Source organism: Amycolatopsis sp. NPDC051372, assembly GCF_040682095.1.
Lineage (GTDB): Bacteria > Actinomycetota > Actinomycetes > Mycobacteriales > Pseudonocardiaceae > Amycolatopsis.
In genome coordinates, this window is sequence record NZ_JBFBAF010000021.1 from 112232 (window position 1) to 168137 (window position 55906).

Below are 55906 nucleotides of genomic sequence, written 5' to 3' on the forward strand. Positions count from 1 at the left end.
CTGGGGCATCCAGTTCTGTCGAAACGCGTGAGGGCTCGGAAGGAAGATCCTTCCGAGCCCTGGCACGTGGCGGGTCCTACTTGGTCGGCTTGTCCGAAACCTGGATGGCGCCCGAGATGATCTGGGCCTTGTACCCGTCCAGCACGTCCTTGATGTCGTCGACCTTGCCGCCGGAGGTGGCGTAGCCGACGCCGTCGACCTTCAGATCGAAGCGTTGCGGCAGCACGCTCAGGTCGCCCTTCGCGTCGGCCTGCAGGAAGTCGAACACCGCGACGTCCACCCGCTTCATCATCGAGGTGAGGATGATGTCCTTGTCCGCGGCGACTGTGGCCTGGTTGTACTGGTCGGAGTCGACACCGATGGCCAACGCCTTGCCCGACGTCTTGGCGGCGTCGAACACACCTTTACCGGAGGCACCGGCGGCGTGGTAGATCACGTCCGCGCCGTTGTTGATCTCGGCGGCGGCCTTGACGTTGCCCTTGGCCGGGTCCTGGAAACCGGAGAAGTCACCGGCCGGCGTCAGGTACTCGTCCTCGATCTTGACCTTGTTCGACGCGGCCCGCGCACCCTGCAGGTAGCCGGCCTCGAACTTCTGGATCAGCGGCGTGTTCACGCCACCGACGAAGCCGATGTGGCAGTTCTTGCTCTTGTAGACGGCGGCGACGCCGGCCAGGAACGAGCCCTGCTCCTCGGCGAACACCAGCGGCGTCACGTTGGGGAGCTTGATGGTGTCGTCGTCGACGATCGCGAACCGGGTGTTCGGGTGCTTCGGCGCGACTGCGGCGACCGACGGCGCGTAGGCGAAACCGACCGCGATGATCGGGTTCAGGCCCTGCGACGCCATCTGCTCGAGCCGCTGCTGCTTGGCCGACTCGCTCTCGCTCGGGCTGGCCGTGCTCTCGCTGACGGTCGTGATGCCGAGCTCGGACTTCGCCTTGTCGACGCCGGCCGCGGCCGCGTCGTTGAAGGAGGCGTCACCCCGGCCGCCGATGTCGAACGCCAGGCCGACCTTGAGCTTGCTGCCGTCCACCTTCTCGCCGGACGAGCTGCTGGTCGTGGCTGCTGCCGGAGCCGCGGGCGGCTTCGGCGCGGTGACGCAGCTCGAGCCCGAGCTGCCGGCCGCGGCGGTGTTGTTGCTGCTGCCCCCGCCGGTGTCCTTCGCGCACCCTGCCAAGGTGAGGACCCCGGCCATGGTCGCGGCGGCCAGCGCGGTTCCACGCATGCGACGCAACGTGTGTCTCCCTCCCCGCTGATCCAGCGGACTAAGTGGAAGCGACCCGGCTCCGGTGTCTCCTTCGGTGCCGAGTTCAACCGCCAGACCGTACCCAACTGCCAGACAACCGCCATAGGAAAGGCACGCTACGTAACACAAACGTTTACTCAGCGGTCTGATTCGCGACCGATCGTGTACTTACGGTGATCAACCGGATCAGGCGGGTACTCACCAGGAGTCATCCGAGGGCCTCCTGGGCCCGACAGACGGCTGCCATGGACCGATCACTCACATGGTCGGCCTGCCAACTCAAGGACAGGGTCGGCAGGCTTGGATATCTCTGAACCGGCAGCGACGTCGGGACCTACTCGTCCGGGATCGCAATGCACGAGATCCAGACCATTTGCGCCGCCCCGCTCCGTCCCTCGGTCGAGGAGCGGGGCGGTTGTGGAACAGCACTCCGGAACCCGTCCCGACGATCTTCGTCCACCCCGGTGGAGGGCCCGGCCGAACGGGCGTTGCGGACATCACGAAAACCGTTCGGGCCCGGCTGGTTTTTCACTCGCCGCCGCAAGCGGTACCGGCCTGCTGAATCGAATCGACCGGGCCGGGAGCTCCAGGTCGGATTCGCCCTGGACCGCCCGCGCCGCGTGGCCGGCGCCACACGTCCGAGTGGTGCGGGACGCTCCGGGTGTCTGGTCCATCACAGAGACGAACCCGGAGGTGAGCCGGGTCCAGATGGCGGGTCTAGCATCCCTTTCATCCACGCTCGATGGCCCTAGATCTCGGCACCGCTGCCGGCGTTGTCCCCAGTGGACCGACGCGGAAGCGGGTGCGGACCTCACCGGTCAGCCGGGCACAACAGATGACGTTGGAGGCCGTTCACCGATGTCCACCACGGCGAGCACTGCCACCGAGGCAGGAGCGAGCGATCGGGCGGGTGCCTCACGCCGGCAGGGGACCTTCTACCGGGGCGACCCCGGCATGTGGTCCTGGGTGCTGCACCGCATCACCGGCGTGCTGACATTCTTCTTCCTGTTCGTGCACGTGCTCGACACCGCGCTCGTCCGCGTGTCGCCGAACACCTACGACCAGGTGATCGAGACGTACAAGACGCCGCTCGTGAACCTGCTCGAGGTCGGTCTGGTCGGCGCGGTCCTCTTCCACGCCCTCAACGGCGTCCGCGTCATGCTGGTCGACTTCTGGTCCAAGGGCCCGAAGTTCCAGAAGACGATGCTGTGGGTGATCGGTGTCGTGTGGGTCGTCGTGATGATTCCCGGTGCGTTCTTCATGCTGAAGCGCACGGTCGAGACGCTCTTCGGGGGTAACTGACCATGGCCGACTCGCTCGTCATCGAATCGCCGCGCACCCCGAAGCGCCCGGCGGCCCGCCGCAGCAACTTCGAGCTCTACAGCTGGCTGTTCATGCGCATCTCGGGCCTCGCGCTGATCATCCTGGTGCTGGGCCACCTGCTGATCATGAACATCCTCGACGGCGGTGTGCACCGCATCAACTGGGGCTTCGTCGCCGGCCGCTGGGCTTCGCCGTTCTGGCAGTTCTGGGACCTCGCGATGCTGTGGCTCGCCGAGATCCACGGCGGCAACGGCCTGCGCACGATCATCGACGACTACGCCCGCAAGGACTCCACGCGGTTCTGGCTGAAGATCCTGCTGTACGTCTCGATGGTCCTGATCCTGGCCGTCGGCACACTGGTGATCTTCACGTTCGACCCCGAGATGCCCGCCAGCTAGGCGCACCCACCACACACAGTGCTCGATTCCTGATAAGCGGAGCAATCCCTATGCAGTTCCACAAGTACGACGTGGTGATCGTCGGCGCCGGCGGCGCCGGCATGCGCGCGGCCATCGAGGCCGGCCAGCGCGCCCGCACCGCGGTCCTCACGAAGCTGTACCCCACGCGGTCCCACACCGGCGCCGCCCAGGGCGGTATGTGCGCCGCGCTGGCGAACGTCGAAGAGGACAACTGGGAGTGGCACACCTTCGACACCGTCAAGGGCGGTGACTACCTCGTCGACCAGGACGCCGCGGAGATCATGGCCAAGGAGGCCATCGACGCGGTCCTCGACCTCGAGAAGATGGGCCTGCCGTTCAACCGCACGCCCGAGGGCAAGATCGACCAGCGCCGCTTCGGCGGCCACACCCGTGACCACGGCAAGGCGGCCGTGCGCCGCGCCTGCTACGCCGCGGACCGCACCGGCCACATGATCCTGCAGACGCTGTACCAAAACTGCGTCAAGTACGGCACGGAGTTCTTCAACGAGTTCTACGTGCTCGACCTGGTGACCAGCGAGGACGAGAACGGCAACCCGATCGCGTCGGGCGTCGTGGCCTACGAACTGGCCACCGGCGAGCTGCACGTATTCCAGGCCAAGTCCATCGTGTTCGCCACCGGCGGCGCGGGCAAGATCTTCAAGACGACGTCGAACGCGCACACCCTCACCGGCGACGGCCTCGGCATCATCTTCCGCAAGGGCCTGCCGCTGGAGGACATGGAGTTCTTCCAGTTCCACCCGACCGGCCTCGCTGGCCTGGGCATCCTGATCTCCGAAGCCGTCCGCGGCGAGGGCGGGATCCTGCGCAACTCCGAGGGCGAGCGGTTCATGGAGCGCTACGCCCCCACCATCAAGGACCTCGCGCCGCGTGACATCGTCGCGCGCTCGATGGTCCAGGAGGTGCTGCAGGGCCGCGGCATGGGCCCGAACAAGGACTACGTCGTCCTCGACGTGACACACCTGCCGGTGGAGGTCCTCGAGACCAAGCTGCCGGACATCACCGAGTTCTCGCGCACCTACCTGGGCGTCGACCCGGTGAAGGAGCCGGTGCCGGTGTTCCCGACCTGCCACTACGTGATGGGTGGCATCCCGACCAACATCCACGGCGAAGCGCTGCGCGACAACGAGAACGTGATCCCGGGCCTGTACGCGGCCGGCGAGGTCGCGTGCGTGTCGGTTCACGGCTCGAACCGCCTGGGCACCAACTCGCTGCTGGACATCAACGTGTTCGGCCGCCGCGCCGGCATCGCGGCCGCGGAGTACGCGCTGGCGCACGAGCACGTCGAGCTTCCGGAGCTGCCGACCAAGCTGGTCGAGGAGCAGCTGTCGGGCCTGCTGTCGGAGCACGGTGACGAGCGCGTCGCCGACATCCGCAAGGAAATGCAGCAGACGATGGACTCGCACGCCTCGGTGTACCGCACCGAGGACACGCTCAAGCAGGCGCTGACCGACATCCAGGCGCTGAAGGAGCGGTACACGCGGATCACCGTGTCGGACAAGGGCAAGCGGTACAACACCGACCTGCTCGAGGCCGTTGAGCTGGGCTTCCTGCTCGAGCTGGCCGAGGTCCTGATCGTGGGCGCCCTCGCGCGCAAGGAGTCGCGCGGCGGCCACGCCCGCGAGGACTACCCCAACCGCGACGACACGAACTTCATGCGCCACACCATGGCCTACAAGCAGGGCGAGGGGCTGTCGTCGGACATCCGCCTCGACTACAAGCCGGTGACCTTCACGCGTTACGAGCCGATGGAGCGGAAGTACTGATGACTGCGGCAACCACCGAAGAAGCACCCGCGGCTGCGCAGGACCACACGCCGGTCACGGTCACGCTGAAGATCCTGCGCTTCAACCCCGAGGTCGACTCCGAGCCGCACTGGGAGTCCTACGACGTCCCGGCGCAGCGCACCGACCGGCTGCTGAACCTGCTGTTCTACGTCAAGGACTACATCGACGGCACGTTCTCGTTCCGCCGGTCGTGCGCACACGGCGTGTGCGGCTCGGACGCCATGCAGATCAACGGCATCAACCGTTTGGCCTGCAAGGTGCTCATGAAGGACCTGCTGGAGAAGGACGGCAAGAAGACCGTCATCACCATCGCCCCGATCAAGGGCCTGACGACGTTGAAGGACCTCTACGTCGACATGGACCCGTTCTTCGAGGCCTACCGGTCGGTCAAGCCGTATCTCATCAACTACGGCCACGAGCCCTCCCGCGAGCGCATCCAGTCCCAGGCCGACCGCGACCGCTTCGACGACACCACCAAGTGCATCCTCTGCGCCTGCTGCACGTCGTCCTGCCCGGTCTACTGGAACGACGGCTCGTACTTCGGCCCCGCCGCGATCGTCAACGCGCACCGCTTCATCTTCGACTCCCGCGACGACGCGGCGGAGGAGCGGCTGGACATCCTGAACGACTCCGAGGGCGTGTGGCGCTGCCGGACGACGTTCAACTGCACGGACGCTTGCCCGCGTGGGATCCAGGTGACGAAGGCGATTCAGGAAGTGAAGCGCGCACTTTTGTTCAAGCGCGTCTGAGAATTTCGTTGCGGAGAGGCCCCCGTCCGGTTCGCCGGATGGGGGCCTTTTCGTTGCCGATTCGCAGCCGACACGGACAAAACTCCCCTGAACGGAGCTAGGGCGACTGTGCGTGATTGGACTAGCCTGTCGAGTTACCGATGACTCGGACGGTCGTGCGACGGGGAACGAACAGATGAGTGCTGGTGCGGAACTACGTAAGGTGCTTTCCCAACACTTGGCACGGTTCATCGCCGATGTCGAGGAACTCGTGTTCCGACAGGGCTACTTGCGGGTGTTCGCGGCGACGGTCGCCATGCTCGGCAGCGTCGGCCTGCTCGGCGAGGTGCTCGGCATGGAGTGGTTGCGCACGACGTTCGCCAGCATCGCGGGCGGGTTGTTCGTGATCGCCAGCGCGATCTCCTTCGCCGGCACCCACAAGCTCCGCACCCAGGCGCAGCACAGCGAGGAGCTGCTGCACCGGTACGCCGACGCGCTCGCCGGGCGCACGCGCAAGCCGATCGCCGTGCAGGAGTGGATGCAGGAAGTGACCATTGAGGACAACGGCGACGCGTTCTGCCGGCGCGTGCTCGTGCTCCACGAGGCGAACGACAACGTCCCGCGTTACCTGTCCGTGAATCTCGTGTACTACGGAACCACACCGCTGTCCGAGCGGGCCCGTCGACTGGTGCAGTACAAGGCTTTCCACGCCGGGCCTGAAGACGTCGACCAGAAGACCCGCGCCAACGCGACTTCGATCTGGTCCACCTCCGCGAACGGGAAACCGAAACTGGACATCTACATCCACCTCGGCACGATCGTTCAGGAAGGCGACGTGGTCACCGTGGAATGGATTTGGCCGAGGTATTCGGTGGATCTGATGTCGGGCGCCGAGCCGGAATCGTTCGACGTGATGTTCCGCAAGGAAATCAGCAAGTTCGAGCACCGGGTGATCTTCCGCAACGTCAAGCGTGATTCGGCCTTCGTCGTGCGAAACCAGGGCGCACAAGGACTGCGGCGGCTCCGGCAGGGCAAGGACGTGATCGTGGAGTTCTCCGCGGCGAATCCGAAGATGTCTCAGTACATGGGATTCATCGCCGACTACTCACCTGATTTGTGACGGTCATAAAAAAACCCGGAGTGCGGACTCCGGGTTTTTCGGGTGTGCGACCGGAACAACCGATCAGTTGCCACCCGTTTCGGAACCGCCGGACATACGAATTCCATTCGGGTAATGCGAGCCAACGCTGGAAGGGCTCGCGTGAGCGCTGACACTACTCCATTCGCGCGCCCCTGTCATACCGGCGTACGGCCGTATCCGGCGAACGCCGAGCCACCCGCTCCGGCTCAGGAATCGGACTAAGATCGTTCCTTCGATCGGGTGGAGCGCAGCGCCCGCCAGCCCAGCACCCCGATGATCGTGCCCAGCACGAACGACACCACCGTGAGCACCGCGTGCACGATGAAGTAGGCCGTGGGGGAACCATCGGCTGACCAGGACTGGGAGCTGGCCCAGAGGTTCTTGGCGAAGGTGATCCAGATGATCCAGGACCACACGCCGAACAACAGCAGGAAGACCGCAGTACCTCGCGAAATGCGCATGCCCCTGAGTATGCAACCGGGCTCGCGACGCTAGATTGCGTGGGTGCACAGCGTTTTCTCCCGGTCGCTCCCGGTTCTCGTCGCAGTGGTGGCCGTTGGGCTGTTCGGCGGTGGAATCGGCCCGACGGCAGCGGTAGCCCAGGCTCAGCCCTGTCAGGACCAGGCCGCACCGCCCGCGCCGGTGGACACGTCGGAGAAGCCGGCGCCCGGGCAGCCGGCCCCGCCGCCGTTGCCGGTGCCCGTGGAGCCCGTCGGGGGGCTGCGCATGGGCGGCTGCGGGATGATCCTGCCCGACGGCGCGCTCAACCCGCCGGACGGCAACACGGCCGCGTCGTGGGTGGTGCAGGACCTCGACACCGGCGACGTCATCGCGGCGAAGAACCCGCACGCGCGGGAGCGGCCGGCGTCGCTGATCAAGACGTTGCTCGCACTCGTCGTCATGAGCGAGATGAAGCCCGACCAGATCGTGGTGCCCACGAAGGAGGACGCCGAGCAGGAGTGCACCTGCGTCGGCATCGAGGCGGGTGCGAGCTACACCGTCGACCAGCTGCTGCACGGCCTGCTGATGCACTCGGGCAATGACGTCGCCCACGCGTTCGCGACCGCGCTCGGCGGGGTCGACATCGCGACCACGAAGATGAACCTGCTGGCCAAGCGCATCGGCGCCACGGACACGCGCGCGGCGACGCCGTCGGGCCTCGACGGGCCCGGGATGTCGACCTCGGCCTACGACCTGAGCCTGATCTTCCACTACGCGATGAAGCAGCAGGAGATCGCGCAGGCCGTGGCCACGAAGTCGTACACGATTCCGGCGGCGGGCGGCAAACCCGCCATTCCGGTCTTCAACGACAACAAGCTCCTCGGTGTCTACCCCGGCTTCCTCGGCGGCAAGACGGGCTTCACCGACGACGCCCGCCACACCTACGTCGGTGCGGCGGAGAAGGACGGCCGCCGCCTCGCCGTGGTGATGATGCGCGCGGAGCAGCGGCCCACGAAGGTCGTCGACCAGGCGGGCAAGCTGCTCGACTACGGCTTCGCGCTCGAAGCCGACCACGCCGAGCCCGTCGGGCGCATCGCGTACGAGGCCCTCGTGGCCACGGCGCCGCCCGCTCCCCCGGCGAACGTCGCCGCCGGCGCCGCTTCGTCGGCCGCCCCGGCGACGGAAGATCCGTTCGGCACCACGGGCTGGATCCTCACGCTGGTGGTCGCCCTGATCATCCTCGGCGGGTTCGTGATCGGCCACCAGCGCAAGAAGCAGGTCCAGCAGTAGATCAGGGCTAGTCCAGCGTCTGACAATGCGCTGGTCCAGGTGATCACGGCGTGACGGATCAGCTGGTTCGGGGATCACGGCGGTGATACCGCGGGCGCGCAACTGCCCGCGGATCGAGCGTGAGGATCAACACCCACTGCTCATCTGACAACAACTGAAACCGCGACACACCGGCAGCATCACAACCGCCACCCACGATGTTTGTCAGACACGCCCTAGTCCCGCCGTCGCCCCATCCAGCCGAGCAGCGCACCCACGCCGAACACGCCCGCGGCCGCGCTCAGACCGAACCCGCGTTGGACCGTCACGCGCGGCTCCAGCAGCACCGGCGCCGGCGGCCGCACGACCTTGCGCTGGTTCTCCTTCGCGGTCGCCGTCCACGCGGTGACCATGAGGAGGAACCGCGAGACGAGGTTCGCGAACACGAGCAGACCGATGATCGGCCCGAAGATCGCCGCCGCCGGCGATTTCGTCACGCTCTCCAGGTAGATCGACGCCACCTGCTGCAGGATGACGAACCCGATCGCGGCGACGATCGCGCCCTTCACCGCGCTGCGCATGGCCACGTGCTCACGCGGCAGCCGCGCGATGACCCACATGAACACGAGCGTGTTGGCCGCCAGGCCGAGGATGATCGTGGCCACCCGCAGCACCCACACCGCCCACGTCTGGTGTTCCAGGCCGACGAGCTCGAGCAGGTACTGCCCCACCCCGCCGCCCGCGGCCGTCACCGCGAACGACACGATCAGCGCCACGCCGAGCCCGACGAGCGACAGCAGGTCCTTGATCGTCGTCGACACGATCGGCTGCGGTTTCTTCTCCTGCCCCCACTGCGCTGTGAGCGCGTCGCGCAGGTTCGACATCCAGCCGATGCCGGAGTAGAGCGCCAGGAGCAGACCGAAGATCCCGATGCCGCTGCCCGACTTGATCGCCGCGTCGACGATCTGCGTCACGAGTCCCTGCAATGCCTCCGGCACGGAACTCTTGATGCCGTTGGTGATCTGGTCGATCACCGCCTGGTCGCCGCCCACGACCATGCCCACGATCGCGAACGCCACCATGAAGATCGGGAACACCGCCAGCACGCTGAAGTACGTGATGGCGGCGGCGTAGTGGTTGCCGTAGTTCTCGCCGAAGGATTCGTTGGCTCGGATCAGGTGATCCAGCCACGGGTACTTCCGCCGCAGCCGAGGCAGCAGCTTTTCCTGGTCACCAGTCTTGTTCGCCACCGTAAAACGCTAACCACGGTGGGTGATAGCCGCAACGCGAGCGGGTACTCGGGGGTCAGTCCAGGGCGGCGAGCACCGCTCGGTAGGCGTCGTCGACGTGTCCGGCCGACGTCGTGATGATCCGCGCCCGCGGCCGGTCGGCGAGGAGGGATTCGAGGCGGTCGTGGAACGCGGCGACGTCGGCCGCAGTGGTGTCGTGGTGTTGCGTCCCGGGCGTTCGTGAGGCAAAGCGGCTGAGGACGTTTTCGCGGGTGTCCCAGAGCACGAGTTCATGGAACGAAGCGCCGACGTCGTGGGCCAGTTCTTCCAGCTGCAGCAGGAAATCCGGGCGTGCGAGCAGCTGCGGCACGATCACGTCGTGGCCCGCGGTGAGGTGCGCGCGGGCGGCCGCGAGAGCCAAGGCGCGCGCCGCCAAGCCGGACTCTTTCGGCTGCGCGCGCCAGCCGCCGACAAGCGAGCGCACGCGGTCGACGTCGAGGTTCAGGGTCGGCGGGTGGGCCTGCGCGAACCGCTCCGCCAGCGTTGACTTACCGATGGCGGGCGGTCCGTTGAGGACGATCAGCCGCACTTACGTCCCCTGAAAAGCCAGGGCGATCTTCTGGCCGGCGGGCACGAGCAGGCTGTTGGCCTCGGCGAGGGTGCTGCCGATGGGGTGGCCGTCGTGGTCGACCAGGTAGAGCTCGAAGGCGAAGCGGCCCTTGCGGAAGATCAGCACACCCTGGGTCCTCACCGACATCGTGTCGGTCATGATCCGTGACTCGTCGCCGATCGCGGCCGAAGGGGCCTGGCCGCCGTGCGCGCCCGCGGTGTTGTCGACGTATCCCTTGGCGGCGTCTTCGGTGAGGAAGCTCGTCGCCGTCAGCGACAGCGCTTTGCGCGAGAGCGGGTCGTCCTCGCCGGTGCCGCGCTCGCACTCGAGCTGCACGTAGTTGCGCGGCTGCGGGTCGTGCGGGAACGCGATGACGCCGACGGCCGTGCCCGGTACCTCCGAGACCAGCGGCGACGCGTCGGTGCCGATGGCGGGGCTCACCACGTCGGCCGTGAGCAGCGGGCACGGCTGCGCGACCGGTTTCGGGAAGACCGGGCTCGAGTAGCCGACGGTGCTCGGCCCGGCCGGCGCGTTCGTCTGCTTCTCGAGGTCTGCATCACGCGCTTGGCGATGTCCTGCAGCTTGCCGGCACTGCCGTCGCCCTGCACCTGGCCGAGCGTGATGCTCGCCGGGGCACCGACGAACGCCGCGGCGGTCTCGGCGGTGCCGGACACGTACGCGGGCTGCGAAACCGCGACGGCCAGGCTCTCCTGCAGCGTGCCGTCCTTCGGCTCCAGGGCGTAGGCGCACTTGTCGACCGCCAGCCCGTCGGCCTTCGAGTAGGTGCCGAACGAGGTCTCGAGCGGGCCCTTGCCGTCGCCCACCAGGTAGGTGCGCTCGAAGTTGACGACGTTCGGGTCCGGGCGCGAGCCGACCTTGATGCCGAGATCCTTCAAGTCGTTCAGTGACAACAGGTTGCAGGCCTCGATCACCGGCTTCCCACCGACCTGAACGCCCTGCGCGTCGGGCAGTTCCTTCAGCGGCGCGGCATCCGGGTAGTCGGAGCCTTCGTAGCCGGGCCGCTGCGTGGTCTGACCGTCGCCTTCCGGCGACGCCGTCTGGCTGTCCGGAGTGGACTCACCGCAGCCGGCGGAGCAGCACCAGGACAGCTAAAATAGCCAGACTCTTCTTCAATTTTTGTCCACCGACAAAAGATCGATCAGCGAGAGGCGGGCAGGAAGCCCAGCCGCTCGTACACGGTGGCGAGCGTGGGCGCTGCCACCTCCCGGGCGCGCTGCGCACCGCGGGCGAGAACCTTGTCGAGCTCGGCGACGTCGTCCAAATAGGACTGGACTTTGGCCTGCAACGGCGTGACCCACTCGACGAGCACCTCGGCGAGGTCCTTCTTCAGGTCGCCGTAGCCCTTGCCCTCGTACGCCGCTTCGACGTCGGCGATCGAGCGCTCGGTGAGCGCCGAGTAGATGCTCAGCAGGTTGGAGACGCCGGGCTTGTTCTCCGCGTCGAACTTGACCTCGCGGCCGGTGTCGGTCACGGCGGAGCGGATCTTCTTGGCCGAGCGCTTGGGGTCTTCGAGCAGCTCGACGAGACCGTTGGCCGCGGACGCCGACTTGCTCATCTTCGCCGTCGGGTCCTGCAGGTCGTAGATCTTCGCGGTGTCCTTGACGATGTAGGGCTCGGGCACCGTGAACGTCTTGCCGAGGCGGTTGTTGAAGCGCTGCGCCAGGTTGCGCGTGAGCTCCAGGTGCTGGCGCTGGTCCTCGCCGACCGGCACGGCGTTGGCCTGGTAGAGCAGGATGTCGGCGGCCTGCAGGACCGGGTACGTGAACAGGCCCACACTGGCGCGGTCGGCGCCCTGTTTGGCCGACTTGTCCTTGAACTGCGTCATCCGGCTGGCCTCGCCGAAGCCGGTCTGGCACTCGAGCACCCAGCCGAGCTGCGCGTGCTCGGGCACGTGGCTCTGGACGAACAGGGCACTTCGGTCAGGGTCGACGCCGATCGCGAGCAGCTGCGCGGCCGAACGGCGCGTGCGCTCCAGCAGCACCTTCGGGTCCTGCTCCACCGTGATGGCGTGCAGGTCGACGACGCAGTAGAAGGTCTCGTGCGTGTCCTGCAGCTTCACCCACTGCCGCAGGGCGCCGAGGTAGTTGCCGAGGTGGAACGAGTCGGCCGTCGGCTGGATCCCGGAAAGCACCCGCAGGCGCCCGTTCTGTTCGTCGGACACGTCGGCGATTCTTTCAGGAGCCGGAGAGGCGGGTCACAGGGAGGTCTCCCTGGAGTGCTCGGCGGGGGTTCTCAGTGGGGCTTCCGGGCAGGCTTCCAGGGCGTCGCCAGGGCTTTTCTAGGGGTTCTGGATCGGCGCGAGGGGCCGGGTGGGCTCCTCGGTGTCGACCGGCTCAGGGGTGGGCAGGGCCATCGCGGTCGCCGCGCGCGCCTTGCGGCGCTGACGCAGGACGCCGAGGGCCATGCCGACGATGCCCAGCGCCACGGCGACCAGCCCGACGGGGCCGAGGATGCCGAAGCCCGCCGAAGGGGTCTCCGCGCGGACGACGCCGTCGTCGGCGAGCGCCGTGCCGCTGCCCGCGAGCAGCAGGACGGCCGGCAGCACGACGAGCGTCGCCGACCGGGCCGAGCGCAGCGTGGGCCGCAACAGGAGATGACCTGGGTTGCGCACCGGAGTGCCTCCCGCGAAGTGATGTTCCTGGCGAGATCTCTCACCCGTAAGGATGGGTCATACAGTGAAAAAACTACCGAGCGTGTCAAGACCTGTCGGTTCTGATCAACTCGGGCGCCGAGACTAGCGCCCGTCCAGGGAGGGCCGGTGACCACCCCCGGGCTGACGGTGTCACTGGTGGTCAGCGCTCTCTCGCCGGTTTTTCGTGCTGCCGAGGTCGCTCGAACGGCTGTCACGAGTGTCGGCTTGGTCCGGTTCCGGTCGCGCGGCGCGAGCAAAACGTGAAAAACGTTCACCCGTTTGGCGGCGACGAACTACGGAAAGCAAGTTATTCACCAACTTCGTTGGTCTGATCGCGTCTTTTTGACCGGCTCCCGACACTGGGCTCTGTTTTCTCTCCTGCGATTGGTCTATACCTCTATGGTGTAGACCACTTCAAGGGCTAACAAAGGAGTGAGCCCATGTCTCTCCGAAGGATCCTCACCGCCGTCGGGATGGCCGCCGCGGCCGCGATCACGGTGCTCGTGCCGGCCACCACGGTTGCGAATGCCGCGCCGGCCGCGAGCTTCGTCGTCAGCGAGTCGCAGTTCAACCAGATGTTCCCGGGCCGGAACTCGTTCTACAGCTACAGTGGACTGACCAATGCGCTCGGTGCATACCCCGGCTTCGCGAATTCCGGCAGTGACACAGTGAAGAAGCAGGAAGCCGCGGCGTTCCTCGCGAACGTGAGCCACGAAACCGGTGGCCTGGTGTACATCGTGGAGCAGAACACCGCGAACTACCCGCACTACTGCGACACGAGCCAGTCGTACGGCTGCCCCGCGGGCACCGCGGCGTACTACGGGCGCGGCCCGATCCAGCTCAGCTGGAACTTCAACTACAAAGCCGCGGGCGACGCGCTCGGCATCGACCTGCTGAACAACCCGAACCTCGTGCAGAACGACTCGGCCGTCGCGTGGAAAACCGGCCTCTGGTACTGGAACACCCAGTCCGGCCCCGGCACCATGACCCCGCACGACGCCATGGTCAACGGCCGCGGCTTCGGCGAGACGATCCGCAGCATCAACGGCTCCATCGAATGCAACGGCGGCAACCCCGCCCAGGTCCAGAGCCGCATCGACGCGTACCGGAAGATCACCGGCATCCTGGGCGTCGACCCGGGTGGCAACCTCAGCTGCTGAGGCTGTCGAGGTTGCCGGCAGGGCCCCTCGGTGGCGGCCGAGGGGCCCTTCTGCTTGGCAGGTAAGGAATTCAACACGGGTGCGGTGTGGCGTGGTCTCGTCGAGCCGCCACGCCGCGCCCGGTTATCGGATTCGGCGGGCAACTCAAGACCCTGCACACCCGCCCACGGCGCAGGCACGCGCGACGGCGCCGTACACCGGGCAGCAACGCACTCGCCGCTCGGCGAGGGAGCGCGCCGCGTGCCGAGGTATTACCGCGCATGCTCCGCAACCCGGGCACAACCGAGTGCACCCACCACCGCGACACCCGCGTTCGACGCCGCGCCGAGACCGGGAACCACGCGGAGCCCCGCACGCCGGCGGCGCCGCGCGGTAAGGAAATCAGCCCCGGCGGCGGCACGACCGGCGCCGGGGCTGCACCGCGCTTCGGCGGGGAATCAGCGCGGGAAAGGCACGTCGTACGTCGCCGTGACGGGGGCGTGGTCGGACCAGCGTTCGGCGTAGGTGGCGGCGCGCTCCACGACGACCGACTGCACGGCGTCGGCCAGGGCCGGGGTGGCGAGCTGGCAGTCGATGCGCCAGCCGGAGTCGTTGTCGAAGGCCTGGCCGCGGTAGGACCACCAGGTGTAGGGGCCCGGGCCGTCGTGAAGGCGGCGTTGCACGTCGGCGTAGCCGGCCTCTTCGAAGACGCGGCCGAGCCAGGCGCGTTCTTCGGGCAGGAAGCCCGAGTTCTTGTGGTTGCCCTTCCAGTTCTTCAGGTCGACGGTGTCGTAGGCGATGTTCCAGTCGCCCACCACCACGACCTCGCGGCCCGCCGCGGCTGACTTGGCGCGCAGCTCGCCGAGGTAGGGCAGGAAGGCGGCCATGAAGCGCTCCTTCTCGTCCTGGCGCTCGGTGCCGACATCGCCGCTCGGCAGGTACAGGCTCGCCACGACGACACCCGGCAGGTGCATCTCGAGGTAGCGCCCGCTGTCCTCGAACTCGGGCTCGCCGAAGCCGACGCGTACCTCGTCGGGCTCGACGCGGCTGTAGAGCGAGACGCCGTTTCGCCCCTTCGCAACCGAGGGCGCGTGGGCGGCGAACCAACCCTCCGGTTCGACGACGTGCGCGGGCAGCTGCGCGGCCTCGGCCCGCACCTCCTGACAGGCGACCACGTCGGCCTTCGTGGTGGCGAGCCACTCGACGAAGCCCTTCTTCACGGCGGCCCTCAGGCCGTTGACATTCACGGTGGAGACGGTCAGCACCCCGCGCACGCTACCCGCCGGGTCCGACAATCCTGTGCCAGACTGCGCGCATGGCGCGACTCACCGTGCTCGGCAGCTGCGGCGCCTGGCCCGAACCCGGCCGCGCGTGCGCGGGATTCCTTCTCTCACAAGGAAACCATCACATCGTGCTCGATCTCGGGTACGGCTCGGCGAGCCGGCTCTTCACGCACGTCGCCGCGAAAGACCTCGACGCCGTCGTGATCACCCACGAGCACCCCGACCACATCGCGGACCTCACGGCGCTCGGCCGCGCGTGGCACGACACCGTCGAGGACCAGCGTCTGCCGCTGCACTGCACCCCCGGCGTGCTGCGCCGCCTCGAAGCCGCCGAGCCGCGCCCGCACCCGGCCACGATCTTCGACATCCGCACCTTCGCGCGGCCCGAAACCGTCGGCCCCTGGCAGCTCACCTCGACGCCGCTGCCCCACCACGTGCCCAACCACGGCGTGCGGCTGAGCTCGCCGCGCGCCACCGTCGCGTACTCCGGCGACACCGGCCCGTCGCGGCTGCTCGTGGAGCTGGCGCGCGACACCGATCTGCTCATCTGCGAAGCCACCCTCCAAGGTGAGCCGCCGGACGAGCCGCGCCGGCTGCTCACCGCCGCGGAGGCCGGGTGGACGGCGGCCGAGGCGGGCGTCCGAACCCTGCTGCTGACCCATTTCTGGCCCGGCGCCGACCGTTCCGTGTCCGCCGCGGAAGCCCGCCGGGAGTTCGACGGCGAGGTGCTCGTCGCGGACGAAGGCCTGACCGTCGAGCTTGGCGCCCACTAGCTAACAGGCTTAGCTTTAAAGCTATGATAGTTAGCCAACCTGATGTCCCCTAGGGCCGGCCTCACGCCGGACGCCGTCGTCACCCTCGCCCTCGAGGTGGTGGACGCCGACGGCGCCGACGCGCTCAGCCTCGCCAAGGTCGCCGAACGCGCGGGCGTCGCCACGCCCTCGCTGTACAAGCACGTCGGCGGGCTCGCCGCCCTGCGCCGGCTGGTCGACCTGCGTGTGGTCGCCGAGATGACCGAGGCGTTGCGCGGTGCGGCGACCGGCCGTTCCGGTGACGACGCGATCGAGGCCCTCGCCGACGCCTACCGCGCGTACCTGCGCGCCCACCCCCACCGCGTCGCCGCGCTGGAAACCGCGCCCGACGCGGGCGACGAGGAGCTCGCGAAGGCCACCCTCGGCGTCGCCGAAGTCGCCTTCGCCGTGCTTCGCCCGTACGGGTTCGACCAGGCGAAGACCGCGCACGCGACGCGATGCCTGCGCGCGGCCGTGCACGGCTTCGCGAGCCTCGAAGCGTCCGGCGGCTTCGGCCGGCTCGAAGACGTCGATGCCAGCTTCACGCTCCTGAAAACGATGCTCGTCCGCGGCATCACCGACTACGCCAGCTGAGGAGAACCATGTCCTTCGTCCTCGCCGTTCTGCTGTTCACCGTCGCGCTCGGTATCCCCGACGCGCGGTTCCCCTGGCAGGCCAAGGCCAAGGCCACGCCCGTCGAGAGCGAGGCCGGCAGATGATCGCCGGGCACTTCGGGCTCGCCGCCGCCGTGAAAGCCGGCCGGCCCGCCATTCCCGTGTGGACGATGATGCCGGCCACCGCGTGGCTCGACATCGTGTTCACGCCGCTCTACCTGACCGGCATCGAGACCATCGACCAGTCGGGGGGCACGGGCTACGGCGAGGGTGTGATCCACGCCGACTACACCCACTCGCTCGTCGGCGCGCTCGTGCTCTCCGCACTGTTCGGCCTGGTCGCGGCGCGGTGGCTCGGGCGCAGCGCCGGCGTCACGCTCGGCGCGGTGGCGTTCTCGCATTGGCTGCTGGACCTCGTCGTGCACCGCGCCGACTTGCCGATTCTGCCCGGCAACGCGGGCAACCTGCCGACATTCGGCTTCGGCCTGTGGCGGCTGCCGGCGGTGTCGATGACCGTGGAGTTCCTGCTGCTCGTGGTCGGGATCGGCCTCTACTGGCGGGCCGCGGCGAAGCGCGACCGGCGCAAGGCGCGCACGCTGGCGCTGATCGCGGCGCTTTCAGGCGTGGTCACGGTGGCGCTGGACTTCGCGGGCTTCTAGCCCTACTCGGTCATGAGGTTGGTGACAGTCATAGGCGACTGACCGGTGGCTGACCTCCGAGTGCGGTATGACGGCGTCGAGTGTTGTAGAACTCGAGCCAGGGGTCCAGCGCGGCGGCGCGTTCGCCGTTGCTGAGGAAGACTCGGGCGTAGGCCCATTCGGTTTGCAGGGTGCGGTTGTAGCGCTCGACTTTCCCGTTCTGCCAGGGGCAGTGGGGCCTGATGAATACGTGCCGGGCCCCGAGCACGGTGATCACGTCGCGAACGTCGTGGGAACGCTTGTAGCTGAAGTGGTTGTCGGTCATGACCCGCTCGATCCGAGCGATCCCGCGCTCGGCGAAGTAGCTGGCGGCCCGGCGCAGGAAGCCGGCGCAGGTCGGGCCCTTCTCGTCGGGCAGGATCTCGGAGTAGGCCAGGCGGGTGTGGTCATCGACCATGGAGTGGACGTAGTCGAATCCGATTCTGGCGCGCTTCTGCGCACCGCTTTGGCCGTGTTCGCGTCCGTGGGCTTTCCAGCCGCCGCCGTCGTGGATGCGGCCGACTTTTTTGACGTCCATGTGGACCAGTTCGCCGGGCCGGTCGCGTTCGTAGCGGATGGCGGTGGTTGTGGAGGCGCGGATGATCTGTCCGGTCAGTGGATCGCATTCCCGCAGGTGGGGCAGGTGGTGGCGGCGCAGGATGCGGGAGATGGTGCGGGCGGGGATGCCGAGCTCGGGGCCGAGCCAGTCCTGGCCGCGGCGGTGTTCGTGACGCGCCCGGACGACGCGGGCCTCGACCGTGGCAGGGGTCTGGTTGGGCGAGTGGTGTGGCCGTGATGAACGGTCGTGCAGGTCGGCGGGCTCACCGGTGGCGTGGAAGCGGGCGATCCAGCGGTGGGCGCATTGCCGGGAGATCCCGAGCTCTTTGGCGACGTGTGATACCGGCCGTCGCTGGCGACACACACGGTCGATCAGGAGTAGTCGGCCATGCAGAGTTAGGCGGGCGTTACGGTGGGCCATGAAGACCTCCGGACTGGTGAAGACGGCTATCTCCACCGCATCCGGAGGTCTTCGCTACGTCAACGACCAACACGCCCGCGCGTCACCAACGTCCCGGCCGAGTACATCTAGCCCTTCAGCGCCCGTCAGCGCCGAAAACCATTCAGCACTTCGAACCCTCGACCGGCTTCACGAAGCTGCTCGCCACCCACTTGTCCTTGGCGACCTCGCGGAATCCGTTCTGCTGCACCGGCATCGCGTCGAACTCGGCGCCGTTGAGGTACTTGCCGACGATCTTGCCGTTGCCGTCCGGAGTTTCGCGGGCGTTGAGCACGTCGGCGGTCACCGCGACCTTGCACCCGGTCGGGGAACCCTGGGCGTCGGCCTGGCCCTTCTGGTTCAAGACGTAGATCACGATCACGGCAACGATCACACCGATGATGATCAGGGTCTTCTTCGGTATCAAACCCAGGATCACGGCCGCTCCTCCGTCACCAAAGTCAGTCGCGAAAAATCGGGCTCCACCAGGGTAGACACGGAGTCGGTCCGCCCGACAGGTCCGGCCGGGCAGACCACCCGGAGGCGCCAACAGCGTCACCCTCTGGTGACAACCGGTAGTCACGACGAAGGGGCACCTCGGAAGACTCCTCCGAGGTGCCCCTTCGCGGTGGTGGGAAAAGGCAGTTCAGCCGGTGGCTGGTGCGGCCTTCGAATCAGCCCTGGGCGATCTTCTTGGCCAGGTTCTCGTCGAGCGTCCCGAGGAACTCCTCGGTGGTCTGCCACGCCTGCTCCTTGCCGACGAGCAGCGCCAGGTCCTTCGTCATCTTGCCGCCTTCGACGGTGTCGATGACCACGCGCTCGAGGGTGTTCGAGAAGCCGATGAGCTCCGCGTTGCCGTCGAGCTTGCCGCGGTGCTCCAGGCCCCGGGTCCACGCGTAGATCGACGCGATCGGGTTCGTGGAGGTCGGCTTGCCCTGCTGGTGCTGGCGGTAGTGGCGGGTGACCGTGCCGTGGGCCGCCTCGGCCTCGACGGTCTTGCCGTCCGGCGTGCGCAGCACCGACGTCATCAGGCCGAGCGAGCCGAAGCCCTGGGCCACGGTGTCGGACTGCACGTCGCCGTCGTAGTTCTTGGTGGCCCAGACGTAGCCACCCTCCCACTTGAGCGCCGCGGCGACCATGTCGTCGATGAGGCGGTGCTCGTAGGTGAGGCCCTTGGCGTCGAAGTCGGCCTTGTACTCCGCCTCGAAGATCTCCTGGAACACATCCTTGAACATGCCGTCGTAGGCCTTGAGGATCGTGTTCTTGGTGGAGAGGTACACCGGGTAGCCGCGGTCGAGGCCGTACTGCAGCGACGCGCGCGCGAAGTCCTCGATCGACTTGCGGTAGTTGTACATCCCCATGGCGACGCCGCCGCCCTCGGGGAAGTTGGTGACCTCGAACTCCATCGGCTCGGAGCCGTCGGCCGGGGTGTAGGTCATGGTGACCGTGCCGGGGCCGGGGACCTTGAAGTCGGTGGCCTTGTACTGGTCGCCGTGTGCGTGGCGGCCGATGATGATCGGCTTGGTCCAGCCGGGTACCAGACGCGGCACGTTCTGCATGATGATCGGCTCGCGGAAGACCACGCCGCCGAGGATGTTGCGGATGGTGCCGTTGGGGCTCCGCCACATCTTCTTGAGGCCGAACTCCTCCACGCGCGCCTCGTCGGGCGTGATCGTGGCGCACTTGACGCCGACGCCGTGCTTCTTGATGGCGTTCGCGGAGTCGATGGTGATCTGGTCGTCGGTGCGGTCCCGCTCCTCGATGCCCAGGTCGTAGTAGTCCAGGTTGACGTCCAGGTACGGGTGGATCAGCTTGTCCTTGATGAACTGCCAGATAATGCGGGTCATCTCATCGCCGTCGAGCTCGACGACGGTGCCCTGGACCTTGATCTTGGCCATGAGCAGCGGTGCTCCTTCCGCGGATCTTCGCGTTACTTCTTCGACTTCGTCGGTAGCGGTACAAGCGTACTGCTTGCCGGAGCTGGATGGTTCCAGAAGTGGTCGGCATCAAGTCTCCACCCCTGGCGCGAGGCTCCGACGGGTGGGCACACCACGCGTTCGCCGGTCGCGGAACCGGGTGAGGTCCGCGACCATCCCATCGGGGAACCAGCCACTCGGGAGGTCACGCTGTGTCGTACTCCGACCCGTACACCACCTTTCAACCGCCCGCCTACCAGCCACCGCCGCCGAGCCGGGCCTTGGCGCGGGTGTTCAGCGGGCTGCTGGGCCTCGTCCTCACGCCCGTGGCCCTGGGCCTGCTCGCGGCCGGGGGCTACCGGCAGCAGATGATCGTGATGGAGGCCTTCGCCGCGCGCCGCGACGCGCTCGGCATCGCCCTCATGGCAGCCGGCGCGATCCTGTTACTGGGTGTCGCGGCGCTGGGCGCGTGGTCGTCCTCGGGGCCGCTGCTCGGCGGGCTCGTGTGGGGCGTGCTGCCCGGCGTGATCGCGCTGGCGATGCCGGAATGGGGCTTCGACCTGCTGAACGGTCTCCCGCACGGCGGGCTCTCGTTCGGGTTGACGTCGTGGCTGTTCTCCGGTGCGCTGCTCGCGGCCGGGTTTCTGCTGGTGGGCACGGGTCTGGCGACGACGGTGGCGCGGCGGCGACCTGGGCGGTGATGGGGTTCGGAACACAGTGAGAACATCGTCACATGGGTCTGTTCACCGTGGCCGAGGCGCGCGCCGAGCTCTCCCGGCTACTCCCGGTCCTCGCCGAGCTCGTCCGCGTGCGCGCCGACGCCGCCGAGCTCGCTGCCTCGCTGCGCCCGGGCGGCCGCGACACCCCCCTCGGCGGCCTGCCGGAGTGGAAGGCCGCGCAGGCCCGCCTCGACGAGCTGATGACCACCGTCCAGCGCACCGGCGCCGAGCTGAAGGGCTTCGCACCCCTTCTGGTCGACTTCCCGGCGTCCTTGAACGGCGACGACGTCCTGCTCTGCTGGCTCGAGGGCGACCGCGAGCTCGCCTGGTACCACCGCGTCGACCTCGGCTTCGCGGGGCGCCGGCGGTTGAGCTGAAAAACCGCTGGTCAGGGCCGGTACGGTGCTTGTCGTGACCTCAATCTTCGACGAAAAGGCCGCCAGTTACGACGACGATCTCTTCCACCCCCTGGTGGCGGACACTCTGATCTCCCTCCTACCCCCGCGCCCCGCGTTGCTCGTCGACGCCGCCACCGGCACGGGCGCCGCGGCGTTCGCTTCGCTTCGGCTTTCGCCCTCGTCGGTGCTCGGGGTGGACTTCTCCACCTTGATGATCGAGCGGGCACGCGCGAAGGCCACTTCGCTGGATCCGGCGGGCGTGATCTCGTGGCAGGTGGGTCCCGCCGTGCCCCTGCCGGTCGCCGACGGCGCCGCCGACGCGGTGGTGTGCGCGTCGGCCCTGCACTTCCTGGGCGCCACAGCCCTGACCGACTGGGCACGGGTGCTGCGACCGGGCGGGGTGCTGGCCTTCAGCATCTCTTCGTCGGCGCGCTTCAAGCGGGACGGGCCGATGGCCGAGCTGATGCCCCGGGACCTGCGGATTCCGGGCTCGGAGCAGGAGGCCGCCGCGCTGGCCACGGCGGCGGGATTCTCGTCGGCGGAGGGTCAGACGGTGAAGGCCCACCTCGGAGGACGGGAGCGGTCGGTGTTCGCGGTGAGGGCGGTTCGGTAGCTGCTTACCCGCGGTTGATCGGAACGGCGGCCCCGGCCACCAAAGCCCGATGGCCGGGCCCGCCGAAGCGAAGCTTGTGTTCGATCAGTGGTGGAAATAGACCGCACCAGTCGTGGCGGGACCGGTGGGGCCGGAGCAGTGGAGGGTGAAGGTCGTGTCGAGGTCGGTGATGGTGCCGTCGGCGGCGCGGGCGAGGCGGGTGACGGTGAAGTCGGCGGTGGCGTCGTCCACGACGTCTGCGCAGACCTGGGTGCCGTCCGCCTGGGTGCCGCGGAAGGCGGCGAAGCCCGGGGTGTCGAGTTGCGGCGCAGACTGGCCCCGGAACCGCGCGCCGGTGTAGGTGCCTTCCTGCAGTTGCCCGCCGGCGGGCGCGCTGAGCTCCAGACGCGCCCAGTCCCAGCCTCCGTCGGCGTCGACCTTCACGGCACCGTTGGACTCCCACTCGGTCAGCTGGTCCGCACCCCACGAGTAGCTGCCCACGAACGCGTGCGCGCCGGCCTCGGACGTGTAGGTGAAGGCGTCCTGTGGATCCGCCTGAGCCACCGCGACGCCCGCGGTACCGAACACACACGCCGTGGCCGCGACGATCAACACCCGGCTCGAGATCATGGAATTCCCCTCCCCTGGACGTGCTGCTCCTGCAGCACCGACGAAGATCCTTCCAACGCCAGAGCCGCCAGGGATAGCCGCCGTTGGGCGGATAACCGCTCAGCGGGGCAAGAGATCGGCCGTTCGGCCGGGCCGGCGCGACGCTACTTCTTCGCGGCCGCCTTTTGCTCCTTCTTGAAAGCCCGAACCTCCGCCAACGTCTTCGCGTTCACCACATCAGCGATAGACCGCCGCGACCCACGATCCCCATACGCACCAGCCGCCTCGCGCCAGCCCTTGGGCTGGACGCCGTACTGCTTCCCCAGCAGCGCAAGAAAGATCTTGGCCTTCTGCTCCCCATACCCAGGCAGGGCTTTGAGCCGCTTGAGCACCTCCGGCCCGTCCGGCTTGGGCCGCCCCTCCGTCCAGATCGCCTCGGCATTGCCGTCGTAGTGCTCCATGATGAACTGGCACAGCGCCTGCACCCGGCGCGCCATCGACCCGCCGTAGCGGTGAATGGCAGGCGGCGTCACACACTTCTCGACGAACTCCTCCGTGTCCGCCTCCGCGATGCGCCGCACGTCGAAGCCGCCCATGCGGTCGGCGATCTTGCGCGGGCCGAGGAAGGCGACCTCCATGGAGACCTGCTGGTCGAGGAGCATGCCGACGAGCAGCGCGACCGGGTCCTCACTCAGCAGCAAGTCGGCCTCGGCGTCGCCGCTCAGGTGCACTTCACGCGTCATGCGGTCCATTTTGGCAGGTCGTGACCCAGACGCGCAGCTCCCCGAGCGGGGTGGCGCCGTAGGCCAGCGCCGAGGCCAGCTCGTCGCCGTGTTCGTAGCCGACGATCGGCAGGCCCGGGAACGCGGCGGCGGCGCCGGCGACCGCGCCGGCCCAGTCGTCGCCGGTGAAGTTCCACAGGCCGACCGCGGTCGCGCCGCGGTGGGCGATGGTCGGGCCTCGGAGGTGGACGAACGACGGGTCCGGTGACGCGGACGAGGGCCACCCCGACGACGACAGCACCGGGAACTGCAACCACGTCGCCGAGAACAGCACCTCGAAGCCCGGCAGCTCAAGTGACGCGAAGCTGTCCTTCACCGAGCAGCCGGCCGAAGCGTCGACGAACGGCAAAATGTCGGCGGCGGTGGCGTCCGGCGACAAGGTCACCGCGTCGGGGTAGAACTCGGGTGTGCGCGCGGGCGAAGTCCACGCGTGCGGGCCGAAGACGCCGGAAACGCCGCCGATGCGGCAGAAAACATCGCACCAGGCCGCGTTCTCCGAAACGGCCGCCCTCAGCAACGGGCGAACCACAGCACGTCCGGTTCACCGCGCGGCACCGGGACTTCCACCACGCGTACGTCAGCGAAGCGCCCCCGCAACCGATCCGTGAACGCAGGAGAAGCGCCGGCACTCCACACCGCCAGGACACCGCCCGGGCGCAGCAGGCGAGCCAGACCGTCCACTCCGGACTCGCCGTACAACGTGGTGTTGCCCTCAGTAACCGTCCACTCGGGACCGTTGTCGGTGTCGAGACACAGGGCGTCGAAGGTTTCCCCCGAAGAACGCAGCCACGTCACCAGATCCGCCTCCACCAGCGACACCCGGTGATCCTCCAGCGCCGCACCGTGCACCGCGCGAAGCGGGCCCGTGCGGTTCCACGCGATCACCGCCGGCTCGCGCTCCACCACCACAACCGACCCGACGTGCGGGTGATCCAGCGCCGCCCGCAATGAAAAACCCACCCCCAGGCCGCCGATGAGCACGCGGGCGCCCGGCGCGAGCAAGTCGGCGGCCCCGGTCACGAGAAGCCGTTCGGATTCGCCGTTTCGGGTGTCCATCAGGAACACACCGTTCTCGATCACCTCGAGCGCCGCACCTTCGCGGCGGAGCACGAGCTCACCGCCCGACCCGCGGGCCACGTCCAGAACCTCAGCCACGCCGTCAGCTTCGCACAACTGCTCTGTACGCGGCCGCGAAGCGCTCCTACTCTCAACCACGGAGGTGAAACCCCATGCACGCGACGGTAGGAGACGAGATCCAGGTCCACGGGCGCACGGTGGGAGCTGCCGAGCAGCGCGCCGAGATCCTCGAGGTGCGAGGCCCGGACGGCTCACCACCGTACGTGGTCAGGTTCGCCGACGGACACGAAGCACTGCTGTACCCCGGGCCCGACTGCGAGATCCTCAGCGACTAGCCGACGGCCACTTCTTCCCGGGCCGTCACGCGACGAGCGCGACGCGTCTCCCAGAAGAACACCGTCACCGCGATCGCGACGGCGCTCAGCACCGCGGCGATCTCCGGCAGCACCGTCGGCCCGGCCGACGTCAGCACGGCGCCGCCGACGATGCCGGAGAGCCCGACGCCGAGGTAGATCGCCGACGCGTTGAGCGAGAGGGCCAGGCCGGCGTGCCCGGGCGAAAGCTCGATGAGCCGGTGCTGCATCGGCGGGTTGATCGCCCACGTGATCGTGCCCCACACGAAGAACGTCACGCCCGCGCCGGCCACGGTCACCGACGTGAACGGCAGCAGCGCCAGTACGACGGTCATCCCGCCCAGCACCAGCAGCACGGGCACGCGCGCGCCCCACCGGTCGGCCGCGCGGCCGCCGAGGTAATTGCCCAGGGCGCCGCCGATGCCGTAGCAGAACAGCAGCACGGTGACGGTGCCTCCGGTGATCCCGGCCGTCACGGCGAGCAGCGGCGACGAGAGCGTGTAGACCATGAACGCGCCGAGGCACGCGAGCACCGTGGTGACGAGCAGCGCGACCACGCGCTTGTCGCGCGCCACCGCGAAGCGTTCGGCCAGCCGCACCGCGGGCGGCGGCGCGACCCGCGGCAGCACGAGCCGCACGGCGACCGCGCCGGCCAGCGACAGCACGCCGACGAGCAGGAACGCGGCCTGGTAGTCCCACTGCTGCGAGACCAGGCTGCCGAGCGGGACCCCGAAGATCAACGCGACCGTGAGCCCACCGAACACCATCGCGACGGCGCGGCCGCGGCGTTCCGGCGTGGTCAGCTCCGCGGCCACGGCGCTGGCGGCCGGGGTGAAGACAGCGGCGCCGACGGCCGTGACAACCCGCGCGAGAAGCAGCGTGGTGTAGCCGGGCGCGACGGCAGCGAGCAGGTTGCCGAGACCGGTGACGACGAGCGCGGCAACCAGGAGCGTCCGGCGCTCCCAGCGCCCGGTGACAGCGGCGAACAGAGGCGAGCCGATCGCGTACGCGATGGCGAACGACGTGACGAGCTGCGCGGCGGCGGTGGCCGAAACGTGCAGCTCCGAGACGAGCGACGGCAGCAGTCCGGCGACGATGTAGCCGCTGGTGCCGACCCCGAAAGCCCCGAACGCCAGCACGGCGTTGCGCGAGCTCCCAGAGGTGGAGACGCTGGACATGGTGGTGCCCCCAAGAGGTGAACGGGATTGGTTCGACGAACGTCGTAGTTCGATGACAACCGTACACCGCGGGCCTGACAATTTCGAGGAACGTCGTACTATGGACGCATGGCCGCCACCACGCACCTGACTCCGCTCGTCCACCCCGAGCGCGACGAGATGACCGTCGAGTCGGTGCTGCGCGCGCTCGCCGACCCCGTGCGCCTGGCGATCGTGCGCCAGCTGGCCCGGACCGAAGCCGAGGTGTCGTGCGGCGGGCTCGAGGTGCCGGTGACCAAGTCCACACTCACGCACCACCTCGGCATCCTGCGCGCCGCGGGCGTGATCGCCGGCCGCCAGGAGGGCACGACGCGGTTCAACTCCTTGCGCCGCAACGATCTTGACGAGCTGGCGCCGGGCTTGCTCGACGGAGTGCTCGCCGCGCGCCGCTGACGGTCGCGCTACGTGAAGAGCCTCACCCGGATACCGGGATGACAAAGGCACGCCCCATCGGTTGAACTGGGTGCAGACAGCACGACGGCGTCGGGGCCGCACACGGCTGTCTTATTTTTTGCCCTTCGTCTAAAGCGCTTCAGAACGGGGTCGCCCCGGGCTGAGTAATCGATTTCTCAAGGAAGGAGAGCCGTGCCCGTCGCGTTGCTCGCGCTCGCCATCGGCGCCTTCGGCATCGGGACCACCGAGTTCGTGATGATGGGTGTGCTGCCCCAGGCCGCCGCGGACTTCCACATCGACATCCCCACCGCCGGCTACTTCATCTCCGCCTACGCACTCGGTGTCGTGATCGGCGCCCCGCTGCTGACCGCGGTGGCCGTGCGGCTGCCGCGCAAGACCATGCTGCTCGCGATGATGGGCCTGTTCACGCTGGGCAACGCCCTGTTCGCGCTGTCGCCGAACCAGGGTTTCGGCATCGCGTTCCGCTTCCTGGCCGGCCTGCCGCACGGCGCGTTCTTCGGCGCCGGCGCGGTGGTCGCGTCGAGCCTGGTGAAGCCGGGTGTCCGCGCGAAGGCCGTGTCGATGATGTTCATGGGCCTGACGCTGGCGAACGTCGTCGGCGTGCCGCTCGGGACGTTGCTGGGCCAGCAGGTGGGCTGGCGGGCGACGTTCGGGGTGGTCGCGGTGATCGGCCTGTTCGCCGCGGCTGCCATCGCCAAGCTGGTGCCGCACCAGGGGCGGCCGGCCGAGGCGTCGCTGCGCGGTGAACTGGGCGCGTTCCGGCGGCCGCAGGTGTGGCTGGCGCTGGCGATCGTGACGTTCGGGCTCGGCGGGGTGTTCGCGTGCATGTCGTACATCGCGCCGATGCTCACGGACGTCGCCGGTTACTCGCCCGCGGACGTGACGCTGCTGCTGTCGCTCGCGGGTGTCGGGATGACCGTCGGCAACTACCTGGGCGGCCGGCTCGCCGACCGCGCGCTGATGCCTTCGCTGTACGCGGCGATGCTGTCGCTGGCGGTGGTGCTGGGGATCTTCACGCTGACGGCCCAGTCGAAGGTCGGCGCCGCGATCACGATCTTCTTCGTGGGTGTCGCGGGCTTCATGATCGGCCCGATGATGCAGACGCGGATCATGCAGAAGGCCGGCGGAACTCCGTCGCTGGTGTCGGCGGCCGTGCAGTCGGCGTTCAACATCGCGAACTCGATCGGCGCGTACCTCGGCGGGCTGGTGATCGCCGGCGGCCTCGGGTTAGTGGCGCCCAACTGGGTCGGCGCGACGCTGGCAGTGCTCGGGCTGTCGATCGCGGCGGTTTCCGGGACCTTGGACCGGCGGGACGCGCGGGCCGAGGAGCAGCGGGAGCTGGCCCTGGCGTCGTGAGGTTCTGACAGAAGCGGCCCCGCACCAGTGCTTGGTGCGGGGCCGCTTCGCGTTCCGGGGCTACAAGCCGTCAGGACGTGGCGTCGAACGGACCGCCCGTGATCGTGAAGGCGATGTACAACACGGCAGCGCACAGAGCCGCGTACGTGACGATGTCCACGACCTTGCCGCGGATCGCCAGCAGCCCGACGCGGTCCTCCGGCAGCAGCAGCCGCAACAGCCCGCCCACGAGCAGGGCGGCGCCGACCAGCACCGCGCCCTCGCGCCAGTGGTACTGCAGGATCCGCAGCGCCGCCGCGAGCAGCAGCAGCATGACCAGCACGAAGGGCACGTGGACGGTCCACGACCGTTTCGTGCGGGGCCGGTCGGCGGTCATGGTCACCGGCTCGCGACCGCGCGCTCGGCGGCTTCGACGACGTTCGACACGAGCATCGCGCGGGTCATGGGGCCGACACCGCCCGGGTTCGGCGAGAGCCAGCCCGCGACCTCGGCCACGCCCGGGTCCACGTCGCCCGTGAGCTTGCCGTCGACGTGGGAGACGCCGACGTCCAGCACGGCCGCGCCGGGGGCCACCATGTCGGGCTTGATGATGCCGGGGACGCCGGCGGCGGCGATGACGATGTCGGCGCGGCGGACCTCGGCGCCGAGGTCGCGGGTGCCGGTGTGGCAGAGCGTCACGGTGGAGTTCTCGCTGCGGCGCGTGAGCAGCAAGCCCATCGTGCGGCCGACGGTGATGCCGCGGCCGACCACGGTCACGTTGGCGCCGTTGAGCTCGACGCCGTGGCGCTTGAGCAGCTCGATGATGCCGTACGGCGTGCACGGCAGCGGGCCGCGCTGGCCGAGGACGAGGCGGCCGAGGCTCGTCGGCGCGAGGCCGTCGGCGTCCTTGTCGGGGTCGATGCGCTCGAGGACGCGGTTGGCGTCGAGGTGCTTGGGCAGGGGAAGCTGCACGATGTAGCCGTGGCACGCCGGGTCGGCGTTGAGGTCGTCGATGACGGCCTCGAGCTTCTCCTGCGAGATGTCGGCGGGCAGGTCGCGGCGGATCGAGTTGACACCGATCTTCGCGCTGTCCGCGTGCTTCATCTTCACGTACGAGTGCGAGCCCGGGTCGTCGCCGACCAGCACCGTGCCCAGCCCGGGGACGACGCCCCGCTCGGCGAGCGCGGCCACCCGCGGGCGCAGCTCCGCGAAAATGGCGTCCTTCGTGGCCTTGCCGTCCAGAATCTTCGCCGTCACGGTGACCATTCTCGCAAAGGGCCGCCCGCGCCCGGACCTCGCCCGGGGCGCATACGCAGCGTGCTCGCCACACCACCCGATCGGCCCGCGCGTCGTGATCGGACGCGCAGGGCCACCGGACGTAGACTCGTCGTCACCCCAACGCCGGAGCCCAGTCCCAGCCCGCACGGGTGTGTGATCTTGAGCATCGCGCGTCGACCGAGGTCAGACCGCCCCTGAGTGGCAAAAGACCTATGCGGGGTGCGTTCGCGCGCGCGAACAGTCAAAATGTTCCCGTGGCACAACCGACGACGCAGCTGAACGCGACCGAGCAGGACACACTGGTCAAGCAGATCGGACTCGCCCTGCTGCGCGCAGCACCACGCGACTGGCGCAAGGTCACGGTGGAGTACCGGGCCGTCGGCAGGTACCACGAGCTGACGGGCGAGATCCGCACCGAAGACGGCACCGGGCAGGAGTGGGTCGCCACCCACGACATCGCGACGCTCTTCGGCCGGCTGCGCGCGGGCATGTACCGCGACGGCCGCGGCACGTGGTTCAACGCGCGCTACCAGCTTGACCACCCGTCCAGCTACAACCTCGAGTACAACCGCGAGGAGCCCACGTGGCACCTCGCGCCGCCGCCCCAGGCGTACCAGGACGAGCTGCGCATGTTCCCCCGAACAGAGGAGAACGTGCCGGAGTGGCTGATCCGGCGCCTGTCCGGCCTCGGCCCCGAGCAGCCCGGACCGCACTTCCGCATCGCGCGGATCTTCGACACGATCGGTCCCGCCGGGCGTCCGGTCATCAACCGGCCCGACCTCGACGTCGCCGAGCAGGACCGCCTGCTCGACTACCTCGACCACGCGCCCGTGGTGGTGCAGGACCGCGGCTACGACATCGACCGCCTCGCGCCGTCGCCCGAGGCGACCGTGCCCGTGGCCTTCCACAGCGACGGGCAGTGGATCTGGCCCGCGGCCGTGAACTTCTACCTGCGCCAGTACGGCGTATCGCCCGAGCCCGACCTGGTCGAGCACATCCGGTCCAACGGCTTCCAGCTGCCACAGGTCGACGACCTCGCGCTGCAGGGCGCCACCGCGTACCTCACGCGGGGCAGCCAGCAGCAGCGCCCGGGCCCGCCGCCGCAACAGCAGCAGCCGCAACAGCCGCCCATGCCGCCCGCTCCCCCGGCCGCCCAGGCGCCGCCGGCCCCGGCTCCCGAAGCCGCTCCGCCCGCGCCGGTCGACGTGCCGCTCGCCGTGCACACGCCGCCCGCCGAGCCGGCGGCCCCGGCCGAGCCTCCGTTCGAGCAGGTCTTCGACGGTTCCGGCTCGCAGCACGACGACGGCCCGGGCTTCGAGAACGAGCAGTACCAGGACGAGCGCTACGACGAGTTCGGCGACCGCTTCGGCGGCGAGGACCACTTCGAGGACCAGCGGCACGAGGGCTTCGAACCGGCCCACGACCAGGCCCCCAACGCCGCCGGGTCGAACGCGGGCGCGCCGCCGAACGGCGCCGCGGCCGACAACCCGACGCCGGTGGCCGAGCGGACCGCGCTGTACGCGCCCGTGGACCCGAACGCCGCACCGCCCGCGCACGAAGAGCAACAGCGCACAGCGATGTACGCACCCGTCGACCCCAGCGCCGCACCGCCGCAGCAGCAGCACGACGATCAGCGCACGGCGATGTACGCGCCGGTCGACCCGAACGCCGCCCCGCCGGAGGAGGACGCCGAGCAGACGGCGCTGTACGCGCCCGTCGACGCCGCTCCGGCCGAGCAGCCGCTCGAGGAAGAGCCGGTGCTGTTCACCCACGCTGATGAACCTTCGCGGCACGAGGAGCCGGCCGAGCAGCACACCGCGCTGTACGCCCCGGCCGACCGTGGCGAGGAGCAGTACGGAGAAGCCGAGTCCTTCGAGGACGCGCGGTCGTTCGAGGGTCGCCAGCCGCTCGAGAACACGCAGACGTTCGAGAACGGCCCGCACTTCGAAGACGGCCAGTACGACCAGTCGGGCCAGTACCAGGACGAGCAGTACGAGGACGACGAGCACTACGACGAGCAGCCGTACGGCGAGTCCCAGTACGGCGAAGGCCAGTACGGCGACCAGCCGCGCGACGGTGGCGCCCCCGCCGGCCGCGAACCGGACTTCGACTCGGGCCCGCCGACCACGATGATCACGCCCGACGACGGGGTGCCGGGTGCCCTGCCGGTGCCCGAGCTGCCCGTGCCCCCGCGCGCCGGTGCCCGGCCGGAGCCGGCCGCGGAACCGCAGGCCCCGCCGCGGCGGCCCCAGCAGCCGCCGAGGCGGCCGCGCCGCGAGCTGCCGGCCGAACCCGCGCTGGCGAAGCTGCAGACGCGCCTCGACGAGCTGGACGTGCCGGACGCCGCCTACCAGCTGGGCACGCCGACCGAGCGCGGCTGGACCGTAGAGCAGGTGGACGAGGGCTGGCGCGTCGGCTGGTACGACGGCGAGCTGATCAACCCGGCCGTGTTCGGCGACTCCGACGACGCCGCCGCGTTCATGCTCGGCAAGGTCCTGCTGCACCCCGACGGCCACGAGCCCGCCGAGGAGCAGCCGCCCGCGCCGCCGGCAGAGCCCGTGGCCGAAGCCCCGAAGCCGCCGGTGGTGGCGACGCTTTCGCCGGAGGTCGCCACGGGGTCGTTCCCGGTGCGCCCGCGCGAGGCCGTGCCGCCGCAGGAGCAGACGGCGTTCACGCCGGCCGAGGAGCTGCTGGGCGACGAGCCCGAGGCCGAAGAGCCGCCGCAGCGACAGGTCCCGCCACCCCCGCCCCCGCAGCCGCCGACGCAGGTGACCCCGCCGGTTCAGCCGCTGCAGCGCCGGGAGCCGCCGATGCCGCCCGCTCCCCCTGTGGGTGGCGGGCTGGGCCTGCCGACCGGGCCCGGTGTGCCGCCGGGTGCTCCCGTCGGTGGACCGGGTGGGCCTGGTGGACCCGGTGGGCCTGGCGGTCCTGGTCTCGGTGGTCCGGCCGGTCCTGGTGGCCCCGGTGGACCGGGTGCGCCGGTCGCGCCGCCGCGTCGGGAGGAGCCGGCGCGAGCCAACGGAGCGCCGCGAGCCGCAGCCGGTGGCGGTGGCGGTGGCAACAACCAGTGGCCGATCGGGCCGCTGTCGGGTGAGCCGCCGCTGACGTTGTTCCGCGGCAAGGAAATACGTGAACTGCCCGCGGGCAGCGAACTCGACCGCTTCGGCGGCCCGAGCGGCAACCTGACCTACGCGGCGGGGACGCCGTTCGAGGAGCGTTCGCTGGTGCCGGAGTGGGTGAACCGGCCGTACCACGTGTACCGCGTGCAGCGTCCGCTCGAGACGCTCGCCGGTGTCGCGATCCCGTGGTTCAACCAGCCCGGCGGGGGTTCGGCGTACCTGCTGCCCGCGTCGATCGAGGAGCTGCTGGCCGAGGGCGATCTGCTCGAGCTGGAGCCGGGTGAACCGCCGATCGACTGAGTTGTTCGGTGATCGAGTTGCGTGCTGAAGGGGCGGGGCCTGCGGGTCCCGCCCTTTCTCATGCGCCGCGGGTGTAGCGGTGCTTGACGCCGACCGGGAAGTACTCGGGATCGCCGGCCGGCCGCAGGACGATCTCGGGCAGCTGCCGTTCGGCGGGCACGTAGTGGGCGAACTCGCTGTTGAGACGCAGGAGCTGGGCGCGGATCGAGGTGGCGAGCTGCGCGGCGTCGCCGTCGTGGCCGGGCGCCAGCTCCACGGTGATCCGCAGGCGCCGGTCGCGGTCGGCGTCCTCGTAGGTCTCGAGCACGAACTTGCCGGTGACCCAGCCGCTGACTTCCGGCTGTTCGAGGCCGACGGTCACGTTCTCCGGGTAGATGTTGGCGCCGAAGAAGGAGACCGTGAACAGGGAGCGGCCGAAGAGGTAGACGAACGGCAGGTCCGGGCCGTCGGCGGGCGTGAAACCGTTGCGGGAGCAGAACTCCAGCAGGTCGGCATGCGAGAGGACACCGCCTTCGTCGGCGATGTGGTAGCGGATCAAGGGCACGCCGTTGTCGCCGGAGAAGAGCAGGGTCCCGTTGTCGGCCTCGAAGAAGCGGCTGGCGGGGTCGTACTGCACGAGGGTCGGGAGGCGAGATTCGCCGAAGAGCTCGCGGGCGAGTTCCGGTCGTCCCGCGAGGAACCGGCGGATCGACACCGACGTCGGGGTTTCGGTGCCGAGCACGCCGGCGTCGGCGGTGCCGTAGAGGGAAACCATGGCGCTGACGGGATCCACGACTCCTGCGCGCGCAGCGACGAGGTCGCGCCACTCCTCGCTGAACACCTCGCCGGCGAACACCATCTTGATCACGTGGTCGGCCCAGCCGGTGCCGCTGTCGACCACGTCCTTCACGAATGGCGGGTAGCCCAGCAGCACGACCTGCTCGAAGTGCGGCGCCAGCTCCGGCAGCACGCGCAGGATCTCGGCCTTGTTGTTGCCCGGCGCGACGGTGGTGATCGGGAAACCCTTCGCCGCCAGGTGCCGCACGCACGCGGCCGTGAACAGGCCGCCGACCCACGTGCCCAGCGGAAAGCAGACGACGGCGAGCGTGCTGCGGGTGTCGGCTTCGAACGTGCGGAAGACCTGTTCGAAGCGCTCGGCGACGTGGAGCTCGTCGGCCAGGGACCGCGGCCAGATCGTCGGGGTGCCGGACGAACCCGAGGAGACGGCGATCATGTCGCAGGCGTCGAGCCGGCCGTCGCGGCAGAGCTCAGGCAACGGGTACTGGCTCTGGTAGGTGGCCTTCGACGTCAGCGGGAGCTGCCGGAAGTCGTCCTCGCTCCGGACGGTTTCGGGGTCCACGTCGGCGGCCGCGAGGAACTTCCGGTACGCGGGCACGGTGGCCACCACGTCGTGGAAGAAGTCGACGACGTCGAGAGGACGCCGCTCGCCGGCGAAGAACGCCTGGTAGGCCTGGATCACGTCGTCGGGTTGCACGCGCCCATCATGTCCCGGCTCCCGGCGCGGCGGCCACTTTCGTGCCCGGTTTTACTTGACGATGAGGCCGTGGGCGGCGGCGAACCCGATGGCCGTCTCGACGTCGACGTAGGCGCCGCGCAGGTCGGCCTGCACGAGGGCGTTGGCGTCGAGCCGGGTGCCGCGCAGGTCGGCGCCGGAGAGCTTGGCACCGAGGAGGCGGGCGCCGGTGAGGTCGGAGTCGCGCAGGTCGGTGTCGGTGAGGTCGGCCTCGGTGAGGTTGACCTCGCGCATGCGCAGGCCGGACAGGTGCAGCTTGCGCAGCCGGCCGTGGGCGAGAGACGCCAGCGACAGGTCGCACTCCGTGAGCGCGATGCCCAGGAATCGGCAGTCCACAAAGGACGAACCGAGCAGTGAGCACGACGACCACCTGCTGTCGGCGAGCACCGTGCGGTCGAACGTGCAGCTGCGGAAGGCCGAGGCGTCGTGGCGCGAGCCGGCGAGGTCGGTCTTGGTGAAGTCGCAGTTGTCGAACGTGCAGCCGCGCGTGCGCAGGTCACGCAGGTCGGCCTCGGTGAAGTCGCAACCCGTGAACTGACGCTTTTCCCACCACTGCCCGGAAAGCACGGCGTCGCGGTAGTCCTCACCGGTCTCGATCACCCCGACAGGATGTCACACGGCTTCAGCGGGCTTGGCGCATGCCGCGGAACATGGCCCGCGCCGAAGCTCTCGCGGGGAGCTCGTCGGTGGTCGCGGCCGTGTCGAATGACTCGATCATGCGCTCGCAGCTGGTCGACGAGCCGATCCTGCCCCGGCCGGTGCAGTCGCCGCTGCCGGTGTGCCTCGCGGCAGCCCCGCGTCCGTGGTTCGCGCCGGGCGGCTCGGCCTGCCGTTCGCGCTCGGCGTCCTCGGCGGGCAGGCACCGCAGTTCGCCCCGCTGATCGAAGTCCACCTCCGCGCGCTCACCCACTACGGCCACGCCGCGCAACCCATGGCGATCACGCTGCACGGCTTCGTCGCCGACACTTCGCAGGCCGCGGCCGACCTCTAATCGCCGAGCGTGGCATCCCACCCATGACCCGCGCCGAGTTCACCGCGAAGACCACCGTCACCGGCGCCTACGCGGTGGGCTCGCCGGCGGCCGTGGCGGAGAAAATCCTGTACCAGCACGAGCTTTTCGGCCACGACCGGAGATTGCTGCAGCTGGGCATCGGCTCGGTCTCGCACCGGGATTTGCTGCGGGCCATCGAGTTGCTGGGTACAGAGGTGGCGCCGATCGTGCGTGGAGAAGTCGCCCGCCGGGCCCCCGCCGTGGTCACCGGAAGTCACGCGACTTCGCCGTGATCCGCAACGGCAGTGGCTCCAGCCTCTGAGCCCGCACGCTCGCCACGCCGTCCGCCTGCTCGACGACGCCGCGGACCAGCAGGGCGGTGCTGGAGCGCGCGACGCGGTGGAAGCGTTGCCAGAGGCCGAGAGTGCAGACGACGTTGACCATGCCCGTCTCGTCCTCGAGGTTGATGAAGGTGACGCCGCCGGCGGTGGCGGGGCGCTGGCGGTGCGTGACGGCGCCGCCGACGAGGACGCGGGCGCCGTCGGGCTGGTCGAGCAGGCGGGCGGCCGGGACGACGCCGAGGGTGTCGAGGTGGTCGCGCACGAACTCCGTCGGGTAGCTGTCCGGCGAGAGGCCCGTGGCCCACACGTCGGCGGCGGCGAGGTCGAGCTCGTCCATGCCGGGCAACGTCGGGGCGTCGACGCCGGGAGCCGTGCCCGGCAGCTTCTCCGGGCGGTCCTGGGCGACGGCGCCCGCGGACCACAGGGCCTGCCGGCGGTCGCCGCCGAAGCAGCTGAAGGCGCCGGCCGTGGCGAGGGCCTCCAGCTGCGGCGCGGTGAGCCGCACGCGGCGGGCGAGGTCGGACATGCTCGCGAACGGGCCGCCCGACCGTTCGGCGACGATCTTCTCCGCCAGCTCGTCGCCGATCAGCCGCACGGTGCCGAGGCCGCCGCGGACCGCGTGCAGATTTCCCTTGTCCGGCAACGGTTCCAGTGTCGCATGGGGCAGACTGCGGTTGATGTCGGGGCCGAGCACCGTGACACTGTGACGCCGCGCGTCGGCCACCAGCGACTGCGGCGAGTAGAACCCCATCGGCTGCGCGCGCAGCAGCCCCGCGCAGAACGCGTCCGGGTGGTAGTACTTGAAATACGCGCTCGCGAACACCAGGTACGCGAAGCTCAGCGCGTGGCTCTCGGGGAAACCGAAGTTCGCGAACGCCTTGAGCTTCAGGAAGATCTTCTCCGCGAGCTCCGGTTCCAGGCCGTTGGCTGCCGCGCCGTCGAGGAACCGCTGACGCAGCAGCTCCATCTTCCGCTCGGAACGCTTTGACCCCATCGCGTGGCGCAGCTGGTCGGCCTCCGCGGCGGTGAAGTTCGCGACGTCGAGCGCGATCTGCATCAGCTGTTCCTGGAACAGCGGCACGCCTTTGGTCTTGTGCAACGCGTTTTCCAGCAGCGGGTGGTCGTACTCCCACTTCTCGCGCCCCTGCTTGCGCCGGATGTACGGGTGCACGGAGCCGCCCTGGATCGGACCGGGGCGGATGAGCGCGACCTCCACGGCCAGGTCGTAGAACTCCTCCGGCCGCAGCCGCGGCAGCGTGGCCAGCTGTGCGCGACTCTCCACCTGGAACACGCCGATCGCGTCGGCGCGGCAGAGCATCCGGTAGATGTTCTGGTCCTTCAGATCCAGGTCAGCCAGGTCGATCTTCTCGCCCTTGTACTCCTCGACGAGGTCGAGCATGTAGTGCAGCGCGGACAACATGCCCAGGCCCAGCAGGTCGAACTTCACCAGCCCGGCCGCGGCGCAGTCCTCCTTCTCCCACTGCACCACGCTGCGGTTCTCCATCCGCGCCCACTCGACCGGGCAGACCTGGCTCACCGGCTCCTGGCAGATCACCATGCCGCCGGAGTGGATCCCGAGGTGGCGCGGAAAGTCCTCGAGGGCGAACGCGAGCTGCACGACGTCGTCCGGGATGTCGTGGTCGTGGTCCTTTTCGGTGCTGCGCAACGCTCCCCAGCGGTCGATCTGCTTGCTCCACGCGTCCTGCTGGCCGGGTGAGTAGCCGAGCGCGCGGGCGGCGTCGCGGATCGCGGAGCGGGCGCGGTAGGTGATCACGTTGGCGACCTGCGCGGTGTTGAGGCGGCCGTGTTTGGCGAAGACGTACTGGATGGCCTCTTCGCGACGGTCGGACTCGATGTCGAGGTCGATGTCGGGGTAACCGTCGCGGTCGGGGGCGAGGAAGCGTTCGAAGAGCAGCTTGTACTTCACCGGGTCGACCTTGGTGATGCCCAGCGCGTAGCAGACGGCGGAGTTCGCGGCCGAGCCCCGGCCCTGGCAGAGGATGGTGCTGTCGCGGCAGAACCGGACGATGTCCCAGACGATCAGGAAGTAGCCGGGGAAGCCGAGGTCTTCGATGATCTTCAGCTCGTGCTCGATCTGGGCGTACGCGGCGGCTTCATCCTCCTTGCCGAGGTAACGCGCTTCGGCGCCTTTCATCGTGAGGTGGCGCAGGTACGTCGTCTCGGTGTGGCCCTCCGGCACGTCGAACGGTGGCAGCTCGGGCGCGAGGAGCTCCAGCTTGAACGAGCATTCGACGCCGAGCAGCGCCGAGCGTTGGACCGCGCCGGGGTACCGCCGGAAACGCTCGGCCATTTCGGTGCCGGAGCGCAGGAAAGCGGCGCCGTCGCTGGGCAGCCAGCCTTCGAGGTCGTCGATGCCGCGGCGCGCGCGGATCGCGGCGACGGCGTCGGCGAGGCGGCCGCGTTCGGGACGGGCGTAGTGCGCGGCGGTGGTGGCGACGGTGGGCAGGCCGAAGTCGTTCGCCAGCTCGGCGAGAAGATCGTTGTGGGTGCTGTCGAGGGGCTGGCCGTGGTCGAAGAGCTCGACGTAGACGTTGTCGCGGCCGAAGAGCTCGACGAGTTTTCTCAGCTGGGTGGCCGCGGCGGCCGGGCCGTCGCCCAGCAGTGCTTGCCGGACGGAGCCTTTGCGGCAGCCGGTGAGCACGGCGCACTGGCCGGTGACCTCTTCGGCGACGGCGCGCAGGTCGTAGACGGGACGGCCTTTTTCGGCTCGTTCGCCGACGACGCCGTCGTAGCCGCGCAGCTGGCCGGCGGTGATGGCGCGGCACAGGCTGCGGTAGCCGTCGTCGCCGCGCGCGAGCAGGAGCAGGTGCTCGCCTTCGGGGTCGGCGACACCGTTCTGCGGGGCGGAGAGGCCGAAGCTCAGCTCGGTGCCGAACACCGTGGCAACGCCCAGCTCCTTCGCGGCTTCGGCGAAACGGACGACGCCGTACATGCCGTCGTGGTCGGTGAGCGCGATGGCGTCGAGGCCGAGCCGCGCGGCCTCCTCCACGAGCTCCTCGGGGTGACTGGCGCCGTCGAGGAAGCTGAAGTTGGAGTGGCAGTGCAGCTCGGCGTACGGCACGCGCGGACCGGACTCGACCTCGCTGCGCGGCGGCGGCACGTCGGCGGGGCGGCGGTAGACATCGCGTTTACGGCCCCACGCCGGGCTGTCGCCGTGGTCGCCGGGCGGCACGTCGCCGTCGCCGGACAGGGCCCGCGCGAGGTCCTGCCAGGGGACGGGCGGGTTGTTCCAGCCCATCTAGTCGTTTTCGGGGGAATTGCGGGGCCCCGGGATGAGCGGGGGTTCCCGGCGCACGGAGGCGGTTTCGGTCTCGTCGTCCATCAGTCGTAGATTCCTTCCACTGTCCACACAGGATTTTCGGTGCCGGAGCACAGGACCAGCACGGCTTCGTCGGCGTCGTCTCCTCCGGCGGCGGCCAGGAGCAGCTGCAGGCGGGCCTGTTGCGGCGTGGCCACGCGACGGCTGGCCGCGACGGGCCACGGGCCGGCCCAGTCGAGGACCATCCGCGGAGGGGCGCCCGCGACGCTCAGCCGGCACGGCGGTGCCGTGAGCTGCTTGCGGCTGGTGATGCCGACGGGCACGCCCTGCTCGTCGACGACCTTGACCGGTACGGGTTGTTCGAGCACCGTCGCGGGTGACGGTGCGGGCAGGCGGCCCGGCCACGTGGCGTCCGGCGGCGAGACGGGCTCGCGCGGGTCGCCCCACGGGATGAGGCGGACGCGGCCGGCGGGGTCGCGGCCGCCGTCGAGAATCGGGGTGACGACGCCTTCGGGGCCGAGCAGGCCCTGCACGCGGACGAAGGCGCGGGCGGCGCGTTCGGTGGTGAGCTCGTCGTCCTCACTGCGGTTGCCACCGTGCCAGAGGCCGAGCTGCAGGGACTTGCCCTCGACGGTTTCCTCCGGCTCCAGCCGCAGCCGCGCGACGCCCGAGGTGGGCCGGTTGCCCTTCAGCCAGCCCTCGAACTGCCACCGCACGCGGTCGGCGGCCCCTTGGGGCGTCAGGGGTTCCGCGCAACGCCAGACGCGGCCGAGCTGCTCGCCGTCCTCGGTGGTGGCGTAGATGCCGAGGCGCGTGCACGCCAGGCCGCGATCGGCCAGCGCCGCGTGGAACCGCGCGCCGAGGTTCTTGGCGAGGAACGCCGCGACGTCGATGCGCTCCAGCACCGGGTCGAACTCCTCGGTGAGGGTGAGGTCGGCCGGCGGTTTGCGGCGCAGCGGAGGGCGCTCCGACAGCCCGCGCGCCAGCCGGTGGGCGAGCACGCCGTCGAGGGCGAAGCGGGACATCACATCGCGTTCGGTCAGCTCCGCGAACGCCCCGAGTGTCTTGAGGCCCAGGCGTGTGAGCAGGTCGACGAGCTCCTTGCGCTCGACGTCGGGCTGGTCGAGCTCGGTGATGCGCAGGGGTGCGAGGAACTGTCTCGTTTCCCCGGGCGGCACGAACTCACCGTGCCGGGCCGCGATCGTGGCCCCGAACAGCCCCTCCGCCACCCCGACCTGGCACTCGACGCCCGCCACCGCGGCCACCTGGTCCAGCAACTTCTCCGCGAGCGGGTGCTCGCCGCCGAAGTAGCCCGCCGCGCCCGCCACCGGCACCGCGATCAGCCCCGGCCGCACCACCTCCAGCCCGACGACCAGCTCCTCCACGGCGCGCGCGACGTTCTCGAACAGCCGCGCGTCCCGCCCGTCGTCCACGCCGAACACGCCCAGCTCGGGACACTTCGACTCCGCCTCCCGCCGCCGCATCCCCCTCCGCACGCCGTTCTTGCGCGCCACCGCGGTACACGCCACGACACGGTTGGCGAGGAACACCGCGGCCGGCTTGGTGAGCGGCGCGCCGGCCGCGGCCACCGCCGCGACGGCGGGCCAGTCGGGGCACCAGAGGACGAGCATCCGGGCGGGGAGGGTGGTGGTTCTGGGGGTTTCTTCGGTGATGGTCATCCGGCCACCTCGGAGTGTCTGATGTGGACGGATGTCACGCGAGTTCCGCGGCTCGGCTCGGCGACCGGCGCCGATCCACTTCCGGCGACGGACCACGATCCGGATCCGGCGGTTGCCGAAAAGGACAGGACGTGCGACCCGGGCGCACGCCGGCGCAAAGCCGACCCACGCGGCACTACGGCGAGTGCGAAACCCGCGCAGGCGGCGCCACGGCCCCTGTCAACCTTCGCACGACCATCCCGCGCGAAGTCCGGAGCGAAACGACGTGAATCGCGTAGTCGCTGTCCCAGCGATCCACGTGGCGAAACACAGACGGCGGTCATCCCACGGCCTCCTCGTCAAGCCGCTGCAGCGGAAGACCCACCGGAACCACGAGCGGCTCCACCGGAAGCGCACGACCCTCGGGGCCGGGCAAGGCGACGGAAACCGATCGGGGCCGAGCAGCGGAACCCCGCCCGCGAGCGTGGACCTCGGCGGGCCGGGATCGCAGGAACCCCGCCCCAGAGCCGAGAAACCCCGCCCACTCGCCCGGGACGCAGTGGAGTTCCACGTCGGCCGCGGGCCAGGGGCCGAGGGTGAGCAGGACGGTGCCGCGGTGGCGAGCGCGGGCGGAGAGGCGCCGGGCGACCGCGGGGCGGACGGAGCGGGGCTCGGTGACCACCAGGTCGACGCCGTCGAGGAGGGCGGCGACCACGGACGGGTACTCGGCGCCCGGGCGGGGCACGAGGGCGAGGCGCGACACCTCGACGCCGTGCTCCGCCGCCGCGGCGATGCCCAGGGAGGGCACGCCGACCACCGCCGCCCACGACCCGGCGGCGGTGGCCTCTGCGAGCAGGGCGAGGAGCAGCGACGGGGAGCGGTGGACCGCCACGGTGCTCCCGCGCCGGAGCCCCGCGTCGGGCAGCAGGCCGGCCAACGCCGGGGACACCGGGAGCACCCTTCCCGTCGTCCTGGCGTGCTCCGCCTGCTCCGCGACCCGGCTCGCCGTGCTCACGCCGGGCAGCGCAGCGAGCCGAGCCACCGGCTCCACCACTGCCGTCACCGCACACCCCTCCCCTCCACGCACAAGCCGGCGCCCACCCTCACCGCAGGCCCAGGCCAGGGCCCCACAGGACGAGCACCGACGCACCGCGGGGAAGGCGGCCCTCGACACCCTTCATCGAACACCTGTTCGATGTCTCAAGTACACCGGGATCCGGCAGCCGTGTCAAGCCGGGTCTGATGTCGAATTCCTGCCAGCCTCGCCCACGCGACGACCGCATCCTCGAAGGGAGATCACCGCGAAGGAGACCCCCGAGTGCTACGCCCGTTCCGCAGCGAAACCACCGAAGAACAGCTCACCGACCTGAAAGACCGCCTGGCCCGAACCCGCTTCGCACCCACGTTGTCCGGGCGCGACTGGACCCACGGCACACCGCCGGGTTACCTGGCCGAGCTCATCGACTACTGGCGTACCGAATTCGACTGGCCCGCGGCCGAAAACCGGCTCAACGCGCTGCCCCTGTTCCTCGCCGACGTCGGCGGCACCACGTTGCACTTCGTCCACACCAAGGAACTGGGCCCCGGCCGGTCCCGCTGCTGTTCTCGCACGGCTGGCCGGGCTCGTTCTTCGAAGTCACGAAGATCATCGGCCCGCTCACCGACCCCGCGGCACACGGCGGCGACCCGGCCGACGCGTTCGACGTCATCGCCCCGAGCCTGCCCGGCTTCGGGTTCCCCGCACCCCGGCACACCCGGGATGAACCCGACGGCCATCGCGAACCCGTTCGACCGGCTCATGACCGACGTCCTCGGCTACTCGCGCTACGCCGCGCAGGGCGGCGACTTCGGCGCGCAGATCACTAGCCGCCTCGGGCGCGACCACGGCGACCACCTGATCGGTATCCACCTCGACCTGATGGGCGCCACGCCGGCGCTCGACGGCACCCCGCTCGCCTCCGCCGAAGAAGCCTTCCTCGCCCAGGCCGAACACTTCTTCACCGCCGAAGGCGCATACGCCCAGCTCCAGGGCACCAAGCCGGCCACCCTCGCCGCAGCGCTGTCGGACTCCCCCGCCGGGCTGGCCGCGTGGATCGTCGAGAAGTTCCGCGAGTGGAGCGACTGCGGCGGCGACGTCGAGTCCGTGTCAGCAAGGACGAACTCCTCACCGACATCACCCTCTACTGGCTGACCGGCACCATCACCACCTCCGCCCGCCTGTACTACGAAACCATGCACACCGAAGGCATGCTGGGCCGCAACACCCCCGGTCACGTCGCCACGCCCACCGGCTTCGCCTCCTTCGCCAGGGGACAACTTCACCCCGCCCGAGGAGTGGGTCCGGCGTGCGTACAACTTGACACGATTCACCCGATTCGACGACGGTGGTCACTTCGCAGCTCTGGAGCGACCGGACGAGCTGGTCACCGAGATCCGCGAGTTCTTCCGCCCGTTGCGCACGCAACCGTCCTAAGTAGAACAACAGAACCCGAAGCGCGACAACCACAACACGCTCGGTGTCCGCGATACACTGGGCCGAACGGGGCCACCGGTCCGTACCACGTCCGAGCGAAGCTGGTGGAGACAAGCATGAAACACCTCGCCCTGCGGCCGTTCGCCGAGGAAGATCTGCCGGTGCTCGATCGGTTCGCCGTGGAGCCCGAGGTGCTGGGCGCGTTCCAGTGGGCCGGGTTCGGCAGCACGCAGGAGCGCCGGCGGCGGTTCGCCGAGGACGGGTTCGTGGGGGACGCGTCGACGGCCCTCGCGGTGAGCGTGGACGGGGTGGTGGCCGGGATGGCGAGCTGGGAGGCCGCCGATCGAGGTGGGCCGGCGGGTGGCTGTTTCGAGATCGGGGTGACGCTGCTGCCCGACCACCGCGGCCACGGCCTCGGCACGAAGGCCCATCGCCTGCTGGTCGAGCACCTGTTCCGCTTCACGCGCGCCCACCGGCTCGAGGCGTTCACCGACAGCGAGAACCTCGCCGAGCAGCGCGTGCTGGAGAAGGCGGGCTTCCACCGCGAGGGCCTGATGTGCCAGGTGACCTGGCGAGACGGCGCTTACCGTGACGAAGTCGTATACGCGCGCCTTCGCGAATAAAAAGAAGGCCGGCCCTCGAAAGAGAGCCGGCCCCCAAGAAAACCTCAGTGTGCGAAGTGGCGCGTCCCCGTCAGGTACAGGGTGACGCCCGCCTTCTCGGCCGCCGCGATCACCTCGGCGTCGCGGATGGAGCCGCCGGGCTGCACGACGGCGCGCACGCCGGCCTCGAGCAGGACCTCGAGCCCGTCCGGGAACGGGAAGAACGCGTCGGACGCTCCGACGGAACCTTTCGCCCGGTCGCCCGCGCGCGCGACCGCGAGCCGCGACGAGTCGACGCGGTTGACCTGGCCCATGCCGACGCCGACGGTCGCGCCGTCGTGGGCCAGCAGGATCGCGTTGGACTTCACCGCACGCAACGCGCGCCACGCGAAGGCGAGGTCGGCCAGGGTCGCCGAGTCGGCCGGCGTGCCCGTGGCGAGCTGCCAGTTGGCGGGGTCGTCGCCGGGCGCGTCGATCGCGTCGACGGTCTGCACCAGCACGCCGCCGGAGATCGGGCGCAGCTCGACGGGCGCCGGGTTCTCGATCACGGGCAGCTTCAGCAGCCGCACGTTCTTCTTGCGCTGCAGGATCTCCAGCGCCTCCGGCTCGAAGTCCGGGGCCAGCACGACCTCGGTGAACACCTCGGCGATCTGCTCCGCCGCGTCGACGGTCACCGGCCGGTTCGTGGCGATCACGCCGCCGTAGGCCGAAACCGGGTCGCACGCGTGGGCCTTGCGGTGCGCCTCGGCGATGTCCACGCCCACCGCGATGCCGCACGGGTTGGCGTGCTTGATGATCGCGACGGCGGGGTCGGCGAAGTCGAACGCGGCGCGGCGAGCGGCGTCGGTGTCGACGTAGTTGTTGTACGACATGGCCTTGCCGTGCAGCTGCTCCGCGTGCGCGAGGCCCGGCTGCGCACTCTGGTACAGCGCGGCCTTCTGGTGCGGGTTCTCGCCGTAGCGCAGCACGTCGGCGCGATCCCAGGTGGCGCCCAGGAAGTCGGGGAAACCGGAGTCGTCCGCCGGCGCGTACACATTGGCGAACCACGAAGCGACAGCCGTGTCGTACGCCGCCGTGTGCGCGTACGCCTGCGCCGCGAGCCGCTTGCGGTCGACGAGCTCGAAGCCGCCCGCCGCGACCTGCTCCAGCACCCACGCGTAACGCGACGGGTCCACGACCACCGCGACGCTGCCGTGGTTCTTCGCGGCCGCGCGCACCATCGCCGGGCCGCCGATGTCGATGTTCTCCACGCAGTCTTCGGGGCTCGCGCCCGACGCCACCGTCTGCGTGAACGGGTACAGGTTCACCACGAGCAGGTCGAACGCCGCGATCTCGAGCTTCCGCAGCTGCTCGACGTGGTCGGGGTTGTCCTGGTCGGCCAGCAGCCCCGCGTGGACGCGCGGGTGCAGCGTCTTCACACGGCCGTCGAGCGACTCGGGGAACCCGGTCACCTGCTCCACCGGCGTGACGGGCACCCCGGCGTTCGCGATCACCTTCGCGGTACCGCCGGTCGACACGATCTCCACACCCGCGGCGTGCAGACCGGTCGCGAGCTCGAGCAGGCCGGCCTTGTCCGAGACGCCGATCAGCGCGCGCCGGACCGGGCGTCGTCCCTCTGGAGTGCTCACGAAAACCTCACCTTTCGTCCGTCCACGGTGCAGCCACCACGGCCGAGTCGCTCGATCGTTTCAACCAGCAGCCTGCGTTCCACGGCCTTGATCCGCTCGTGCAGGACGTCTTCGGTGTCGTCGGCCTCCACGACCACCGCCTCCTGGGCGATGACGGGGCCGGTGTCCACGCCCGCGTCGACGAAGTGCACGGTCGACCCGGTCACCTTCACGCCGGCCGCCAGCGCGTCGGCGACCGCGTGCATCCCCGGGAACGACGGCAGCAACGCCGGGTGCGTGTTGATCACCCGGTTCGCGAAGCGCGACAGGAACTGCGCGCCGAGGATCTTCATGAACCCCGCCGACACCACCAGATCGGGCTCGTACGCGGCCACGGCGTCGGTGAGCGCCTTGTCCCACGCGTCGCGGTCGGGGTGGTCGGCGACGCGGACGGTGAACGACGGCACGCTCACGCGCTCGGCCCGCGCCAGCGCCTCGATGCCCGTGCGGTCGGCGCCCACGGCCACGACCCGCGCCGGAAAGGCGGGGCGGGCAACGGCGTCGAGCACCGCCTGCAGCAGCGTGCCCGAACCGGACGCGAGCACGACGATCTTCACCGGGGTCGGCAGGTCCAAGCGGCTGGCCAGAACGGGCTCCTTGCACGGCGGCGGCGCACCTCGGGCGCACCGCGCTTCACCAGGTCACCCCAACCCTAACGGTCGCGCTCGCGGCCCTCGTCCTCACCGGAGCCGTCGGTGGACTCGGTCACAGCTCCGGGCCCGTCGGAAGCCCGGTCCGGGCCGGCTTCCGGCTGGTCGAGCGCGACGTCTTCGGGCAGCTCGAGGCCCAGTTCGGCCTCGGCTTCGGCGTCGTACTCGTCGTAGTCGGGCTCGGGCTGCCGGGGCCGGGGAGCGGTTCCGGGCTCCGGCTCCGGCTCGGTGAACTCGGCCTCGAACTCGTCGGTGTCGAACTCTTCGGTGTCGACGTCGGCCAGCGCCTCTTCGGGATCGAGCTCGGGATCGACCTCGTCGACGTCTTCCTCGCCCGGCTCGTCCGTGTCTTCTTCGGACTCGCCCGGCTCGTCCGTGTCTTCTTCGGACTCGTCGGACTCGTCGGAAGCTTCGGCCAGGTCTTCGTCAGCCAGGTCCTCTTCGCCGACGAACTCGCCGGCGTCCTCGACCTCCAGCGTGTCCGGCGGCGCGGCCGGCGCGTGCTCACCGGCGAAGAACGCCACGAACCCACCCGGGATCACGATCCAGCAGAACGCCACGATCGACGCCACCCCGACCGGCACGCTCACCGGGTCGAACGGGCCGTCGGCGAGACGTCCGCCCGCGAGCGTCCCCAGCACCACGCAGCCGAACCCGACCACGGCACCCGCGACGGCGACGATCCGGATCCGGCCGGCAGGGTCGTCGTCCGCGTGGCGCACCGACCAGCCGACCAGCGCGCCGACGGCCGCCGGCAGCACCAGCAGCACGGGCCACCACGCGGCGGTGTGCTCGGGGATTCCGCCGAGCAGCGGCACCGCGGGCACGGAGCCACCGCGGTAGCTGACGAGGCTGACGTCGAGCGACCCGACCGTGAAACCGGGTCCGCTGACGAACGACAGCGCCGCCACCACGGCGTTGGGCAGGTACGCCACCGAAAGCAGGAACAGCCCGAAGCTGTTGCCGAACGAAGGCTCGAACAGATCGTCCACAGTGGACACTGACGCCACCGTGGCGACGGTGAACACGATCGCGCCCACGGCCAGCAGCGCCGCGAGCCCCAGCGCGCCCGCGCGCAGGCCGCGCACGGCCGACGGGTCGAGTCGCTCGGCCACCGCCGCGGGCAGGCCGCAGCGGCGCACCGCACCGCCCGTGGCCGCCAGCACGGCGAACACGCCGGGCACCACGAACGCCAGCAACGGGTTCACCCGCACCGGCGCGCTGAGCGAGAGCAGGCCGATCAGGAGGCCGAACAACGCGTGCGCGGCGCCGATCACGGAGATCAGGGGAACGGCCTGCCGCAGCGTCGTGCAGCCGAGCCGCAGCGCGGCGCCGGACGCGGTGCGCGCCACGAGCAGCACGGCGCCGATCGTCGGCAGCAGCGGCAGCACGCCCAGCGGGTGGCCGCCGATGCCGAGCTGCACCTGGAACCCCGCGAGCCAGCCCGGGCCGGCCGAGAGCAGCACGCCGACGGCGGAGAACGCGGTGCGTTCGGCGGTCAGCGCGACGAGCGCGACCAGCGTCGCGACCACGGCGTACTCCGTGATCAGCGGGCCGAAGGCGGCGGTGAGCAACACCCGCACCCGGGTGGCCGGAGCGACCTCGGCGTCGAGTTCGACGGTGTCGCCCACCGGCTCGCCGCCCGGCGGGCGTTGAGAACTGGTGAGCTGCTGCATGCTTCGCACCTTGACACCCGTGCTGGACCGTTCGGGTGAGGCACGCCGCCCACCCCGGGCGTGGCGAAGCTAACCCACCCGGTCGGGGGCACCCGAACACAAGAAACACCCGCTGTGACACGGAGAGTCACAGCGGGTGTTTTCACGAGGTGACAAGCGCACCGAACGCCGTGTTGGGGCGGTCGGGCCGGCGCCGGGTCAGCCCTGCTGGCCGAAACCGCCCGGCGGCGTGGCCGGGGGCTTGCCCTGCTCTCCCTGCGGCTGCTGGAAGAACTGGCCCTGCTGCGGCGCGTACGTGGTCGCCTGCTGGCCCGGCGGCGTCGCGCCCGGCTGCTGCGAGAACTGGCCCGGCTGCTGCTGCGGCTGGTAGGGCCCCGCCTGGCCGTACTGCTGGTAGTGCGGCACGGCGGGCTTGGGTGCGGGCGGCTTGAGCACGCCGTACTCCATCAGCAGCGCGGCCACCGCGACCAGCATCTGCACGATGCCGAGGATCAGTACCACCGTGACGATGCCCGGCGTGCTCTGCTCGGCCACCACCGTGTCGAGCGTCCCGAGCGCGCCGACCACGCTGAACAGCGCGGCGAACGGCAGCACGCGCGGCGCCTTCGGCAGCGCGTGCAGCGCCGCGAGCAGGCCACCGGTGAGCAGGAAGATCGTGTCCTGGCCGACGTCACCCGCTTCGTCGGAGAAGCCGATGAAGTACTGGACGACGCCCAGCACGGTCACCACGAGCGCGAGCACGAGCGGAAGGTTCTGCGGCAGCACCGGACCGGCCGAAGGCGGCGGTCCCTGCTGCGGCTGCTGTTGCGGGAACCCGCCCGACGGGGGCGGTCCCTGTTGGGGCTGCTGCTGGCCACCGCCCTGCTGGGGGTAGCCAGGCCCGCCGCTGGGGAAGGTCATCGGAAGCTCTCCTGTCGTTCGCCGGCAACTCCGGGGGAAGGTGGCACCCGGACGAATCACGTGACGGCCGCGTCGCCGAACGCTAGCGCATCCGAGGGTCCCCCGTCCGGGCCGTTGGACGCACGGGATGCCCGTTCGGTTGCAGCCGGAAACGCCACGGGCCGGGCACCGATTCTGGTGCCCGGCCCGTGTGACCCGCGTTTATGCAGGTCAGAGGTTGTTGTACAGCTCGCGCGCGAGGACGGCGGTCTCGCTCGGGGTCTTGCCGACCTTGACGCCGGCAGCCTCGAGGGCCTCCTTCTTCGCGGCCGCCGTGCCGGAGGAACCGGACACGATGGCACCCGCGTGACCCATGGTCTTGCCCTCGGGGGCGGTGAAGCCCGCGACGTAGCCGACCACCGGCTTGGTGACGTTTTCCTTGATGAAGGCCGCGGCGCGCTCCTCGGCGTCGCCACCGATCTCACCGATCATCACGATGACCTTGGTGTCAGCGTCCTTCTCGAACGCCTCGAGGGCGTCGATGTGGGTGGTGCCGATGATGGGGTCACCGCCGATGCCGACGGCGGTGGAGAAGCCGATGTCACGCAGCTCGTACATCATCTGGTAGGTCAGCGTGCCGGACTTCGACACGAGGCCGATGTGGCCCGGGCCCGAGATGTCGGCGGGGATGATGCCGGCGTTGGACTTGCCGGGGCTGATCACGCCCGGGCAGTTCGGGCCGATGATGCGGGTCTTGTTGCCCTTGGCGACGGCGTGGGCCCAGAAGTAGGCCGAGTCGTGCACCGGTATGCCCTCGGTGATCACCACGGCGAGCGGGATCTCGGCGTCGACGGCCTCGATCACGGCGTCCTTGGCGAACTTCGGCGGCACGAAGATGACCGACACGTCGGCGCCGGTCTCCTTGATCGCCTCTTCGACGGTGCCGAAGACCTTGAGGTCCTTGCCCTCGATGGTCACGGTCTGGCCGGCCTTGCGGGCGTTGACGCCACCCACGATGTTCGTGCCGGACTTCAGCATCTTGGTCGCGTGCTTCATGCCCTCGGAGCCGGTGAGCCCCTGCACGATGACCTTGCTGTTCTCGTTCAGGAAGATCGACATCTCACGCACCTGCCGCGGCGAGCTCGGCAGCCTTGTCGGCCGCGTTGTCCATTGTGTCCACCACGGTCACGAGCGGGTGGTTCGCGTCGGCCAGGATCTGGCGACCCTCGACGACGTTGTTGCCGTCCAGGCGGACGACCAGCGGCTTGGTGGCCTCGTCGCCCAGGATCTTCAGGGCCTCGACGATGCCGTTGGCCACCGCGTCGCACGCGGTGATGCCGCCGAAGACGTTGACGAAGACGCTCTTCACGTCGGTGTCGTTGAGGATGACGTCCAGACCGGCCGCCATGACCTCCGCCGACGCGCCGCCGCCGATGTCGAGGAAGTTCGCCGGCTTCACGCCGCCGTGCTTCTCACCCGCGTACGCCACCACGTCCAAAGTGGACATGACGAGCCCGGCGCCGTTGCCGATGATGCCGACCTGGCCGTCGAGCTTGACGTAGTTGAGGTTCTTGGCCTTGGCCTTCGCCTCGAGGGGGTTCTCGGCGTCCTTGTCCACCAGGGCTTCGTGGCCCGGCTGACGGAAGGAAGCGTTCTCGTCCAGGGTGACCTTGCCGTCGAGGGCGATGATCTTGTCCTGGGGGTCGCGCACCAGCGGGTTGACCTCGACGAGGGTGGCGTCCTCGGAGACGAAGGTCTCCCAGAGCTTCACGACCACGTCGGCGGCTTCGTCGATGATGTCGGCCGGGAAGTTGCCCGCCTTGAGGATCTCGAGCGCCTTCGCCTTGTCGACGCCGGTGACCGAGTCGACCGGGATCTTGGCGAGCGCCTCGGGGCGCTCGACGGCGAGCTGCTCGATCTCCATGCCGCCCTCGGACGACGCCATCGCCAGGAAGGTCCGGTTGGACCGGTCCAGCAGGAAGGAGAAGTAGTACTCGGACGCGATGTCCGACGCTTCCGCCACGAGCACGCGGCGCGTGATGTGGCCCTTGATGTCGAGACCCAGGATGGCTTCCGCCTTCTCCTTGGCCTCGTCCGGCGTCTGGGCCAGCTTGACGCCACCGGCCTTGCCGCGACCGCCGACCTTCACCTGCGCCTTGACGACGACCTGGGTGCCGATCTGCTCCGCGGCGGCCTTGGCTTCTTCGGGGGTGTTTGCCACCGAGCCCGGCAGAACCGGTACTCCGTGGGCGGCGAAGAGATCCCTCGCCTGGTACTCGTAGAGGTCCACTACTCCAGTCTCCTGACGACACGCCACTGTGGTGGTCCGTTACCGAACCGCGCTGTCGGACCAGTCGAGGTTAGCGACCAGCGCAGAAGCAGGGGACTCCGCACCTGGTGAAGTCGGTCACCGTGCGCGGTCAGGGGGTGTGAGTCCGCCCACCGGGGCCGTTTTTTCGCCCCCGGCGGCGGCCGTCGCGGCGGCTGTTGCCGTTACGACGATCGCGGCGAGGCCGAACCAGAACCCGAGCGCGGGCGTCCGTCCGGCGATCCCGACGAGCGGCAGCTGTGCCACGTGGACGGCCAGCACGAGCACCGCCCCGGTGAGCGCGGCCGCGGCGGCCCCGGGCCGTGAGCGGACGCTCAGCGCGAGCACGCCGAGAACGACCAGCAGCGCCGTGAGCAGTCCCCACGACGGAGTGTCGAAATCGGACCAGAGCCCGGGCGACGGGTAGTCGGGCGCGGTGAAGACCGGCGTGCCGAAGGCGAGGACGGACAGGATCGCGGCCGCAGCGACGGGCAGCAGTACGCGGGGGCGCGGGCCTTCGGTGCCTTCGTCGTCACGCTCGACGACGCCGGTGACAGCGGCCGCGAGCGCCGTGAGCCCGGCGAGGCCGAGCGCGATCGCGGTGAACACGGCGCCGGCGCCGAGGTGGTAGCTGATGGTGCCGCCGAGACCGTCCAGCCCCGACAGCCCGGTCGCTTGCGACGCGGTGATGGCGGTGCTGAGCACGGCCGTGCCGGCGAGGACGACGCCGGCCCAGAGGACGGCGAGGATGCCGCGGGCGGTTTTGTACGCGAACAGGAACGGCGCCGGCAGGGCGACGAGGATCGCGGCCGTGAGCAGGAGCCAGCGGGCGGGGCTCTGGGTCGCGGTGGCCGTGTCGAGCTGCGGGGCGAGCGCGCCCACAACTCCGACGACTGCCGTCAGCAAAGCGAGCAGGGCCGTGGCGGTGCGCCACAGCGTGAGGCTCGGGACGCGTGCTTCGCCGGCCAGATCGGTGCGTTCGACCTGGGCGATTTGAGGCGTCGCGAGGGGTGCCAGGACGAGCACCACCAGCATCGCCACGACGGCGACAACCGGTCCCCACGCGAGATGCAGTCCGCCCACCGCCAGCCCGCCGACCAACGGCGGCAGCGCCACGGCGAACGTTGCCGCGGCCGCACCGCCCAGCGTCCCACGCGCCACGCCGTCGGACGCCGCGCCGAACCCGAGCACGACAGCGAGAAGCAGCGCGCCCGCGATGACGACGTAACCGGTGAGTGCAAGGCCGGGACCTTCGAACGCTGAGTGCGCCGGGAAGAACGGGTTGTCCGAGATGACGGGCGCCATCAGCAGGCCGACGCCCGCGGCGATGGTGAGCAGCGGAACGACCAGCCGCCAGCGCCGTCGTCCGCCGTCGTCGCCCGCGACCTCGTTGAGCTGCCGCGCCACCTGCCCGGCCGCGATCCCGGCGGCGATCGTGAGGACGTGGCCGGCGAGGAGCAGCCAGAACCCCGCGCCGACCGCACTGCGGTCCAGCAGGCGGTCCGGGAGATACAGCTCGGGGCGGACGGTTTTGGAGCCGTTGGCGAAGAACTGCAGGTCGAGGAGGAGGCGGCCGGGGGCGAGGGCGGCCAGGCCCGCGGTGAGGCCGGCGGCCAGGCCGTGCCTGCCGCTGTAGGCCGCTGCGGCGACGATGCCCGCGGGGACCAGCGCGAGGAGCGCGAGGAGGGGCCAGGCGAGGTAGCCGGGGTTCGCGTCGGGCGAGACGGGGAGGATCGCGCCGGCCGTCAGGGCGAGGGCGCCGATGCTCAGGAGCGCGACGGCGGTTTTGAGCTGCGGGGAAGGGACGCGGTCGGTGTATTCGAGGTCGGGGTCGAAGCGGGGGCTGGGGGCCTGGTCCGGTTCGGTGGTCGTGGCGCTGCCGGGCTTGGTGCGGGTGACGCCACCGCCGGCCGCCGAGCTCTCCTTGCGACGAGTGCCATGACTCGCAGCCCCGGCTCCGCTTCGGGCACTCGCCTCACGATCGATCGTGCCGAGTTCATCGTGCGCGCTGCTGCGCTCTCGCTGCCGCGCGGTGTCGGTGCCGCCGGTCGCGATGCTCGGCTCGCCAGCGCGGACCTCGCCGCTCACAGTGCGCTGCCCTCGGCCCCCGCCACAGGCGCTACCGGCCGAGGCCCCTGCCTCGCCGCGGGCGGCGGGTGGCTCGTCGCCGGCATCGGCGGGAGCCGTGCCGTTCGCGGGGACGTTGCCGTTCGCGCGGGACGAGACGCCGCCGGTGGCATCGAGGCCGGCCGCGGCGCCGGGGCTGCCCGCGGACCCGCGGCCGCCCGTGCGGCGCTCGCGGCGGGTCTCGGCGCGGGCGCGCTCGCGGGCGGCGGCCTTGCGCTCGGCGAGGCTGGGCCGCCGGGGGCCGGCGGGCGGCCTGGGGCTGTCCGGGTCGGAGCCGGAACGGGCCGGGGAGGAGTCCCCGTCGTGGGGTCCTTCGGACGAAGTCATCGGACGCGACGCTAGCAAGTCGGACACCGCGCGGCCCCCGCAGTGCGACGGCGGCAGAGCGGCCGGCAAGGCGAGGGCGGGCATCGGCACTGGTAGAGCAGGCGGCGGCCGGGAGCCGAAGATGCGAAAGCCAGTCAACGCGAAGCAGCCCAACCACTCCGGCGACACGGCAGTGGCAGTCGCAACGACCGCAGGTCGCGGGAACCAGAGCACCGCGAGCCCAACAGCGAGCGGCCCCATCCGCCTTGCCATCCACGGGACTACGGCAGCCGGCGGCGACCGGGAGCCGAAGGCGCGAAAGCCAAAAGCCAGTCGATGCGAAGCGGCCCAACCGCTCCGGCGGCGCGGCGATGGCAGTCGGCCATGACCGCAGGCCCGCGGGAACCGGAGCACCGCGAGCCCAGCAGCGAGCGACCCGGTGCCCGTTGCCGTCCACGGGAACTACGGCGGCCGGACGGGGCACGGCTTCGCGGGGTCGCAACCGGTGGCGGCGTGGTGTCGGCCCCCGTCGGCGGTTTGATCGGTCAAGCGGGTGATCACCCGGGGAGGCGAGTGACCGGCGCCACATGCGCGAGCGTGGATTCCCTTCAACACGGGACCGCAAACGTTTATTTCAACGGTGGGGCCGTTCGGCGGGGTGCGACGGGGCCGTTTGGGGCGCGAATGCCCGAAAGTCCTGTAACAGAGATCACACCGATCGGAGTAGTTTCGGATTAACTTTAGGTAATCCCTACAGCTAGCAGCGTGATGGGAGCCGCCCGTTCGGCCGAAACGGCGGGCGCACCTTGCTGACAACGGTGCCCCTTCGTTACTGTCCCACGGTCCCCATTACAGTCAGGTCACGAAGCGCAACGCCGAGCCAACCACCCCCGAGGTCGGCTCAACGGGATCCCCCGCCCGTAGTCACGCGACGACCCGGCTCCCCGACGATGGAAGGCCCTGTCTTGGCTTCACACCGCTCCCCCGGCGGCCAAGCCCCTTCCCCGGCGCTGAAGGACGCACTGGACGGTGCGGTCATCCGCGTGCGGGGTTCGCACCGCATCGCCCCGCCGTCCTCCGCCCTGCGTGGGCGGGTCGTGGTCGCAGCTGTCGCGGCCGGCGCGTTCGCCGCTGCCGCCGCGGGCCAGACCCTCAAAACCGTGACGACCGATTCCGACACCGCCGTCACCCCGCTCGCCAACGCCCAGGACGCGAGCGCCTCGTTCACCCTCGGCAGCGCGGGTTCAGGGGGAGCCCCCGAGCTGCTGCCCGTCGGCCACTCGATGGACGCCTCCGCCGAGGCCGCCCGCATGGCCGACAGCCTGAAGGTCACCGAAGCCCGCGAAAAGGCCGAAGCCGCGGCCGCGCAGAAGGCCAAGGAAGAAGCCGAGCGCCCCAAGACCTGCCTGCCGGCCCACGGCACGTTCACCTCGGGCTTCGGCGCCCGCTGGGGCAGCAGCCACCTCGGCATCGACATCGCGAACTCGATCGGCACCCCGATCTACGCCGCCTCCGACGGCACCGTCATCCAGGCCGGCCCCGCCAGCGGCTTTGGCCTCTGGGTCCGCGTCCAGCTCGACGACGGCACCATCCAGGTCTACGGCCACATGAACAGCTTCTCCGTCCACGAAGGCCAGAAGGTCAAGTGCGGCGAGCAGATCGCCGAGATCGGCAACCGCGGCGAGAGCACCGGCCCGCACCTGCACTTCGAGGTCTGGCAGAACGGCACGAAGAAGATCGACCCGCGCCCGTGGCTCGCCGCTCGCGGCATCGTCGTCTGAGTTTCGGCTAGCTCTCCCTTATTGCTCTTTGGTTTCGACTCTGTTCTTCGGTTTCGAACTGTTCCACTCGGCCACGGTCGGCGCCCCCGCGCTCTCCGTGGCCGAGTGCGTTTCGCAAGCCCTTCCACGCACCGCCCGAAGAAGTGGCTACGGCGCCCGTGCGTCCTCTCGACCGCCGGAGACAGCTCTAGCGCTCACCGGTGGGTGCGCGGCGGATGAAGTACGCGACAGCGACCTGCCAGACCGTGCAGAGGCTTGCCGGGCGGCGGCGGAGGAGCCAGCGGCCCAGGCCACCCGCTCCGCAGGTTTGGCAGTGGCCGTCGGGGCCCAGGTCGTGGTGGCGGAGCAGGGCGCGCCACGCGGCGGCCAAGCGGTGGGCTTCCCCCGAAGCACACCCGGAGCCGGGTTCCGCAAAGTCGGCCGAACCGAGCATCGGCGAGCCGCACCCCGAACCGGCAGAACCGCCGGAGCCCCCCGTGGTCCCCAGAACTCCCCGTAAGTAGTCCTGTACCCCCGCGGCCAGGACCCCAAACAAGATCGCGTCCACACCCTCGTGCTCCCTCCCGAGGCGGCCGGCGAACGAGCACCAGCCTACCTCATTCATTCGAACTTGTGTTCGACTGGAGGGAGCCTAACCGAGGGGTCCGACAAAAATCAGAGCTTCACCATCGGCACGCTGCCGATCAGCATGAGGCGGACCTTGCCGGACGCACCGAAGTCGATGGTGGCCGTGGCGCGGGGGCCGACGCCGTCGCAGGAGATGACGGTGCCGAGGCCGTACTTGTCGTGGCTGACGCGGTCGCCGACGTCGAGCTTGAGGGCCACCGTGTCCTTCCAGCCCTTGCCGAACGGCGACGAGGAAGTCGTCGACGAAGACGAGGGAGACCGCCGGCCCCACGTCGTCGCCGCGCGCGGGCCCGAGGACGACGAGCCCGAGGAAGATCCGAAGTTGCCGAAGCCCGGCGATGACGGCTCCAACCGGCGCCAGTCGACCAGATCCGGTGGCAGCTCGTCGAGGAAGCGCGAAGCGGGGTTCATCTGCGGCTGGCCCCACGCCGACCGCACGAGCGCGCGCGAGACGTAGAGCCGTTGCCGCGCGCGCGTGATGGCCACGTACGCGAGCCGGCGCTCCTCCGCGAGCTCCGTCGGGTCGCCGAGGGCGCGCATGTGCGGGAAGACGCCG

The 55906-nt window shown here is 70.0% G+C and carries 54 protein-coding genes and 1 pseudogene (1 of these 55 only partly in view); 23 read left to right on the forward strand and 32 right to left on the reverse strand.

What is annotated here, in order from left to right:
* Window positions 1–76: 76 nt before the first annotated feature.
* A complete protein-coding gene (locus AB0M56_RS29545) occupies window positions 77–1222 on the reverse strand; it encodes a BMP family ABC transporter substrate-binding protein (RefSeq protein WP_360597351.1) in 1146 nt (381 codons plus the stop codon).
* A gap of 879 nt (window positions 1223–2101) precedes the next feature.
* On the opposite strand from AB0M56_RS29545, the gene sdhC reads away from it, so the two are divergent.
* The 5 genes from sdhC to AB0M56_RS29570 all read left to right on the forward strand — a co-directional run bounded on the left by sdhC (window position 2102) and on the right by AB0M56_RS29570 (window position 6638).
* Window positions 2102–2545 (forward strand): succinate dehydrogenase, cytochrome b556 subunit, encoded by a 444-nt coding sequence (gene sdhC, locus AB0M56_RS29550; protein ID WP_364181685.1) that lies wholly within the window; start codon window positions 2102–2104, stop codon window positions 2543–2545.
* Window positions 2546–2547: 2 nt separating this feature from the next.
* Window positions 2548–2964: a succinate dehydrogenase hydrophobic membrane anchor subunit gene (locus AB0M56_RS29555; RefSeq protein WP_220246220.1), complete on the forward strand. Its 417-nt coding sequence runs from the start codon at window positions 2548–2550 to the stop codon at window positions 2962–2964.
* A 50-nt stretch (window positions 2965–3014) separates the two neighbouring features.
* Window positions 3015–4769 (forward strand): succinate dehydrogenase flavoprotein subunit, encoded by a 1755-nt coding sequence (sdhA, locus tag AB0M56_RS29560; RefSeq protein WP_364181688.1) that lies wholly within the window; start codon window positions 3015–3017, stop codon window positions 4767–4769.
* Window positions 4769–5539, forward strand: coding sequence for a succinate dehydrogenase iron-sulfur subunit (locus AB0M56_RS29565; RefSeq protein ID WP_364181691.1), 771 nt, complete (start codon window positions 4769–4771; stop codon window positions 5537–5539). The genes sdhA and AB0M56_RS29565 overlap by 1 nt, the downstream gene beginning before the upstream one ends.
* 217 nt (window positions 5540–5756) lie before the next feature.
* Window positions 5757–6638: a hypothetical protein gene (locus tag AB0M56_RS29570; protein ID WP_364181693.1), complete on the forward strand. Its 882-nt coding sequence runs from the start codon at window positions 5757–5759 to the stop codon at window positions 6636–6638.
* Between the two features lie 239 nt (window positions 6639–6877).
* Here the strand turns inward: AB0M56_RS29570 and AB0M56_RS29575 are convergent, their stop codons facing one another.
* Window positions 6878–7120, reverse strand: a complete 243-nt coding sequence (locus AB0M56_RS29575) for a hypothetical protein (protein WP_364181696.1) — start codon at window positions 7118–7120, stop codon at window positions 6878–6880.
* A gap of 115 nt (window positions 7121–7235) precedes the next feature.
* Between AB0M56_RS29575 and AB0M56_RS29580 the strand changes: the two genes are divergently transcribed.
* Window positions 7236–8390, forward strand: coding sequence for a D-alanyl-D-alanine carboxypeptidase family protein (locus AB0M56_RS29580; protein WP_364181859.1), 1155 nt, complete (start codon window positions 7236–7238; stop codon window positions 8388–8390).
* Between the two features lie 215 nt (window positions 8391–8605).
* Here AB0M56_RS29580 and AB0M56_RS29585 read toward each other — a convergent pair whose 3' ends face one another.
* The 6 genes from AB0M56_RS29585 to AB0M56_RS29610 all read right to left on the reverse strand — a co-directional run bounded on the left by AB0M56_RS29585 (window position 8606) and on the right by AB0M56_RS29610 (window position 12840).
* On the reverse strand, window positions 8606–9619 hold the full coding sequence (locus AB0M56_RS29585; protein ID WP_364181699.1) for a YhjD/YihY/BrkB family envelope integrity protein: 1014 nt from the start codon (window positions 9617–9619) through the stop codon (window positions 8606–8608).
* Between the two features lie 55 nt (window positions 9620–9674).
* Window positions 9675–10187, reverse strand: coding sequence for an AAA family ATPase (locus AB0M56_RS29590; RefSeq protein ID WP_364181702.1), 513 nt, complete (start codon window positions 10185–10187; stop codon window positions 9675–9677).
* Window positions 10188–10649, reverse strand: a complete 462-nt coding sequence (locus AB0M56_RS29595) for a hypothetical protein (protein ID WP_364181705.1) — start codon at window positions 10647–10649, stop codon at window positions 10188–10190.
* Entirely contained in the window at window positions 10646–11140 is a 495-nt protein-coding gene (locus AB0M56_RS29600; RefSeq protein ID WP_364181708.1) for a hypothetical protein, read from the reverse strand. The genes AB0M56_RS29595 and AB0M56_RS29600 overlap by 4 nt, the downstream gene beginning before the upstream one ends.
* Window positions 11141–11367: 227 nt before the next feature.
* Entirely contained in the window at window positions 11368–12390 is a 1023-nt protein-coding gene (gene trpS / locus AB0M56_RS29605; RefSeq protein WP_364181710.1) for a tryptophan--tRNA ligase, read from the reverse strand.
* A gap of 117 nt (window positions 12391–12507) precedes the next feature.
* Window positions 12508–12840, reverse strand: a complete 333-nt coding sequence (locus AB0M56_RS29610; protein WP_364181713.1) for a hypothetical protein — start codon at window positions 12838–12840, stop codon at window positions 12508–12510.
* 461 nt (window positions 12841–13301) lie between these two features.
* Between AB0M56_RS29610 and AB0M56_RS29615 the strand changes: the two genes are divergently transcribed.
* Complete coding sequence (locus AB0M56_RS29615) at window positions 13302–14021, forward strand: chitinase (RefSeq protein ID WP_364181715.1); 720 nt, start codon at window positions 13302–13304, stop codon at window positions 14019–14021.
* 437 nt (window positions 14022–14458) lie between these two features.
* On the opposite strand, the gene AB0M56_RS29620 is transcribed toward AB0M56_RS29615, so the two are convergent.
* On the reverse strand, window positions 14459–15274 hold the full coding sequence (locus AB0M56_RS29620) for an exodeoxyribonuclease III (protein ID WP_220246208.1): 816 nt from the start codon (window positions 15272–15274) through the stop codon (window positions 14459–14461).
* 41 nt (window positions 15275–15315) lie between these two features.
* Between AB0M56_RS29620 and AB0M56_RS29625 the strand changes: the two genes are divergently transcribed.
* The 3 genes from AB0M56_RS29625 (at window position 15316) to AB0M56_RS29635 (ending at window position 17347) form a co-directional block, all read left to right on the forward strand.
* The gene (locus AB0M56_RS29625; protein ID WP_364181719.1) at window positions 15316–16056 is read left to right on the forward strand and encodes an MBL fold metallo-hydrolase; all 741 of its coding nucleotides are present in this window, start codon (window positions 15316–15318) and stop codon (window positions 16054–16056) included.
* A 42-nt stretch (window positions 16057–16098) separates the two neighbouring features.
* Window positions 16099–16668 carry a WHG domain-containing protein gene (locus AB0M56_RS29630; RefSeq protein WP_364181721.1) on the forward strand — a complete coding sequence of 190 codons (570 nt, stop codon included), beginning with the start codon at window positions 16099–16101 and terminating at the stop codon, window positions 16666–16668.
* 121 nt (window positions 16669–16789) lie between these two features.
* On the forward strand, window positions 16790–17347 hold the full coding sequence (locus AB0M56_RS29635) for a permease (RefSeq protein WP_364181724.1): 558 nt from the start codon (window positions 16790–16792) through the stop codon (window positions 17345–17347).
* A 28-nt stretch (window positions 17348–17375) separates the two neighbouring features.
* Here the strand turns inward: AB0M56_RS29635 and AB0M56_RS29640 are convergent, their stop codons facing one another.
* The 3 genes from AB0M56_RS29640 to AB0M56_RS29650 form a co-directional block, all read right to left on the reverse strand.
* Complete coding sequence (locus tag AB0M56_RS29640) at window positions 17376–18344, reverse strand: IS481 family transposase (protein ID WP_364181727.1); 969 nt, start codon at window positions 18342–18344, stop codon at window positions 17376–17378.
* A 142-nt stretch (window positions 18345–18486) separates the two neighbouring features.
* Window positions 18487–18801: an SH3 domain-containing protein gene (locus tag AB0M56_RS29645; RefSeq protein WP_364181729.1), complete on the reverse strand. Its 315-nt coding sequence runs from the start codon at window positions 18799–18801 to the stop codon at window positions 18487–18489.
* Between the two features lie 235 nt (window positions 18802–19036).
* Window positions 19037–20260 (reverse strand): NADP-dependent isocitrate dehydrogenase, encoded by a 1224-nt coding sequence (locus AB0M56_RS29650; protein WP_364181731.1) that lies wholly within the window; start codon window positions 20258–20260, stop codon window positions 19037–19039.
* Between the two features lie 230 nt (window positions 20261–20490).
* Here AB0M56_RS29650 and AB0M56_RS29655 point away from each other — a divergent pair, with 230 nt between their 5' ends.
* From AB0M56_RS29655 to AB0M56_RS29665, 3 genes are read left to right on the forward strand one after another with little or no spacing between them, the layout of a single operon-like run.
* On the forward strand, window positions 20491–20979 hold the full coding sequence (locus tag AB0M56_RS29655) for a hypothetical protein (protein WP_364181734.1): 489 nt from the start codon (window positions 20491–20493) through the stop codon (window positions 20977–20979).
* A 32-nt stretch (window positions 20980–21011) separates the two neighbouring features.
* On the forward strand, window positions 21012–21374 hold the full coding sequence (locus tag AB0M56_RS29660; protein ID WP_364181736.1) for a DUF2203 domain-containing protein: 363 nt from the start codon (window positions 21012–21014) through the stop codon (window positions 21372–21374).
* A 34-nt stretch (window positions 21375–21408) separates the two neighbouring features.
* Window positions 21409–22008 carry a class I SAM-dependent methyltransferase gene (locus AB0M56_RS29665; RefSeq protein ID WP_364181738.1) on the forward strand — a complete coding sequence of 200 codons (600 nt, stop codon included), beginning with the start codon at window positions 21409–21411 and terminating at the stop codon, window positions 22006–22008.
* A gap of 84 nt (window positions 22009–22092) precedes the next feature.
* Here AB0M56_RS29665 and AB0M56_RS29670 read toward each other — a convergent pair whose 3' ends face one another.
* The 4 genes from AB0M56_RS29670 to AB0M56_RS29685 form a co-directional block, all read right to left on the reverse strand.
* A complete protein-coding gene (locus AB0M56_RS29670; protein ID WP_364181741.1) occupies window positions 22093–22617 on the reverse strand; it encodes a hypothetical protein in 525 nt (174 codons plus the stop codon).
* A 143-nt stretch (window positions 22618–22760) separates the two neighbouring features.
* Window positions 22761–23339, reverse strand: a complete 579-nt coding sequence (locus AB0M56_RS29675) for an HhH-GPD-type base excision DNA repair protein (protein ID WP_364181743.1) — start codon at window positions 23337–23339, stop codon at window positions 22761–22763.
* Entirely contained in the window at window positions 23329–23895 is a 567-nt protein-coding gene (locus AB0M56_RS29680; protein WP_364181746.1) for a hypothetical protein, read from the reverse strand. Before AB0M56_RS29680 ends, AB0M56_RS29675 begins: the two co-directional genes overlap by 11 nt.
* Window positions 23889–24533 (reverse strand): spermidine synthase, encoded by a 645-nt coding sequence (locus AB0M56_RS29685; protein ID WP_364181749.1) that lies wholly within the window; start codon window positions 24531–24533, stop codon window positions 23889–23891. The genes AB0M56_RS29680 and AB0M56_RS29685 overlap by 7 nt, the downstream gene beginning before the upstream one ends.
* Before the next feature lie 74 nt (window positions 24534–24607).
* Between AB0M56_RS29685 and AB0M56_RS29690 the strand changes: the two genes are divergently transcribed.
* The gene (locus AB0M56_RS29690; RefSeq protein ID WP_364181751.1) at window positions 24608–24790 is read left to right on the forward strand and encodes a DUF1918 domain-containing protein; all 183 of its coding nucleotides are present in this window, start codon (window positions 24608–24610) and stop codon (window positions 24788–24790) included.
* Here the strand turns inward: AB0M56_RS29690 and AB0M56_RS29695 are convergent.
* Entirely contained in the window at window positions 24787–25986 is a 1200-nt protein-coding gene (locus AB0M56_RS29695) for an MFS transporter (protein ID WP_364181754.1), read from the reverse strand. The genes AB0M56_RS29690 and AB0M56_RS29695 overlap by 4 nt on opposite strands.
* A 108-nt stretch (window positions 25987–26094) precedes the next feature.
* On the opposite strand from AB0M56_RS29695, the gene AB0M56_RS29700 reads away from it, so the two are divergent.
* Entirely contained in the window at window positions 26095–26418 is a 324-nt protein-coding gene (locus tag AB0M56_RS29700; RefSeq protein WP_364181757.1) for a metalloregulator ArsR/SmtB family transcription factor, read from the forward strand.
* 192 nt (window positions 26419–26610) lie between these two features.
* Window positions 26611–27795, forward strand: coding sequence for an MFS transporter (locus AB0M56_RS29705; protein WP_364181760.1), 1185 nt, complete (start codon window positions 26611–26613; stop codon window positions 27793–27795).
* A 70-nt stretch (window positions 27796–27865) separates the two neighbouring features.
* On the opposite strand, the gene AB0M56_RS29710 is transcribed toward AB0M56_RS29705, so the two are convergent.
* Complete coding sequence (locus tag AB0M56_RS29710; protein ID WP_364181763.1) at window positions 27866–28171, reverse strand: DUF3017 domain-containing protein; 306 nt, start codon at window positions 28169–28171, stop codon at window positions 27866–27868.
* 2 nt (window positions 28172–28173) lie between these two features.
* Window positions 28174–29031, reverse strand: a complete 858-nt coding sequence (locus tag AB0M56_RS29715) for a bifunctional methylenetetrahydrofolate dehydrogenase/methenyltetrahydrofolate cyclohydrolase (RefSeq protein WP_364181765.1) — start codon at window positions 29029–29031, stop codon at window positions 28174–28176.
* Window positions 29032–29264: 233 nt separating this feature from the next.
* Between AB0M56_RS29715 and AB0M56_RS29720 the strand changes: the two genes are divergently transcribed.
* Window positions 29265–32471 carry a glycohydrolase toxin TNT-related protein gene (locus AB0M56_RS29720; protein WP_364181768.1) on the forward strand — a complete coding sequence of 1069 codons (3207 nt, stop codon included), beginning with the start codon at window positions 29265–29267 and terminating at the stop codon, window positions 32469–32471.
* Between the two features lie 58 nt (window positions 32472–32529).
* Here the strand turns inward: AB0M56_RS29720 and AB0M56_RS29725 are convergent, their stop codons facing one another.
* Window positions 32530–33945, reverse strand: a complete 1416-nt coding sequence (locus tag AB0M56_RS29725) for a phenylacetate--CoA ligase family protein (RefSeq protein ID WP_364181771.1) — start codon at window positions 33943–33945, stop codon at window positions 32530–32532.
* A gap of 51 nt (window positions 33946–33996) precedes the next feature.
* Complete coding sequence (locus AB0M56_RS29730; protein ID WP_364181774.1) at window positions 33997–34584, reverse strand: pentapeptide repeat-containing protein; 588 nt, start codon at window positions 34582–34584, stop codon at window positions 33997–33999.
* A gap of 178 nt (window positions 34585–34762) precedes the next feature.
* Between AB0M56_RS29730 and AB0M56_RS29735 the strand changes: the two genes are divergently transcribed.
* Window positions 34763–34975 (forward strand): hypothetical protein, encoded by a 213-nt coding sequence (locus tag AB0M56_RS29735; protein WP_364181776.1) that lies wholly within the window; start codon window positions 34763–34765, stop codon window positions 34973–34975.
* 23 nt (window positions 34976–34998) lie between these two features.
* The gene (locus AB0M56_RS29740) at window positions 34999–35268 is read left to right on the forward strand and encodes a hypothetical protein (protein ID WP_364181779.1); all 270 of its coding nucleotides are present in this window, start codon (window positions 34999–35001) and stop codon (window positions 35266–35268) included.
* Here the strand turns inward: AB0M56_RS29740 and AB0M56_RS29745 are convergent.
* The 3 genes from AB0M56_RS29745 to AB0M56_RS29755 all read right to left on the reverse strand — a co-directional run bounded on the left by AB0M56_RS29745 (window position 35240) and on the right by AB0M56_RS29755 (window position 41317).
* Window positions 35240–38575, reverse strand: a complete 3336-nt coding sequence (locus tag AB0M56_RS29745) for an error-prone DNA polymerase (protein ID WP_364181782.1) — start codon at window positions 38573–38575, stop codon at window positions 35240–35242. The two genes, AB0M56_RS29740 and AB0M56_RS29745, sit on opposite strands and share 29 nt — an antisense overlap.
* An 83-nt stretch (window positions 38576–38658) precedes the next feature.
* On the reverse strand, window positions 38659–40227 hold the full coding sequence (locus tag AB0M56_RS29750; protein WP_364181861.1) for a DNA polymerase Y family protein: 1569 nt from the start codon (window positions 40225–40227) through the stop codon (window positions 38659–38661).
* Window positions 40228–40594: 367 nt separating this feature from the next.
* Window positions 40595–41317, reverse strand: coding sequence for a hypothetical protein (locus AB0M56_RS29755; RefSeq protein WP_364181784.1), 723 nt, complete (start codon window positions 41315–41317; stop codon window positions 40595–40597).
* 255 nt (window positions 41318–41572) lie between these two features.
* Here AB0M56_RS29755 and AB0M56_RS29760 point away from each other — a divergent pair.
* From AB0M56_RS29760 to AB0M56_RS29770, 3 genes and pseudogenes are all read left to right on the forward strand, one after another.
* Window positions 41573–42120: pseudogene (locus AB0M56_RS29760) on the forward strand (epoxide hydrolase N-terminal domain-containing protein).
* Window positions 42053–42445 carry a hypothetical protein gene (locus tag AB0M56_RS29765; RefSeq protein WP_364181787.1) on the forward strand — a complete coding sequence of 131 codons (393 nt, stop codon included), beginning with the start codon at window positions 42053–42055 and terminating at the stop codon, window positions 42443–42445. Before AB0M56_RS29760 ends, AB0M56_RS29765 begins: the two are co-directional and overlap by 68 nt.
* A gap of 398 nt (window positions 42446–42843) precedes the next feature.
* Window positions 42844–43350 carry a GNAT family protein gene (locus tag AB0M56_RS29770; RefSeq protein ID WP_364181790.1) on the forward strand — a complete coding sequence of 169 codons (507 nt, stop codon included), beginning with the start codon at window positions 42844–42846 and terminating at the stop codon, window positions 43348–43350.
* A gap of 44 nt (window positions 43351–43394) precedes the next feature.
* Here AB0M56_RS29770 and purH read toward each other — a convergent pair whose 3' ends face one another.
* From purH to AB0M56_RS29805, 7 genes are all read right to left on the reverse strand, one after another.
* Entirely contained in the window at window positions 43395–44957 is a 1563-nt protein-coding gene (gene purH / locus AB0M56_RS29775; RefSeq protein WP_364181792.1) for a bifunctional phosphoribosylaminoimidazolecarboxamide formyltransferase/IMP cyclohydrolase, read from the reverse strand.
* Window positions 44954–45571: a phosphoribosylglycinamide formyltransferase gene (gene purN, locus AB0M56_RS29780; protein ID WP_220246183.1), complete on the reverse strand. Its 618-nt coding sequence runs from the start codon at window positions 45569–45571 to the stop codon at window positions 44954–44956. The genes purH and purN overlap by 4 nt, the downstream gene beginning before the upstream one ends.
* Before the next feature lie 77 nt (window positions 45572–45648).
* Window positions 45649–47322, reverse strand: a complete 1674-nt coding sequence (locus AB0M56_RS29785; protein ID WP_364181795.1) for a DUF6350 family protein — start codon at window positions 47320–47322, stop codon at window positions 45649–45651.
* A 198-nt stretch (window positions 47323–47520) separates the two neighbouring features.
* Window positions 47521–48222, reverse strand: coding sequence for a DUF5336 domain-containing protein (locus AB0M56_RS29790; RefSeq protein WP_364181797.1), 702 nt, complete (start codon window positions 48220–48222; stop codon window positions 47521–47523).
* A gap of 210 nt (window positions 48223–48432) precedes the next feature.
* Window positions 48433–49320 (reverse strand): succinate--CoA ligase subunit alpha, encoded by an 888-nt coding sequence (gene sucD, locus AB0M56_RS29795; protein ID WP_364181800.1) that lies wholly within the window; start codon window positions 49318–49320, stop codon window positions 48433–48435.
* A 1-nt stretch (window position 49321) separates the two neighbouring features.
* Window positions 49322–50491, reverse strand: a complete 1170-nt coding sequence (sucC, locus tag AB0M56_RS29800; protein WP_364181802.1) for an ADP-forming succinate--CoA ligase subunit beta — start codon at window positions 50489–50491, stop codon at window positions 49322–49324.
* A gap of 117 nt (window positions 50492–50608) precedes the next feature.
* Window positions 50609–52963, reverse strand: coding sequence for a hypothetical protein (locus AB0M56_RS29805; protein ID WP_364181805.1), 2355 nt, complete (start codon window positions 52961–52963; stop codon window positions 50609–50611).
* 1076 nt (window positions 52964–54039) lie between these two features.
* On the opposite strand from AB0M56_RS29805, the gene AB0M56_RS29810 reads away from it, so the two are divergent.
* Complete coding sequence (locus AB0M56_RS29810) at window positions 54040–54723, forward strand: M23 family metallopeptidase (protein ID WP_364181864.1); 684 nt, start codon at window positions 54040–54042, stop codon at window positions 54721–54723.
* A 654-nt stretch (window positions 54724–55377) separates the two neighbouring features.
* On the opposite strand, the gene pcrA is transcribed toward AB0M56_RS29810, so the two are convergent.
* Window positions 55378–55906: the 3' end of a DNA helicase PcrA gene (gene pcrA / locus AB0M56_RS29815; RefSeq protein ID WP_364181808.1), read on the reverse strand. It continues 1889 nt past the right edge of the window; the window shows 529 of its 2418 coding nt (coding positions 1890–2418); its start codon lies beyond the right edge, outside the window; it ends in the stop codon at window positions 55378–55380.

What these genes read in the sequence shown, in the direction of transcription:
- AB0M56_RS29545 (WP_360597351.1), bottom strand. Translation starts at nt 1,222, where the DNA reads ATGCGTGGAACCGCGCTGGCCGCCGCGACCATGGCCGGGGTCCTCACC.
- sdhC (WP_364181685.1), top strand. Translation starts at nt 2,102, where the DNA reads ATGTCCACCACGGCGAGCACTGCCACCGAGGCAGGAGCGAGCGATCGG.
- AB0M56_RS29555 (WP_220246220.1), top strand. Translation starts at nt 2,548, where the DNA reads ATGGCCGACTCGCTCGTCATCGAATCGCCGCGCACCCCGAAGCGCCCG.
- sdhA (WP_364181688.1), top strand. Translation starts at nt 3,015, where the DNA reads ATGCAGTTCCACAAGTACGACGTGGTGATCGTCGGCGCCGGCGGCGCC.
- AB0M56_RS29565 (WP_364181691.1), top strand. Translation starts at nt 4,769, where the DNA reads ATGACTGCGGCAACCACCGAAGAAGCACCCGCGGCTGCGCAGGACCAC.
- AB0M56_RS29575 (WP_364181696.1), bottom strand. Translation starts at nt 7,120, where the DNA reads ATGCGCATTTCGCGAGGTACTGCGGTCTTCCTGCTGTTGTTCGGCGTG.
- AB0M56_RS29615 (WP_364181715.1), top strand. Translation starts at nt 13,302, where the DNA reads ATGTCTCTCCGAAGGATCCTCACCGCCGTCGGGATGGCCGCCGCGGCC.
- AB0M56_RS29625 (WP_364181719.1), top strand. Translation starts at nt 15,316, where the DNA reads ATGGCGCGACTCACCGTGCTCGGCAGCTGCGGCGCCTGGCCCGAACCC.
- AB0M56_RS29630 (WP_364181721.1), top strand. Translation starts at nt 16,099, where the DNA reads ATGTCCCCTAGGGCCGGCCTCACGCCGGACGCCGTCGTCACCCTCGCC.
- AB0M56_RS29635 (WP_364181724.1), top strand. Translation starts at nt 16,790, where the DNA reads ATGATCGCCGGGCACTTCGGGCTCGCCGCCGCCGTGAAAGCCGGCCGG.
- AB0M56_RS29640 (WP_364181727.1), bottom strand. Translation starts at nt 18,344, where the DNA reads ATGGCCCACCGTAACGCCCGCCTAACTCTGCATGGCCGACTACTCCTG.
- AB0M56_RS29650 (WP_364181731.1), bottom strand. Translation starts at nt 20,260, where the DNA reads ATGGCCAAGATCAAGGTCCAGGGCACCGTCGTCGAGCTCGACGGCGAT.
- AB0M56_RS29660 (WP_364181736.1), top strand. Translation starts at nt 21,012, where the DNA reads ATGGGTCTGTTCACCGTGGCCGAGGCGCGCGCCGAGCTCTCCCGGCTA.
- AB0M56_RS29670 (WP_364181741.1), bottom strand. Translation starts at nt 22,617, where the DNA reads ATGATCTCGAGCCGGGTGTTGATCGTCGCGGCCACGGCGTGTGTGTTC.
- AB0M56_RS29675 (WP_364181743.1), bottom strand. Translation starts at nt 23,339, where the DNA reads ATGACGCGTGAAGTGCACCTGAGCGGCGACGCCGAGGCCGACTTGCTG.
- AB0M56_RS29690 (WP_364181751.1), top strand. Translation starts at nt 24,608, where the DNA reads ATGCACGCGACGGTAGGAGACGAGATCCAGGTCCACGGGCGCACGGTG.
- AB0M56_RS29695 (WP_364181754.1), bottom strand. Translation starts at nt 25,986, where the DNA reads ATGTCCAGCGTCTCCACCTCTGGGAGCTCGCGCAACGCCGTGCTGGCG.
- AB0M56_RS29700 (WP_364181757.1), top strand. Translation starts at nt 26,095, where the DNA reads ATGGCCGCCACCACGCACCTGACTCCGCTCGTCCACCCCGAGCGCGAC.
- AB0M56_RS29710 (WP_364181763.1), bottom strand. Translation starts at nt 28,171, where the DNA reads ATGACCGCCGACCGGCCCCGCACGAAACGGTCGTGGACCGTCCACGTG.
- AB0M56_RS29720 (WP_364181768.1), top strand. Translation starts at nt 29,265, where the DNA reads ATGCGGGGTGCGTTCGCGCGCGCGAACAGTCAAAATGTTCCCGTGGCA.
- AB0M56_RS29740 (WP_364181779.1), top strand. Translation starts at nt 34,999, where the DNA reads ATGACCCGCGCCGAGTTCACCGCGAAGACCACCGTCACCGGCGCCTAC.
- AB0M56_RS29745 (WP_364181782.1), bottom strand. Translation starts at nt 38,575, where the DNA reads ATGGGCTGGAACAACCCGCCCGTCCCCTGGCAGGACCTCGCGCGGGCC.
- AB0M56_RS29750 (WP_364181861.1), bottom strand. Translation starts at nt 40,227, where the DNA reads ATGCTCGTCCTCTGGTGCCCCGACTGGCCCGCCGTCGCGGCGGTGGCC.
- AB0M56_RS29765 (WP_364181787.1), top strand. Translation starts at nt 42,053, where the DNA reads ATGACCGACGTCCTCGGCTACTCGCGCTACGCCGCGCAGGGCGGCGAC.
- AB0M56_RS29770 (WP_364181790.1), top strand. Translation starts at nt 42,844, where the DNA reads ATGAAACACCTCGCCCTGCGGCCGTTCGCCGAGGAAGATCTGCCGGTG.
- AB0M56_RS29785 (WP_364181795.1), bottom strand. Translation starts at nt 47,322, where the DNA reads ATGCAGCAGCTCACCAGTTCTCAACGCCCGCCGGGCGGCGAGCCGGTG.
- AB0M56_RS29790 (WP_364181797.1), bottom strand. Translation starts at nt 48,222, where the DNA reads ATGACCTTCCCCAGCGGCGGGCCTGGCTACCCCCAGCAGGGCGGTGGC.
- sucD (WP_364181800.1), bottom strand. Translation starts at nt 49,320, where the DNA reads ATGTCGATCTTCCTGAACGAGAACAGCAAGGTCATCGTGCAGGGGCTC.
- AB0M56_RS29805 (WP_364181805.1), bottom strand. Translation starts at nt 52,963, where the DNA reads ATGACTTCGTCCGAAGGACCCCACGACGGGGACTCCTCCCCGGCCCGT.